Here is a 54,400-nt window from a genome sequence, read left to right as displayed (position 1 = left end):
CCTCGTGGGTTTGTTGGTCTGAAAAAATCGATTGTAGGAAACTAAATCAGCCGCTGGTGTAACACGGCAAGATCAACCTCGCCATCGGCAAGGGTTGCACGCAGCGCCTGGCCCGCATGGGTCTGGCCGGCCCGGGTCACGGCGGCGCCTTCGGCGTCGGTCAGCAGCGCATAGCCGCGCTGCAGCACCAGCTTGGGGTCCATCAGGGACAGCCTGAGCTGGGCGCGGTCCAGCTGTTCGCCGGAACGCCGCAATGTGTCGGCCACTCGGTCGCGCAGTTGCTCCTGAAGGTTTTCCCCGGCAACACGCCGGCGTTGCAGATGCTCGCGCGCGCCGTAACGCAGGCGCTCGGCATGGCGGGCCAGCCGCATTTGCTGGCGCGCCACCAGGCCCGAGGGCCGGCCCAGCCGCGACGCGGCCGAATCCACCCGCTGCGCCTGCGCATCGATCCGGCGCCACGTGGCGTCGCCCAGCCGCTGCCCCATCTGGGCCAGTGCACCGAGCCAGACATCGCGCGGCTGGGCCGCGAGCTCGGCGGCCGCGGTGGGCGTGGGCGCCCGCAGGTCGGCACAGAAGTCGGCAATGGTGAAGTCGGTCTCGTGGCCCACGCCGCACACCACAGGCACGGGGCTTTGCACGATGGTGCGGGCCAGCCGCTCGTCATTGAAGGCCCAGAGGTCTTCCATCGACCCGCCGCCGCGCACCAGCAGGATCAGGTCGATGTGGGGTGCCCCACCAGGCTGCAGTCCTTGCCCCGCCTGCGCCAGCTGATACAGATTTGATAGCGCCTTGACCAGCTCCGCGGGCGCCTGCCCGCCCTGCACGGCCGCGGGCGCGATGACCACGGGCACATGCGGCACCCGCCGCCGCAGCGCGCTGACCACGTCATGCAACGCCGCCGCGCCCAGCGAGGTCACCAGGCCGATGCCGCGCGGCATCAGGGGCAGCGGCCGCTTGCGGGCGCTGTCAAACAGGCCCTCGGCCTCCAGCCGGGCCTTGAGCTGCAGGAACTGCTCGAACAGCGCGCCCTGCCCGGCCCGGGTGAGTGACTCCACGATCAGTTGCAGGTCGCCGCGCGCCTCGTAGACGCCCAGCCGGCCTCGCACCTCGACCAGTTCGCCGTCGCGCGGCGCAAAGTCGAGCAGCCCGGCGGCGCGGCGGAACATGGCGCAGCGGATCTGCCCCTGCTCGTCCTTGAGCGAGAAATAGCAATGCCCGCTGGAGGCGCGCGAGAAACCCGAAATCTCCCCGCGGACCGCCACGGGGTTGAAGCGCGCTTCCAGCGCATCAGCAATGGCGCGGCATAGCGCGCCAACCTGCCAGATTCGTGGCGCCATGCCTGGGCTCAGCGTGTTCACCATCAGCAAATCCGGGCTTTCCCACGGTATCGGGAGGGCCATTTAGTCCACAGAAGCGCGCCAGACCCTGCGTTTGGGCGACAAATCCGGGGAAACGCTGATTTTTCGGAGCAAGCTGTTGATTTCATTGATTATTTTCCTGCTCAATTTGTCATCGATCTGTCACGTTGACGCATTGGCGCGGGCTGGCGGCCCACCCGGGCCACCTTCTGCACAAAGTTATCCACAATTTCTGTGGGTGGCCGGGCCTGGTGTGAGCATGGGCCGCCAGCGCCCCGGCGTCATCGGGATGCCTTGGCGCGTAGGCCATAATCACCAGCGCGCCGTACCCGTTTCATCGCCTCTTTTCCCGCGGAGACACCCTTTTGTTTTCGATCATACAAGCCGCAGGCTGGCCCATCTGGCCCCTGGTCGCCTGCTCCATCCTGGCGCTGGCCCTCGTCATCGAGCGCTTCATCAGCCTCAAAACCGCCCGGATCGCGCCCCCCAAGCTGCTCGACGAGGCCCTCGCCGTGTCCCGCACCGCCGTGCCCACACCCGATGTCGTCACGCAGCTGGAGCAGAACTCGGCACTGGGCGAGGTGCTGGCCAGCGGCTTCCGGGCCATCAACTCCGACCCGCGCTGCACCGAGGCCGACCTGCGCGCGCAGATGGAGGGCACCGGCCGGGCCGTCGCGCACCGGCTGGAGCGCTACCTGAGCGCGCTGGCCACCATCGCGTCGGCGGCGCCCCTGCTGGGCCTGCTGGGCACCGTGATCGGCATGATCGAGATTTTCGGCTCGCAGTCGCCCACCGGCGGCACCACGGGCGGCAACCCCGCCCAGCTGGCGCATGGCATCTCGATTGCGCTGTACAACACCGCGTTCGGCCTGATCGTGGCCATTCCCACCCTGATCTTCTGGCGCTACTTCCGTGCCCGGGTCGACGAGTACCTGCTGACGCTGGAGCTGGCGGCCGAGCGCTTTGTGCGCCACCTGAACGGCCTGCGCAAGGGCTGACCCCCGATGAACTTCCGTCCGCGCAAGAAGGAAGAGCCCGAGATCAACCTGATCCCGTTCATCGACGTGCTGCTGGTGGTGCTGATCTTCCTGATGCTGTCCACCACCTACAGCAAGTTCACCGAGATGCAGCTCAAGCTGCCGGTGGCCGATGTGGATGCCCAGCGCGACTACCCCAAGGAAGTGATCGTCGCGGTCGGCGCCGACGGCCGCTACAGCGTCAACAAGACCCCCGTGAGCGGCCGCAGTGTCGAGGCGGTGTCGATGGCGCTGGTGGAAGCCGCCAAGGCCGGCAAGGACAGCGTGGTCATCATCAGCGCCGACGCCAGCACCGCGCACCAGGCCGTCATCACCGTGATGGAGGCGGCCCGCCGCTCGGGCCTGACGCAGATCACCTTCGCCACCCAGTCCTCGGCCCAGGCCGGCGGCCGCTGAGCCATGGCGGCCGTGCAGCAGGCCCTGCTGCGCGCCTGGACCCGCCGCGGCCCCCTGGCCTGGTGGCTGTGGCCGCTGTCCCTGCTCTACGCCGCCCTGGTGGCGCTGCGCCGGCTGGCCTACCGCAGCGGCCTGGCCCGCACCCAGCGCCTGGCGGTGCCGGTCGTCGTGGTTGGCAATGTGGTGGCGGGGGGCTCCGGCAAGACCCCGGTCACCATGGCGCTGGTGCGCCACCTGCAGGCGCGCGGCCTGCGCCCAGGCGTGGTCTCGCGCGGCTACGGGCGCCATGCGGCGGACTGCCGCGAGGTCTTCGCCAGCTCCCTGCCCGGCGAGGTGGGCGATGAAGCGCTGCTGATCGCCCGCAACACCGGCGCGCCGGTTTTCGTGGCCGCGCGGCGCCCGCAGGCGGCCCAGATGCTGCTGGCGGCCTACCCGGCCACCGACGTGATCGTGAGCGACGACGGGCTGCAGCACCTGGCGCTGGGGCGTGACATCGAGCTGTGCGTTTTTGACGATGGCGGCATCGGCAACGGCTTCCTGCTGCCGGCCGGCCCGCTGCGCGAACCCTGGCCACGCCCGGTGGACCTGGTGGTGCACACCGGCCGCCGGCCCGCATTCGGCGGCTTTCAGGCCCACCGCGCACTGGCCAGTGAGGCCGTGCGCGCTGACGGCACCCGCCTGGCGCTGGCCGCGCTGGGCGGCCAGCCGCTGCACGCGCTGGCCGGCATCGCCCACCCCGAGGCCTTCTTTGACATGCTGCGGGCCCGGGGCCTGACCCTGGCCAGCACCACCGCGCTGACCGATCACTATGATTTTGATAGCGATAAAGGGCCGTGGAGCCTGGACTCCAGCCTGATTTGCACCGAAAAAGACGCCGTCAAGCTGTGGCAACGCCGCCCTGACGCCTGGGCCGTGCCGCTGGAGGTCACGCTGGATGGCGCGCTGCTGGCGCGGCTCGATCAACTGCTCGATGCAAAGCTATCATCCGCCCATGGACGCCAAACTGATTGAACTGCTGGTCTGCCCCGTGACCAAGGGGCCGCTGCTGCTGGACCGCGAGAAGAACGAACTGGTCTCGCGCAGCGCGCGGCTGGCCTACCCGGTGCGCGACGGCATCCCCATCATGCTGGAGGCCGAGGCCCGCACCCTCAGCGACGAGGAAATCGACCAGCTGCCCGCGCGCACCCCGCTGGCCGGATGAGCTTCACCGTCCTGATCCCGGCGCGGCGGGCCTCGACCCGCCTGCCCGACAAGCCACTGGCCGACATCGCGGGCCTGCCCATGGTGGTGCGGGTGGCGCAGCGCGCCAGCCAGTCGTCGGCCAGTCGGGTGGTGGTGGCGGCCGACAGCCCGGCCATCGTCAGCGCCTGCAGCCAGCACCACGTGGACGCGGTGCTGACCCGAGAAGACCACCCCTCGGGCAGCGACCGGCTGGCCGAAGCCTGCGCCCTGCTCGGCCTGCCCGACGACGGCAAGGTGGTCAACGTGCAGGGCGACGAGCCCCTGATCGACCCGGCGCTGATCGATGCGGTGGCCCGCCTGCTGGATGCGCGGCCGCAGGCCAGCATGAGCACCGCGGCCCATGCCATCGACAGCGCGGCCGACTTTGCCAACCCCAACGTGGTCAAGGTGGTCACCGACGCCCAGGGCCTGGCGCTGTACTTCAGCCGTGCCCCGATCGCCTGGTGGCGCGATGGCTTTGCCCAGGGCATCACCACCCTGCCCGAGCCCAGGCCGCTGCGTCACGTTGGCATCTACGGTTATCGCGTTGGCTTCCTGCGGCAATTTCCAGCGTTGCCCCAGGCTCCGATGGAAATCAGTGAAGCCCTGGAGCAGCTGCGCGCGCTCTGGCACGGCCACCGCATCGCGGTTCATGTGACCGATCAGGCGCCCGGCATCGGGGTGGACACCCCGGAAGACCTGGCGCGCGTCCGGGCCCTGTTCCAGGCCTGAAAACGGCCCGGCCGCCCTGTAAGCGGGCGCCAAGGACTCACATGCTATCCTCTGCCCAATGATGCGCGATGGCGCCGCTGGGTTGCCTGGCGTCTGCAGCGCACGCCGATTTCACACTATCCGAGGACTTCCATGAGACTGATTTTGTTGGGCGCACCCGGCGCCGGCAAAGGCACGCAAGCCGCGTTCCTCTGCCAGAAATACGGCATCCCCCAGATTTCCACCGGCGACATGCTGCGCGCCGCCGTCAAGGCCGGCACCCCGCTGGGCCTGCAGGCCAAGGCCGTCATGGACTCGGGCGCCCTGGTCAGCGACGACATCATCATCGGCCTGGTCAAGGAGCGCCTGGCCCAGCCGGACTGCGCCAGGGGCTTCCTGTTTGACGGCTTTCCGCGCACCATCCCGCAGGCCGACGCGATGAAGCAGGCCGGTGTCAAGCTCGACTACGTGCTGGAGATCGATGTGCCGTTTGACGCCATCATCGAGCGCATGAGCGGACGGCGTTCGCACCCGGCCTCGGGCCGCATCTACCACGTCAAGTTCAACCCGCCCAAGGTGGAAGGCAAGGACGACGTCACGGGCGAGCCCCTGATCCAGCGCGACGACGACAAGGAAGAAACCGTCAAGAAGCGGCTGGAGGTCTACAGCGCCCAGACCCGCCCGCTGGTGGATTACTACTCCAGCTGGGCCAAGGCCGACCCGGCCGGCGCACCCAAATACCGCGCCATCAACGGCACCGGCACGGTCGAAGACATCACGGCGCGCGCGCTGCAGGCCCTCTCGGCCTGAAGCGGGCCGAGGCCGCCGGAGCGCGCCGCACTCAATCCATCAAGGCCAGCATCAGCGCGATGCGGGCCTTGACGGGCGACAGGCCCGCCGAATCACGGAACGCATCCGCCGGCTTCGGCAGGACGCGGCCATTGGGGCAGCGTGTGGCGCAGACCACCTGCACGCCGCGGGCCTGGGCCTCGACCAGGGCCGCTTCCAGCACCCGGTGCAGGCTGCCATTGCCGGTGCCGGCCACCACGATGCCATCGACCCCCTGCGCCGCCAGCGCCTGAACCAGTCCCGCCCCCGCGCCAGCATGGCTCATGACGATTTCCACGCGCGGCCAGGCCTTGAGGTTTGCTAGCTTTTCCATAGCATGCAATGGCCGGCTGGCCTGGACTTCCGGCCAGTTTCGCACCAGGCGCAGGGCGCCTTCCTCGACATAGCCCAGCGGCCCGGCATCTCCCGAGCCAAACGCGTCAAGACGGTAGGTGTGAACCTTCTGCACGTCCAGCGCGCCGTGCACCGAGCCCGCACACACCGCCACCACCCCGCTCGCGCCGGGCCAGGCCGCGACCGCACAGGCATCCAGCAGGTTCTGCGGGCCGTCGGGCACCAGCGCCGTCGAGGGGCGCATGGCGCAGGTCAGCACCACCGGCTTGGCCGGCTGCAGCACCGCCTGCAGGAAGTACGCCGTTTCCTCCAGCGTATCGGTGCCGTGGGTGATCACAAGACCCTGTACATCGTCCTGGCGCAGCCAGTGGTCGCAGCGCAGGGCCAGTTGCTGCCACAGCGCGTGCTCCATGTCCTTGCTGTCGACCTGGGCCACCTGCTCGGTCACCACGGGCTGGTGGCGCATCTGCGGAATGGCCGCCAGCAGCTGCGCCACGCCCACCTGCGCCGCGGTGTAGCCAATGTTGTCGCCAGCCTCGCTGGCCGTGCCCGCGATCGTCCCGCCCGTGCCGAGCACCACAATTTTCTTGCCGCTCACTTGCAAACTTTCAAAAACTGGTTAAAAATACAGTTACTGGATATTAAGACAGTAAATCGCACTGTGACCAACCGGCCTTGCCAAGGAGTCGCCATGATCGAAAGCCCCAAACTCACCGCCCGGCAGCAACAGATTCTGGACCTGATCCAGAGCGCCATCGCCCGCACCGGTGCGCCGCCCACGCGCGCCGAGATCGCCGCCGAGCTGGGCTTCAAATCCGCCAACGCCGCCGAGGAACACCTGCAGGCCCTGGCGCGCAAGGGCGTGATCGAACTGGTCAGCGGCACCTCGCGCGGCATCCGGCTCAAAAGCGACACCCTGCGCTCCATCCATGAATCGCGCATCAAGCAGTTTTCCCTGCCCCTGCAAAGCCTGGCCCAGCTCGCCCTGCCCCTCGTCGGCCGGGTCGCGGCGGGTTCGCCCATTCTCGCGCAGGAGCATGTCGACCAGACCTACTACGTCGAAAGCAGCCTGTTCCAGCGCAAGCCCGACTACCTGCTCAAGGTCCGCGGCATGTCCATGCGCGACGCCGGCATCATGGACGGCGACCTGCTGGCCGTCCAGTCCACCCGCGAGGCCAAGAACGGCCAGATCGTCGTGGCCCGGCTGGGTGAAGAAGTCACTGTCAAGCGTTTCCGGCGCAACAAGCACCTGATCGAGCTGCACGCCGAAAACCCCGACTACCAGACCATCATTGTCGAGCCCGGCGAAGCCTTTGAGATCGAGGGCCTCGCCGTGGGCCTGATCCGCAACACCATGCTCATGTAAATCTGCTGTCACGCAAGGGGCTGCCGCAGGTGGCGGGCGTATGGCTGCAAGAGCCATCACCCTGCGGCAAGGCCCGGTTCGAAATCCTGCCTGTGTTCAACCTCTTGCCCCAAGGAGTTCCACATGGGAATCGCACTTTCAGCCGTTCACGGATTTTTCACCCCCCTGCAGGACCTGCTGGGCTGGCTGCTGTCGCCGGTGAGCGCGCCCGCGCAGACCCGCCCGGCACCGGCGTCTGCTCCTGTTTCCATAGCGCACCATGCCCGCCCCGCGCGCACTGGCGCCCCCAAAGGTGCCTGCCCTCAGGTGCACCGGCCGCTGCGCGTGGTGCGTGTCATGGACAGGCCCACGGGCCGCGCCGCCACGGCGGGCAACCGCCTGGTGATTTCGGGCCGCATGGCCGACGTCTGCGCCGAGCTGGACCGGCTGGCCGCGCTCGAGGCGCGCACGCGCCGGCCCTGAGCCCCGGCCTTGCCTTGCGTCAAGCGGCCCGCTTGCCCGCCAGGTAATCGGCCTTGCCCAGTTCCACGCCGTTGTGGCGCAGGATGGCGTAGGCCATGGTCACATGGAAGAAGAAGTTGGGCAGCATCCAGTGCTTGAGGTAGGCCTCGCCCTTCATGGTGCGGGTGGTCTCGCGGCCCACCGGGAAGGTGATGTCCTTGTCCTCGGTGCCGTCGAGCTTGTCGGCCGGCACGCTGGCAAGGTAGTCCAGCGTTTTCTGGATGCGCGCCTTGAGTTCGGCCAGCGTGGTTTCCGTGTCGTCGAATTTCGGGGCCTCCACGCCTGACAGGCGCGCCACGCCGTTCTTGGCGCCGTCACAGGCAATCAGGATCTGGCGCGTGAAGGGCAGCATGTCGGGCGCCAGCCTGAACTGAGTCAGGGCGATCGGGTCGAATTTTTTCGCGTCGGCATGGGCCTGGGCCTTGTCCAGCAGGTGGCTCAGGTTGCCCAGCATCTGCTGGACGGTCGGCAGGGTGGCTGACGACATCGAAATGGTCATGAAAAACTCCTGAAGAATCGGATGTTCGGGGTCGCCATCGTAGCGGCGTGGCCCGATGCTTGCTGGCGGGGTCTTTATGGTGCGCGCAAGGCACAATCAGGCCATGAACATTGTGATCCTCGACGATTACCAGGATGCCGTGCGCAAGCTGCAGTGCGCCAGCAAGCTCGAAGCCTACCCGGCCAAGGTCTACACCAACACCGTCAAGGGCATTGGCCAGCTCTCGGTTCGGCTGCGCGATGCCGACGTGATCGTGCTGATCCGCGAGCGCACGCATCTCACACGCCAGCTGATCGAGAAGCTGCCCCGCCTCAAGCTGATCGCCCAGACGGGCCGCGTGGGTTCCCACATTGACGTGACCGCCTGCACCGAGCGCGGCATTGCCGTGGCCGAGGGCGTGGGGTCGCCCGTGGCCCCGGCGGAACTGACATGGGCACTGATCATGGCGGCCGCGCGGCGCCTGCCGCAGTACATCAGCATGCTCAAGCACGGCGGCTGGCAGCAGTCGGGCCTGAAGAACGCCTCGATGCCGCCCAACTTCGGCCTGGGCACCGTGCTCAAGGGCAAGACGCTGGGCATCTGGGGCTACGGAAAAATCGGCCAGATGATCACCGGCTATGGCGAGGCCTTCGGCATGAACGTGATGGTCTGGGGCCGTCCTGCTTCGCGCGAGAAGGCGGTAGCCGACGGCCACCAGGTGGCGCAGAGCCGGGAGGAACTGTTTGCCAACAGCGACGTGCTGTCGCTGCACCTGCGGCTGAACGAGGAGACCGCGGGCATCGTGACGCTCGAGGACCTGTCACGCATGAAACCCACGTCGCTGTTCGTCAACACCTCGCGCGCCGAGCTGCTCGAGCATGACGCGCTGCTGGTGGCGCTGAACCGGGGGCGCCCGGGCATGGCGGCGCTCGATGTGTTCGAGAGCGAGCCCATCCTGCAGGGCCACGCCCTGCTGCGGCTGGAGAACTGCATCTGCACGCCCCACATCGGCTACGTCGAGCAGGAGAGCTTTGAGCTGTACTTCGGCGCGGCCTTTGATAATGTGGTCAACTTCATCAAGGGCACTCCGACCAACATCGTGAATCCCGGCGCATTGCAAGTGCGGCGCTGAGCGCACTTCCCCTGGCCCCGCGGGGCTTCCACTCATGAGCACCAACGGCAATCTGGCCGCATCCCCTCCCATGCCCGGCGTCCTCTGGGCCTTGCTGTTCGGCAATTTCGTGATCGGCACCGGCGTGATGATCGTGCCGGGCACCCTCAATGAAATCAGCACCTCGCTGCAGGTGTCGGTGGCCACGGCGGGCCAGCTGATCTCGGCGGCGGCCCTGATGATGTGCCTGGGTGCCCCGCTGTTCGCCGCCGTGGTGGCCGGCTGGGACCGGCGCCGGCTGCTGGCCCTGTCGATGCTCTGGTATGGCGCGCTGCACCTGGCCTGCGTGGCCATGCCCAGCTTCGGCACGCTGCTGCCGGTGCGGGTGCTGGCCGTGATGTCGCCGGCCATTTTCACGCCGCAGGCCGCAGCCTGCGTTGGCCTGCTGGTGCCGGCCGAGCAGCGCGGGCGCGCCATCACCTTCGTGTTTTTGGGCTGGTCCGTGGCCTCGGTGCTGGGCATGCCGCTGGGTGCGCTGGTCGGTGGCACCTGGGGCTGGCGCAGTGCCTTCGCGCTGGTCGGCCTGCTCAGCCTGATCAGCGCCGTGTGGGTCTGGCGCGCCATGCCCGATGGCGTCAAACCGCCGGCGCTGTCGCGCGCCGCCTGGAAGGAGACCCTGCAGTCCCGGGCGCTGATGCTGTGCATCGCGGTGACCACGCTGTATTCGGCTGGCCAGTTCGTGCTGTTCTCGTACTTCGCGCCGTACTACAAGGCCAGCATCGGCATCACGCCGCTGCAGCTGAGCCTGCTGTTCATGTGGTTTGGCGCCTTTGGCTTTGCGGGCAACGTGCTCATGTCGCGCCACATCGACCGCATTGGCGCGCCGCGCGCCGTGCTGCTCGGGGTGGCCAGCATGGCGCTGAGCCTGCTGATCTGGCCGCTGGGCACCAGCCTGGTCCTGGCCGCGCTGGTGTCAGTGCCCTGGGCACTGGGCTGCTTTTCGTCCAACTCGGCCCAGCAGGCGCGGCTGGTGGGCATTGCGCCCGCGCTTGCGGCCGGCTCGATCGCGCTCAACACCTCGGCCATGTACGCGGGCCAGGCCATGGGCGCTGCCAGTGGCGGCTGGCTGATCGCCCAGGGCCACATGGGCATGCTGCACTGGGCGGGCTTTGTGGGGCTGGTGTTGGCCATGGCCACCAGCGTCTGGGCTTCGCGCTACACCAGCACCCACGCACGCTAGTCAGGCAGGCGCCGGTGCCCCGGGCCGTGACTCAACGGCGCGGCGGCCGCTTGGGAGCGATGTCGCGCTCGGTGGCCGCGTCGAACAGGTCAAAGTCGATCAGGTTGCTGTCTTGCGGCTTGTCACTGTCCTGGGAATCGGACTCGCTGATGCGCGACGGGTGTTCGGGCCGCTCCTGGGGCGGCGCCTCGTCTCTGCCGATTTCCATAAAGGCTGAGGACAGCGGGGCCGGCTCCGACAGGTCGATGTCCAGGCCCAGCCGCGGCGAGGGCTTGGGCAGCGGGATTTCCGGGAGCGCGTCCTCGGCGGCTTCATCGCCCGGCTGCGAGTCGCGCACGGAATCCCGGTTCCGGCTGTCCAGCGAGGCCGACAGCGGCAGGATGTTGGTATGCGAAAACCCTGTCGATGGCTGCGAGTCGCGCACGCCCTGGCTTGCGCCCGACAGCTCGAACTCGGCGGCACCGCCACGTTCCACCACGTCCTTGGCCATGGCGTAGAGCAGCAGCAGCTCACGGTAGGCTTCGAGATCGAACGCTTCGCCGCCCTGGTCGGGCTTGCGGAAGATCGACTCCTCGATGATCTCCAGCACCTTGGGCGAAGGCCACAGGGCCTCGATGCGCGCCAGCGCGTTGTGATAGGCCTCCAGGCCGCTGCTCTGGTCGCTGAACGCATCAAACACCGGCACCTGGGCGTTGAAGACCTTGTTGAAGTCGTCGCGCAACAGGTCATAGTCGTCGCGGCGGCCGATGGAATGGTAGATCTTCAGCAGGTCCAGGTAGGTGAGCGCGCTGGTCCGTGTGTTGTCGCCGATGTGGTTCCTGAGAACCTCGATGGCCTGGTCGTGCTGCCCCAGCGAGACGAAGAAATCCGCCTGCTGCTGGATGTCGAACAGCTCCTCGACATTGACCGCGCGCGCGCTGCCCGGCACGCTGGCCACGAAATCGGAATTCGGGCCCGAGTCCGGCGGCCGGCGGGCCGCAGCGGCGGGTGCCGGCGATGCCGCCGGGATGACCGGCCGCGCGGCCTTGAGGGTGGAGAACATCGACTCATCGACGTCCAGGTCCACATCCAGCGCCACCGCCCGCTGGGCCGGGCCTGCCGCGGGCCGTGACAGTGGCGCCACCAGTGAGTCGGGATCGAGTTCGTCGAGCTCCCCGCCTGCCGTCTGGCTGCGGCGCCACCAGTCGCGCCCGCCCAGCCCCCGGGTGCGGCCGCGCTGCCACAGATAGGCCGCGAGAGCCAGCATCAGGGCCAGCGCCACCACCAGGGCATAGACCAGGCCATTGGCGTAGCGCTCGTTCTCGGCCTGCTGCAACTGCGCACGCAAGGCCCCCAGGCTGGCCTGGTTCTTCACGGTCTGGTCGCGCAGGCCCCTGACGTCGGCCTCCAGCGACTGCAGGCGCTGCGTGTCGCGCAGCACATCCTGGGGCTGGGCGTTCAGGGCGCGCCACAGGGCGGCCGCCTGGGCACGCTGCTCGTCCGTGACCGGGGGCACGTTCTGCATCTCGGCCGTGGCCTTGAGCGTGGGGTCGCGTTCGACCAGCAGGTCCAGGGGCTCGAGTTTGAGGCGCGCCTGACGTGGCGCGCGCGCAGGCTTGTCGGGCTTGGCCGGCGCGGGCCGGACGGAAGCGCTTTTGGCGGGTGCCGGGCTTGCCCTGGAGGGGCGTTGACGGGCCGGCGCTGCGGCCTGCGCGGCCGCAGCCTGCGTTGCCGGCGCCGCGGCGCTGACCCTGGGGCCCGGGATCACCACCACGGGCGGCGCTGCGGGGGCTACCGGGGCTGCGGGGGAAGCAGGCGTCGCCTGCACCGCCGCGGCAGCCGCCTGTGCAGGCACCTGCAAGTCACTGGGGATGTCGGCCAGCAGCACATAGCGGCGGGTGACCTTCTGGCTGCAACCCGCGCGCAGGTATACCGTAACCACGGGCTCGTCCACCAGGGCGGACGAACGCACCCGCACCACCCCGTCCGCGCCGGTACCCGGCTCGAACACGGCCGATACGCGCGTGCCGCTGACACGGTTGTCCGCGTGGAACACATCGGCCTCGAAACAGGCGGAGGACACCTCGTCGGACGGGTCCAGCCGGACCTGCACCGCCAGATTCAAGGGCTGGCCGATCAGCACGGCGCCGCGCGGCTTGCCCAGCGTGAGCGCAAAGGCATTCACCGCCGCGAGCAGCAAAATTCCCCCGGCAACGGTGTGGCGCAACTTCAAGGCAGGCTTCATGGATCGGACTGCGTTCGATTTTGGCACAGCGAAGGCGCCCGCTGGCGCTACGTGATAATCGCCCGCATGAATACCGTCTTCCAGACCATTGGCATCGTGGGCGCTGGCGCCATGGGGCGCGGCATCGCCCAGATCGCCGCCCAGTCCGGCAGCACCGTGCTGCTCTTTGACACCCAGGCCGACGCCGTCAGCAAGGCGCGGGCCGCCGTTTTTTCGCAGTGGGACAAGCTCCAGGAAAAGGGCCGCATGACCGCCCCCGAGGTCGAAGCCGCCAAGGCCCGGCTGCAGGGCGCCGACTCCCTGGGCGCGCTGGCCGGCTGCGGCCTGGTGGTCGAGGCCATTGTCGAGCTGCTGGACATCAAGAAAAGCCTGTTCGCCGAGCTGGAGGCCATCGTGGGTGACACCGCGGTGCTGGCCACCAACACCTCGTCGCTGTCGGTCACGGCCATCGCGGCCGGGCTCAAGCGTCCGCAGCAGTTCGCCGGCTTCCATTTCTTCAATCCGGTGCCACTGATGAAAGTGGTCGAGGTGATTGCCGGCCTCAAGACGCTGCCCGCCGTGTGCGATGCACTGTCGGCCTGCGCGCGCCAGATGGGCCACACGCCGGTGCTGGCCCAGGACACGCCGGGCTTCATCGTCAACCATGCGGGCCGCGGCTACGGCACCGAGGCGCTGCGCATCGTCAGCGAAGGCGTGGCCGACTTCGCCACCATCGACCGCATCCTCAAGGACCAGGCGGGCTTCCGGCTCGGCCCGTTCGAGCTCATGGACCTCACGGCGCTGGACGTGTCGCACCCGGTCATGGAATCCATCTACCAGCAGTACTACGACGAACCGCGCTACCGGCCCAGCGTGATCACCGCGCAGCGGCTGGCCGGCGGCGTGGTCGGCAAGAAGGTGGGCGAAGGCTTTTACCGCTACACCGACGGCGTGGCCCAGGTGCCCGCCGAGCCGGCGGTGCCCACGGTGGCCGAGATGCCGCCGGTCTGGGTCTCCACCCGCGCCACGCGGCGCGCTGACCTGTACCAGTTGCTCAAGGACCTGGGCGCGAAGGTCGAGACCGGCCAATCGCCCTCGCCCCAGGCACTGACCCTGGTGGCGCCGCTGGGCTTTGACGTGACCACGGTGGCCGTGGTCGAGCGGCTGGACCCGGCGCGCACCGTGGGCATCGACCTGCTGGTGGAAGACGCCGCCACGCGGCGGCGCGTGCTGGCCACCAATCCGGCCACGCGCGCCGACATGCGCGACGCCGCGCACGCGCTGTTCGCGCGCGACGGCAAGGCCGTGAGCGTGATCCGAGACAGCGGGGGTTTTGTGACCCAGCGCGTGCTGGCCACCATCGTCAACATCGCGTCCGACATCTGCCAGCAGCGCATCTGCAGCCCGGGCGACCTCGAGACCGCCGTGACGCTGGGCCTGGGCTACCCGCTGGGCCCGTTGGCCATGGGCAACCGCTACGGGCCGACCAATGTGCTTGAGGTGCTGTTCAACATGCAGACCGTCTATGGCGACCCGCGCTACCGCCCCAGCCCCTGGCTGCGCCGGCGCGGCGCCATCGGCCTGAGCCTGCTCCACGAAGAAGAGTAAAGCGCCGCCATGCCCGCCTCCCTCAAAAGCACCAGCCATGGCCAGACCATGGTGCTCACGCTGAGCAACCCCGAGCACCGCAACGCGCTCGGCCCCGACATCTATGCCGCGGGCATCGAAGCCCTCAACGTGGCCGAGAGCAGCGACGATGTGCGCAGCGTCATCATCACCGGTGAAGGCAGCCTGTTCAGCGCCGGTGGCAACCTGCACGGCCTGCAGGCGCGCCGCCAGGAACCACCACAGGTGCAGGCGCAGAGCATTGAAGGCCTGCATGGCTGGATCGAATCGGTGCGCACCTTCCCCAAGCCCGTGATCGCGGCCGTGGAAGGCGCGGCCGCCGGCGCCGGCTTCTCGCTGGCGCTGGCCTGCGACCTGATCGTGGCGGCCGGCAATGCCGTGTTCGTCATGGCCTACAGCAACATCGCGCTGTCGCCCGACGGTGGCGCGAGCTGGAGCCTGGCGCAGGCCCTGCCGCGCCAGCTCGCCACCGAACTGCTGATGTGCGGCGAGCGCATCAGCAGCCAGCGCCTGCAGGCGCTGGGCATCGTGAACCGCGTGAGCGAGCCGGGCCGCGCGCTCAGCGACGCGCTGGCGCTGGCCGGCAGCCTCAATGACCGCGCCCCCAACGCGCTGGCCAGCATCAAGGAACTGCTCAATGAAGCCGGCCAGGCCTCGCTGAACCGGCAGCTCGCGTCGGAGCGCGACCACTTCGTGCGCAACCTGCACCATGTGAACGGCGGCATCGGCATTGCGGCCTTCCTGAACAAGCAGACCCCGCGCTACGAGTAGCCACGGTCCGCCGCGCAATGGGCGCGGCGCGAGTCGCCATGTGCCGCAGGTGACAACCCTGTAGCGCGGCGCTGGTCCCCCACGCGACAATGAGGGCGTCATCAGTCACGCAAAAGACAGCCCATGGACGACCCCATTCTTACCATTGAAGAACGAGCAGCGATCAACTCCGGTCGCTGGTTTTCTTCACTATCCCCCTCACTGCGTCACGACATCCTCCGATGCGCCTACGTCAAACGCTACAAGGACGGCGAGCTGATCGCCGCACGCGGCGACCCGCCGGAGGACTGGATCGCCTGCGCCCAGGGCGCGGTGCGCGTGAGCTCGACCTCGATCTCGGGCAAGCAGGTCACGCTGACCTACGTGGAGCCCGGCATCTGGTTCGGCGATGTGGCCATCTTCGACGGCGAGCGGCGCACCCACGATGCCTATGCGCATGGCGACTCGACCATCCTGTGCGTGTCGCGCGGCGACCTGCGCAAGATCCTCTCGCAGCACACCGAGCTCTACGAAGCCATGCTGCGCCTGCACGCGCGGCGCATCCGGCAGCTGTTCGGCCTGGTGGAAGACCTCAACACCCTGCCCCTGCGCGCGCGGCTGGCCAAGCAGCTGCTGCACCTGGTGCGCAGCTACGGCGTGCCCTCGCTGGCCGACGGGCGCGAGGTGCGCATCGGCCTGCAGCTGGCGCAGGAAGAACTCGCGCAACTGCTGGGCGCGTCGCGCCAGCGCGTGAACCAGGAACTCAAGGCCATGGAGCGCGAGGATGCGATTCGCATCGAGCCCGGTGGCCTCGTGGTGCGCAACCGCGAAGCGCTGATGCACATCATTGAAGCCGACAACTAAGCCCCCATGAGCACTGCCAACTACGACCATTTCGTCGGCACCCGCCCGGTCTCGGACAAGCACGCGTTTGACACGGCGGCGCTGTCCGCCTGGCTGGAAACCAACCTCCCCGGATTCGCCGGCCCGCTGAGCGTGGAAATGTTCAAGGGCGGCCAGTCCAACCCGACCTACAAGCTCATCACCCCCTCGCAGAGCTACGTGATGCGCGCCAAGCCCGGCCCGGTGGCCAAGCTGCTGCCCTCGGCCCATGCCGTGGAGCGTGAATTCGCGGTCATGAGCGGCCTGCAGGGCACCGGCGTGCCCGTGCCGCGCATGCACTGCCTGTGCGAGGACGAATCCGTGATCGGCCGCGCCTTCTACGTCATGGAGTGCATGCAGGGCCGCGTCCTCTGGGACCAGGCCCTGCCCGGCATGACGCCCACCGAGCGAGGCGCCATTTACGACGAGATGAACCGCGTGATCGCGGCGCTGCACAGCGTCAATTTCAGCGAGCGCGGCCTGGCCAGCTACGGCAAGCCCGGCAACTACTTTGACCGCCAGATCGGCCGCTGGAGCAAGCAGTACGTCGCGTCCATCACCCAGCCCATCGCCGAGATGGACCAGCTCATCGAATGGCTGCCGGCCCACATCCCGGCCGGCGCGCGCGACGAGGGCAAGGTCTCGATCGTCCACGGCGACTACCGGCTGGACAACCTGATGTTCCATCCGACAGAGCCGCGCGTGATCGCCGTGCTCGACTGGGAACTCTCCACGCTGGGCCACCCGCTGGCCGACTTCAGCTACCACTGCATGGCCTGGCACATCCCGCACGCCATGTCGCGCGGCATTGGCGGGCTCGACCTCGCGGCCCTGGGCATCCCGACCGAGGACGACTACATCCGCCGCTACTGCGACCGCACCGGCCTGGCCACGCCGCAGGAGCTCAAGGCCGACTGGAACTTCTACATGGCCTACAACATGTTCCGCATCGCCGCCATCCTGCAGGGCATTGCCAAGCGCGTGGAGGCCGGCACGGCCTCCAGCGCCCAGGCCGTGGCCTCGGGCGCCGGTGCCCGCCCTATGGCCGAAATGGCCTGGAAATTCGCCCGCCAGGCCTGAACCGCCCGGCCCCCAAGACACCAACGGAGAACCCTATGGATTTCGAGTACTCAGCCAAGACCAAAGACCTTCAGACCCGGCTGCTGAAGTTCATGGACGACCACATCTACCCCAACGAGAAGGCCTACAAGGACGAACTCGAGGCCAACACCGCGGCCGGCAAGCGCTGGAGCGCGCTGAAGACCATCGAGAACCTCAAGCCCAAGGCCCGCGCCGCGGGCCTGTGGAACCTGTTCCTGCCGGTGGACAGCGCCGCCGCCTCGGGCTATGACGGCGCCGGCCTGACCAACCAGGAATACGCGCCACTGGCCGAGATCATGGGCCGCGTGATGTGGTCCAGCGAGGTCTTCAACTGCTCGGCGCCCGACACCGGCAACATGGAAACCATCGCGCGCTATGGCGATGACGCCAACAAGGCGCGCTGGCTCAAGCCCCTGCTTGAAGGCCAGATCCGCTCGGCCTTTGCCATGACCGAGCCCGAAGTGGCGTCCAGCGACGCCACCAACATCTGCACCCGCATCGAGCGCCAGGGCGATGAATACGTGATCAACGGCCACAAGTGGTGGATCTCGGGCGCCGCCGACCCGCGCTGCGCGGTCTACATCACCATGGGCAAGACCGACCCCGACGCGCCCAAGCACTCGCAGCAGAGCATGGTGCTGGTGCCGGCCGATGCCAAGGGCATCCGCGTGGTGCGACCGCTCAACGTCATGGGCTACGACGACGCGCCGCACGGCCACGTCGAGATGTACTTTGAAAACGTGCGCGTGCCCGTCTCCAACATCCTGCTGGGCGAAGGCCGCGGCTTCGAGATCGCGCAAGGCCGCCTGGGCCCGGGACGCATCCACCACTGCATGCGCCTGATCGGCCTGGCCGAACGCGCGCTGGAACTGATGTGCCGCCGCGCCTCGTCGCGCGTTGCGTTTGGCAAGTCGGTGGCTGCGCAGACCGTCACGCAGGAACGCATTGCCGAGGCACGCTGCAAGATCGACATGGCGCGCCTGCTCACGCTCAAGGCCGCCTGGATCATGGACCTGGCCGGCAACAAGGTAGCCCGCACCGAAATCGCCATGATCAAGGTGGTGGCGCCCACCATGGCCTGCCAGGTGATCGACTGGGCCATGCAGGTGCATGGCGGCGGCGGCATGTGCGACGACTTCCCGCTGGCCCATGCCTACGCCAGCGCGCGCACCCTGCGCTTTGCCGACGGCCCGGACGAAGTGCACCGCAACGCGATTGCCAAGTGGGAGCTGGGCAAGTACGGCGCCTACGGCAAGGACGCCGACGTGCCCATCACGCGCGGCAGCTGAGCCCCCGGGCGGCTCCAGTTTGCTACGCTTTTGCTAGCAGACTGTGGCCGCCAGGCCTGGACTCCAGGCCTTTTTTGTTTGAATCAGAGCGAAATGTCGGTGCTCAGCCCGCCCAGGGCGGATTCGCAGGCGCTGGTGAAGATGGTCGCGGCATGCTGCAGCGTGGGCATGTCCGATGGCGTGTATTCCATGCGCAGGTAGGCCTTGCCACGCAGCAGCATGAGCATGAAGGGCACCTCGGCCGCCGGGCCGGGTACCGGCCAGTTCATCATGAGGTCCGCCAGGCCCGGGTCCACGAAAGCCAGCGCGTTCTCGCGCACATCGGCCAGGATCGAGTAGCGCTCCCAGAACGGCCGCGGCAGGCTGTCCCAGCCCACCTCCTCGTACATGGCGAGCCAGCGCATTTCCTCGGGCAGATTGGGGTCGGCCGTGGTCTGCAGGCTGTCGGTGTAGATCGAGTAGGCCTTTTTCTCCAGCGCCTCCTTCAGGGGGCGGTTCATGACCAGCACCGCGGCGTCTTCATTGATGCCCAGCACGGCGCGGGCGCGCAGTTCCTCGCCACGGATGAAGTTGCGCGTGGGCCGGCCCACCTCCATGCGCCAGGGCTTGTTGCCGACCTTGCCTTCCAGGGAAAAGCCCTTGCCCGAGCCCTGCTCGCTGTAGCCAAAGCCCTGCGTGCCCGCCCACTCGGACACCTGGTTGCCCGCCAGCTGCGAGCTGGGCGAGAACGTGTCCTTGGCGTCCTTGGAAAATGCCTTTTTGATGCGGTCAAACATGAAGCGGTGGTTTCCCCTAAAGTCGCATTATTCAATCAAACGTGAAAAAGGGGTGACCGATGATTGACGTTTACTCATGGGCCACGCCGAACGGCCACAAAGTTCACATCATGCTGGAGGAATGCGGCCTGCCCTGGCGCGCCATTCCGGTCAATATTGCCACCGGCGACCAGTTCAAGCCCGAATTCCTGGCCATCAGCCCCAACAACAAGATTCCCGCGATGGTGGACCCGCAAGGCCCCGACGGTAAGCCCATTTCATTATTCGAGTCGGGCGCCATCCTGCTGTACCTGGCTGCCAAAACCGGCAAGTACCTGCCCGAAGGCGACCGCAACCGCTATGAAGTGCTGCAATGGCTGATGTTCCAGATGGGCGGCGTCGGCCCCATGCTGGGCCAGGCCCACCACTTCAGGCTGTACGCGCCCGAGAAGATCCCCTACGCCATTGACCGCTACAGCAACGAGGCCAAGCGCCTGTATGGCGTGATCGACAAGCAGCTGTCGCGCCACAAATTCCTGGCCGGCAAGCGCTATTCGGTCGCTGACATCGCCACCTTCCCGTGGCTGCGCAGCTGGCAGAACCAGGGCATCGTGCTGTCGGACTACCCGCACCTCGAAAAATGGTTCCACCAGATCGCCGAGCGCCCGGCCGTGCAGCGCGGCGTGAAAGTGCTGGCCGACCTGCGCAAGCCCCTGACCGACGACAAGGCCCGCGAGACCCTGTTTGGCAAGGCGCAGTACCAGAAGCGCTGAGCAAGAACTGGCCTGCCCGGAGGGGATCGAACCCCCGACCCACAGCTTAGAAGGCTGTTGCTCTATCCAACTGAGCTACGGGCAGGTAGATGGACCAATGGACAAAAGGCCCGCTGATGCGGGCCTTTTCATTATGAATGGTCGGAGCGATAGGATTCGAACCTACGACCCTCTGGTCCCAAACCAGATGCGCTACCAGACTGCGCTACGCTCCGAATCCAGCATTCTATCTGTTCGCATGACCTCGCCCGACCTGCTCCACTGCCCGGATCGTCGTTTTGTCCTTCAATCGGGCGCCGCCGCTGTGGTGGCGCTGCTGGCCAGCGGCTGCGCCCTGCCCGCGGCCGCCAGCGGCAGGCCGCCTCTGGGCTTCACCGCCGTGCCGCCCTCGGCCGCCGACACGTTGCAGGTGCCGCCGGAGTACGAAGCCAGCCTGCTGTACCGCTGGGGCGAGCCCACGGGCCTGGCGGGTGCCATGCCGCCCTGGCGCGCCGATGCGTCCGGCAGCGCGGCCGACCAGGCCCTGCAGGCCGGCATGCACCACGATGGCATGCACTTCTTCCCCCTGGGCACCGACGGCCGGCGCGGCCTGCTGGTGCTGAACCACGAGTACACCGACGAGGCCTTGCTGCACCCCGCGGGCGTGGCGCGTTCGCTGGAGACCACGCGCAAGTCGCAGCACGCCATGGGCGTGTCGGTGATCGAGGTGGCGCTGGGCCGCGCGGGCTGGCAGCAGGTGCGGCCCTCGCGCTACGCGCGGCGCATCCATGGCAACACCCCGATCCGCATCAGCGGCCCGGCGGCCGGCGCCCCCGCGATGCGCACCGCCGCCAACCCCGCGGGTGACGAGGTGCTGGGCACCTTTGCCAACTGCGCCATGGGCGTCACGCCCTGGGGCACCTACCTGACCTGCGAGGAAAACTTCCACGGCTACTTTGGCGGCCCGGGCCGGCCCGGGGCCGATCACCCGCGCTCGCTGCGCCGCTACGGCGTGTCGCCAGGCGGCCAGTGGATCGACTGGTGGCGGCACGACGCGCGCTTTGACGTGACGCAGCACCCGCACGAGGCACACCGCTTTGGCTGGGTGGTCGAGATCGACCCGATGGACCCGACGGCCACGCCCGTCAAGCGCACCGCGCTGGGCCGCAAGGCACAGGAGAGCGCCACCTGCACCCGCACGCGCGACGGCCGCGTGGCGGTCTACATGGGCGACGATGCGCGCTTTGAATACATCTACAAGTTCGTGAGCCGCGACCGGGTGCAGCCCGGTGGCTACGCCGCCAACCGCGAGCTGCTGGACCACGGCACGCTGTATGTGGCCCGCTTCGACGACGCGGGCCGCGGCGAATGGCGGGAACTGTCGGCCGGCCGGCCCGGCTTGGAACCGGCAGCCGGCTTTGCCTCCCAGGCCGACGTGCTGATCGACGCGCGCAGCGCGGCCGATGCCGTGGGCGCCACCCCCATGGACCGGCCCGAATGGATTGCCGTGCACCCGCACAGCGGCGAGGTCTATGTGACCCTGACCAACAACAGCCAGCGCGGCCAACCCGGCAAGCCGCCGGTGGATGCAGCCAACCCGCGCGCGCGCAATCAGTTCGGCCACATCCTGCGCTGGCGCGAGGCCGGCGGCGACGCCGCGGCCAGGCGCTTTGACTGGGACATCTTCGCGCTCGCGGGCGACCCGGCCGTGCCGGGTGCCGGCACGCGCTACCCGGGCCCGCAGGCCGACCCGTTTGGCTCACCGGACGGCCTGCACTTTGACAGCGGCGGGCTGCTGTGGATCCAGACCGATGTGTCGGGGCCCGCCATGCACCACGGCGACATGGCCGCGCTGGGTAACAACCAGATGCTCTGCGCCGACCTGGCCACGGGCCGGATCAAGCGCTTCCTCACCGGGCCGCGGGGTTGCGAGGTGACGGGCTGCGTGGTCACGCCCGACCGCCGCGCGCTGTTCGTGAACATCCAGCACCCGGGCGAAACCCGCGACGAGGGGGGCAGCGCCGGCCACTGGCCCGATGGCGGCCATTCGCCCCCGCGCCCGGCCACCGTGGTGGTGCGCCGCCGTGATGGCGGCGAGGTGGGGACATGAACGCGCGCGGCACCGGTCTCGCTGTGCTGGTGCTGGCACTGGCCGCCCTGCTCTCCCCGGCCCCGGGCAACGCGCAGGCCCTGAACGCGGCCTGGGACGGCGACTGGATCACCGCCCAGGCCAGCCAGCAGCGCCCTAGCCAGGTGCTGCGCGTGGCGCGCCAGGGCGCGCAGACCCGGCTCGAACAGGCCGGGCAGGCCTGCCCGCTGGTGTATGACGGCACGGTCACGGCTCGCGACATCCAGCAGCAGGTGGACGACCTGCGGGCCTGGCAGCTGAGTCCGGCCCACTGGCCTGCGGGCACCGACCCCAAGCAGCTGGTCGGCCTGGCCGGGGAGTTTGACGCGGCCACGCGCCTGATCGCCGGCCTGTCGGCCGGGCGCTACCGGCGCGCGCGACTGCGCGGCGAGGGCTGCGACGACGCCGATGACATTTTCTTTGTGCTGCACCAGGGCCGGCGCCTGTTCCGCGTGCGCTTTCCGTCGGCCAGCCTGGGCATGGACGTGCTTGTACTCGAGAGAAGGAGTCCCCCATGAGCATCCGGATCGTGCGGCTTGGAACGCCGCGGGCGCCGGGCGAAGGCCTGCGCATCGGCACCGTGCGGCGGCCACCGCGTGGTGTGCCCAAAACAGAATTCGCGCGACAGGACTGGTACGACGTGTGGTACCCCAACCTCGCGCCCAGCGCCGACACCATGCAGCTGGGCCAGGCCGCCCAGGCCAGCGGCACGGACCGGGACTGGGCCGCGTTCAGGAAAAAGTACCGCAGCGAAATGGCCGAGCCCGACGCCAGCCGCAGCCTGGACCTGCTGGCCGCGCTGTCGCACGCCAGCCACTTCGCCGTGGGCTGCTACTGCGAGAACGAAGCCCGCTGCCACCGCTCGCTGCTCAGGGAGCTGTTGCAGGAGCGCGGCGCAGTGGTCAGCTGATCAGAGTTTCACGTACTCGTACTCGACCGGGTTGGCGTTGATGCCGCGGTCGGGCGGTGCGATCCAGGCGGCCATCTTGCCGGGCTCGGTCACGCGGTTCATCAGGCTCTTGACGAAAGCGATGTCGGCCTCGGTGGGCAGCCAGTCGTTTTTCTTCGCATCGAACTCGGCCTGCGTGATGGGGTTGCCCAGCGGGTCGGTCGGCACGCCGGCCCACACGCCCACCGCGCGGCGAAAGCGCGTGGACGGCAGCTTGAGTTCAAAGTCCACGCCCGCGCGCTTGATCGCCATGTTCCAGCGGGTCACGCCCACGTTGCAGTCCTTCACGTACTCCAGGCGCGTGATCTCGTTCATGCCGTTGCGGGTGGACACGGTTTCGTTCTTCATGCCGCCCTTGCCGTCGGGCACCACGATGCTCATTTCAGTCTCCAGCTCCACGTGGTCGGCAAACTTGGCTTCATCCGGCCGGCCCTTGATGCCGTTGCTGAAGTAGTTGGCGGCGTTGCTCGAGGCCTCGGAACCGAACAGGTCCAGCGAGCTGGTGAACCAGAAGTTCATGAACTTCTGGATGGTGGGCAGGTCGATCACGCCGGCCTTGCGCAGCGTGGCCACGTCGTCGGTGTCCAGTTCCTTCATCACTTCCAGCGTCCGCTTGATGACGCGGCCCACGCCGGTTTCGCCCACGAACATGTGGTGGGCCTCCTCGGTGAGCATGAAGCGCGTGGTGCGCGCCAGCGGGTCGAAGGCGCTCTCGGCAAAGCTCTTGAGCTGGAACTTGCCGTCGCGGTCGGTGAAGTAGGTGAACATGAAGAAGCTCAGCCAGTTGTCCATGGGCTCGTTGAAGGTGCCCAGGATGCGCGGCTTGTCGGCATCGCCGCTGTGGCGCATCAGCAGTTCCTCGGCTTCCTCGCGTCCGTCGCGGCCAAAGTGCGCGTGCAGCAGGTAGACCATGGCCCACAGGTGGCGGCCCTCTTCCACATTGACCTGGAACAGGTTGCGCAGGTCGTACAGGCTGGGCGCGGTGTGGCCCAGCAGGCGTTGCTGCTCCACGGACGCCGGCTCGGTGTCGCCCTGCGTCACGATCAGGCGGCGGAAGGTGCTGCGGTATTCGCCGGGCACGTCTTGCCAGACCTCTTCACCCATGTGGTCGCCAAAGCCGATCTTGCGGCCCTCTTCCTTGTCGGCCATGAAGATGCCCCAGCGGTAGTCGGGCATGGGCGTGTAGCCGTAGCTGGCCCAGCCCTGGGCGTCCACGCCCACGGCGGTGCGCAGGTAGACCTCCTTGGCCTTGAAGTCGCTCGGCCCCATTTCATCCCACCAGTTCAAAAAGGCCGGCTGCCAGTGCTCCAGCGCGCGCTGGAGCTGGCGGTTCTCGCCGAGGTTGACGTTGTTGGGGATCAGGGCTTGCAGGTCAATGGTGCTCATGGGAGTTTCCTTAATGCCCTTTCGGGCTGATCTTTGTGCCGTTCCGGGCTGATTCCTGTGCCCGTTGTTCAGCCTGGGCTTTGTGCCCGTTCGCCGGGGTCTTGTGCCCGTTCAGCCTGAGCTTGTCGAAGGCTTCGACAGGCTCAGCCCGAACGGAGCGGGTGGCCCAGGACGGTGGGGTTGTCAGATGCGCTTCCAGTCAAATTTCGCCTTCTTGCCCGTGCCAAAAAGCTTGAGCGCGCCGTCTTCGCCCACCGCATTGGGGCGGATGAAGATCCAGTTCTGCCAGGCACTCAGGCGGCCGAACACGCGCGTCTCCATGGTCTCCTTGCCCGGGAAGCGCAACGAGGCTTCCATGCCGGTCATGGCGTCGGGCGAGAGGCTGGCGCGCTCTTCCAGCATGATGCGGATCTCGTCGTCCCAGTCGATGTCGTCGGGTGTGAGCGTCACCAGGCCCAAGCCCAGCGCCTGGTCGGCGCGCAGCGGGCTGTCCTGCAGGCCCTGCAGCTGGGCCAGGGTCTGGTCGTCTTCATTGAAACGGGTGGCCAGGCGCGTCAGGCCATTGACCATGGGGTAGCGGCCAAAGTTGCCGGCATTGAGCTGCAGCGCGGGCGCGGCGTCGGGCGAATCGGGCAGGTCCAGCATGTAGATGCGGTCGCTGGCGGCGGCCAGTTCGTACAGCGTGCCGACAAAGCACGAGCCCTGGTCCACCAGCGCAATCAGCGAGCGGCTGGTCACGTCGATGCGCGCCAGCGTGCGGCGCAGCGCGCCCGTGGTTTCGCGCACCAGCCAGTGGTCCTTTTGCGCCTGGAGCACGGCATCGGCCTGCATCACGCGGTTGGCGTCGCCGCGGGTCTTGAAGACCCAGGTGCCCACTTCAAGCTCATTGGTGCGCAGGTTCAGGATCAGGTCGTCCAGCTCGCGCTGCATCCTCAAAGGCCACCAGTTCGCGCCAGCGGCCTCGATGGCGGCGGGCGTGGATTCCACGGCCGCCGCCGGCGCCTTGACCGTGATGGTGGCAATGCGCGCGGCGCGGTCCACCTGCGCGTCCACCGTGGTGTAGTGGTAGCCCAGGTCGTCAATCACCGGATTCAAGGGCGTGAGTTCAATGCCTTTTGAGGCGGAAGTCCTTGTGGACTGGGCACGCAGTGCTTCAATTTCTGTAGCAATCAGGGCGTCGAACTGCTGTGGCTTGGCATGGCTGTCGATCAGCTTCCAGTCACGGGCGCGGTCGGCCCGCACGCCTTCGCTGGTGGTGCAGAAGATGTCGGCCAGGTCGCGGCGCACCTTGCGCTTGTCGGTCACGCGGGTCAGGCCGCCGGTGCCGGGCAGCACGCCCAGCAAGGGCACTTCAGGCAGGCTCACGGTGCTGGAGCGGTCGTCCACCATCGCGATGCGGTCGCAGGCCAGTGCCAGTTCGTAGCCGCCGCCGGCGCAGGCACCGGTCACGGCCGCGATGGACTTGAGGCCGTCATGGCGCGAGGAGTCTTCGAGACCGTTGCGGGTCTCGTTGGTGAACTTGCAGAAGTTCACCTTCCAGCCATGGGTGGACACGCCCAGCATGTAGATGTTGGCACCCGAGCACCAGATCTTTTCCTTGGCCGACTCGAACACCACCACCTTGACGGCCGGGTGCTCGAAGCGGATGCGGTTGAGCGCGTCGTGCAGCTCGATGTCCACGCCCAGGTCGTAGCTGTTGAGCTTGAGCTTGTAGCCGGGCTTGATGCCGCCGTCTTCATTGATGTCGAGCTTGAGACGGGCCACGTCCCCCTGCACGCTCAGGGTCCAGTGCTGGTATTTGCTGGGGTGCGTTTCAAAGCGCACCAGCTCGCGGTCGCCCTGGGTAAACAGCAGCGGTTCGGTCATGGCATTCATCGGGAAGTCTCCTTGGGGGAATGGGTGGACGGAACAGCGCGTTCCAGGTCCTTGAGTGATTGCTTGACGGTGCGGGCGGCGGTGTCGACCACCGCGTCGGCGCGTGCATACAGCGCTTCACGGCTGGCCAGGATGCGGCGGATGTCGTCCAGCGCCTCGCGGGTGGCGCCGCCCTTGGCGTTGTCGCCGGCGTCAAACGGGCGCATGTCGCCCTGGGCCACCACGCGGCTCATGTGCTCCTCGGGGCTGGCCTTGAGCCAGACGCACCAGAAGTGGCTTTGCAGCAGGTCGAAGGTCTCGCGCTCGCTCACGATGCTGCCGCCGGTGGTCATGACCACGCCGTCGGGGTGGTCCTCGGCAATGCGCAGCAGCGCGCGGCGCTCGTAGCGGCGGTAGCCGGCCTGCCCGTGCAGCAGCAGGATCTCGTTCATGCTGGTGCCGGCCTCGCGCTCGATCTGCCGGTCCAGTTCCACAAAGGGCACGCCGCGCTGCGCGGCCAGTTGCTCGCCCAGCGTGGTCTTGCCCGCGCCGCGCAGGCCGATCAGCGCCACGCGCTTTTCGCGGCCCAGCGCGTCGCTCAGGCCAAAGCTGCTGCCCAGCAGGCTGTAGGCGGTGTCCAGCTGGCCGTCGTCAAGCCGGGCCAGCAGGCCCTGCACGCGCGCCAGCGCGGGGCGTGGCGCGTCCTGCAGCAGTTCCAGAATGGAGATGTTCAGCGCGCGGGCCGCCAGCTCCAGCGAGTTGATCGACACATTGCCCTTGCCGCTTTCCACATCGGCCAGAAAGCGCTCGCTCAGGCCGGAGTCGGTGGCCAGGGCCTTGCGCGTCATGCCGCGCCGCGCGCGCCAGGCACGCACCCGGGCACCCAGCTCGGCGAGCGTGGCCTTGGCTTCGTTGTCGGTCATGACCTGCATGAGAACCTCGTTTTTATAGAAAACATTTGCGTTAAATCAAGATTGCAGTATACTTCCTGTCAATCAAGTGTCAAGCAGTTTATTGCATCTTTGCTGGAGACCCGCCCCATGAAGCTCAAAATCCTCGTTGGAACCATGACCAGTACCGCTGACTATGTGGCGCAGGCCATCCAGATGGACTGCGCCGATCTGGTGGACGATATTGAAGTGCAGCTCATGGATGGCCTGGACATCAGCGCGTTCGATGAAGATGCACTTTATCTCATCTGCTCCTCCACCTATGGTTCCGGCGACGTGCCCGACAACGCGCGCCACCTGTATGACTCGCTCGACACCGCCCCCAAATACCTGGGCCACGTGCGCTACGGCGTGATTGCACTGGGCGACAGCACCTACCAGCAGACCTTCTGCTTTGGCGGCAAGAAATTTGACGAGCGGCTGCAGGGCCTGGGCGCCCAGCGCATCGGCGACGTGTGGTGCCACAACGCCAGTGCGGGCACGATGCCCGAGGAACTGGGCACGGCCTGGTGCCGCGAGTGGCTGGCGCTGGCCCTGGCCCCCGCGGCCTGAGCCAAAACGGCCCAGAGTCCAGACAGCGCGGCCACCTGCCGCTACCAAAACAATAGCAAACGGAGACACGATGAACCTCAGCAGCGCCGACCATTCCACCAGCCCGCCGCGGGTGGACATTCCGCGCCAGTACAACGCCGCCCACGACCTGCTGGCCCGCAACGCCGGCCGCCTCGCCAAGACCGCCTTTGTGGACGCGAGCAGCGGGGCGGAACTGTCCTACGGCGCCTTGACCACCCAGGCCCACCAGTTTGCCAATGCCCTGCGGGCCCGCGGTATGGCGCCCGAGACGCGCGTGATGATGGCGATGCTGGACACGCCCGAGTGGCCCGTGGTGTTTCTGGGCTGCATCCTGGCCGGCGTGGTGCCGGTGGCCGCCAACACCCTGCTGACCGCCAAAGATTTTGATTTCATGTTGCGCGACTCGCGTGCGCAGGCGCTGTTTGTGTCCAAGGCCCTGTTGCCGACGTTCGCGCCGCTGGTCCCCGCCATCCCCACCCTCAAGAGCGTGTTCGTGGCCGGCGACGACGGCGCGGACTCGGTCAGCGTCCTGCTGGCCAGCGGCAAGCCCGACGCGCAAGTGGCGGACACCTGCGCCGACGACCCCTGCTTCTGGCTGTATTCCAGCGGCTCCACCGGCACGCCCAAGGGCACGGTGCACCTGCACAGCCACCTGATCCAGACCGCCGAGCTGTACGCGCGACCCATCCTGGGCATCCGCGAGGACGATGTGGTCTATTCAGCCGCCAAGCTGTTCTTTGCCTACGGGCTGGGCAATGGCTTGACCTTCCCGATGAGCGTGGGCGCCACCGCGGTGCTGCTGCCCTCGCGTCCCACGCCGGCCGATGTGTTTGGCGTGCTCAGAAAATACCAGCCCACCATCTTCTACGGCGTACCCACGCTGTACGCGGCCCTGCTGGCCGACCCGGCCCGCCCGGCGCGCGCTGAACTGCGGCTGCGCGTGTGCACCAGCGCCGGCGAGGCCCTGCCCGCCGAGATCGGCCGCAAATGGACGGCCGACTACGGCTGCGAGATCCTCGACGGCATTGGCTCCACCGAGATGCTGCACATCTTCCTGAGCAACCGCCCCGGCGCGGTGCGCTACGGCACCACCGGCCAGGCCGTGCCCGGCTATGCGCTGCGCATCGTCGGCGATGACGGCCAGGAGTGTGGCCCCGGCGACATCGGCGAGCTGCAGATCAACGGCCCCAGCGCCGCCCTGATGTACTGGAACAACCGGGCCAAGACCAAGGCCACCTTCTGCGGCGAGTGGACGCGCAGCGGCGACAAGTACACCCGCGACGCCGACGGCTACTACACCTACGGCGGGCGCAGCGACGACATGCTCAAGGTGGGTGGCATCTACGTGAGCCCGTTCGAGGTCGAGGCCTCGCTGATGACGCATCCGGCCGTGCTCGAGGTGGCCGTGATCGGCCTGGCCGACAGCGACGACCTGATCAAGCCCAAGGCCTGCGTGGTGCTCAAGCCCGGGCAGAGCGCCACGGCCGACGAGCTCAAGGCCCATGTGAAGAGCCAGCTCGCGCCCTACAAATACCCGCGCTGGATCGAATTCGTGGCCGAGCTGCCCAAGACGGCCACGGGCAAGATCCAGCGCTTCAAGCTGCGTGCCGGTCAGCAATGAGCCGGCGTTCGGGTAATTCATGTTGCGCAGTTCCGGCAACATGGGTTAAATTACTTTAAGCCTAAACAAAAAGGAGCTATCCATGACCACTCGCCGTCTTGTCCTGACCCGCAGCGCCGCCATTGTGGGCGCGGCCTCCACGGGCCTGTTGCTGCCCCAGATCGCCCGCGCCCAGAGCGGCAAGGTCCGCGTGGGCTTCATGCTGCCCTACACCGGCACCTACGCCCAGCTGGGCGTGGCCATTGAAAACGGTGTCCGCATGGCCATCGACGAAAAGGGTGGCAAGCTCGGCGGCCGCGAGATCGAGTGGTTCAAGGTGGACGACGAGTCCGAGCCGTCCAAGGGCGTTGAAAACGCCAACAAGCTGGTACAGCGCGACAAGGTGGATGTGCTCATCGGCACCGTGCACTCGGGCGTGCAGATGGGCATCCAGAAGGTGGCGCGCGACTCCGGCGTGCTCAGCCTGATCCCCAACGCCGGCGTTCTGGCCGCCACCGGCGCGCTGTGCGCCCCCAACGTGTTCCGCACCAGCTTCACCAATTCGCAGCCCACGCTGGCCCTGGGCAAGGCCATGGTCGACCGTGGCCACAAGAAGGCCGTGTGGATCACCTGGAACTACTCGGCCGGCGCCGAAGCCTTTGCCGGCTTCAAGGAAAGCTACACCAAGGCCGGCGGCACCATCGTCAAGGAACTGGCCGTGCCCTTCCCCAGCGTGGAATTCCAGGCCCTGCTCACCGAAATCGCGTCCATCAAGCCCGATGCCGTGGCCTGCTTCTTTGCCGGCGGCGGTGCCGCCAAGTTCATCCGCGACTACGCCGCGGCCGGCCTCAAGGGCAAGATCCCGCTGTATGGCTCGGGCTTCCTGACCGAAGGCGTGCTCGACGCCGCCGGCCCGGCCGCCGACGGCATCATCACCACCATGCACTACAGCGACTCGCTGGACACGCCGCGCAACAAGGCGTTCCGCCTGGCCTACGCCACCACCTTCCGCAGCCAGCCCGACGTGTACGCCGTGCAGGGTTACGACACGGGCCTGCTGCTCACCATGGGCGCCGCCGCGGTCAAGGGCGACTTCAACAACAAGAAGGCGCTGTACGCCGCCATGGAAGGCGCGGTCATCGACAGCCCGCGTGGCAAGTGGAAGATGAGCAAGTCCCACAACCCGATCCAGGACATGTACCTGCGCGTGGTTGAAAACAAGGAAAACAAGGTGATCGGCGTGGCCGCCAAGGCCCTGGCCGACTCCGGCGCCGGTTGCAAGATGGGCTGACACGGCCCGTGCTCCAGAGTGGGAGGTTTGCGGACCTCCCATTTTTTTGCCTTGTGGCACGCAGCATGCTTGAACGATCCCCATGACCCTGTCCACCTACCTGCTGTACGTCGCGGCCGTTGCGCTGCTGATCCTCACCCCTGGCCCCACCATGCTCATGTGCGTGACCAACGCGCTCAACCATGGCCCGCGCCGCGCCATGACCTCGGTGGCGGGTGCGGTCACCGCCATCCTGTGCGTGATGGCGCTGTCGGCCATGGGCCTGGGTGCGCTGCTGGCGGCGTCTGAAACCGCGTTCACCGTGGCCAAGGTGGCCGGCGCGGCCTACCTGATCTGGCTGGGCATCAAGACCTTTCGCAGCGAGTCGCTGGCCATTGAATTCACGGGCGGGCCGCAACGCCAGCGCACGCGCTCTTTCTACCTGCAGGGCTTTCTGGTGGGCGCCAGCAACCCCAAGGCCGTGCTGTTCTTCGCGGCCTTCTTCCCGCAGTTCCTGAATCCGTCGGCGCCCGTGCTGCCCCAGTTTGCCGTGCTCGCTCTGACCTTCATGGCGTTCGAGCTCACCGTGCTCACGCTGTGCGCACTGGGCGTGTCGCGGCTGGTGCCCGTGCTGCGCTCCAGCACCGCGGTGCGCTGGGTCAACCGGGTCTGCGGCGGCCTGTTCACGCTCATGGGCGGCCTGCTGCTATTGACGCGCCGCAACGCCTGACAAGCCATGGACTTCCCCAGCTTTCTCATCCAGCTGCTCAACAGCGTGCAATACGGCCTGCTGCTGTTCATGCTGGCCGCCGGCCTGACGCTGATCTTCGGCATCATGGGCGTGGTCAACCTCGCGCATGGCAGTTTCTACATGCTGGGCGCCTACCTGGCCTGGTCGCTGTCCACCCTGCTGGGCAGCCTGGTGCTGGCCATTGTGGTGGGCGCGGCGCTGTCGGTGGTGTTTGGCCTGGCACTCGAATGGCTGCTGTTTCGCCACTTCTACCAGCGCGATCACCTGGACCAGGTGTTGCTCACCTTCGGCCTGATCTACATCTTTGAGGAGATGCGCTCCATCCTGTGGGGCGATGACGTGCATGGCGTGAAAATTCCCGAGCTGCTGCGCGGCTCCATTCCGCTGACCGACACCCTGTCCTACCCGGTTTACCGGCTGTTCATGTCGGGCGTGTGCATCGTGCTGGCCCTGGGCCTGTACCTGCTGATTTCCAGAACCCGCCTGGGCATGAAGATCCGCGCCGGTGCCTTCAACCGCGACATGGCGGAGTCGCTGGGCATCAACATCAAGCTGATCCACGCCGTGGTGTTCGCGCTGGGCGTGGCATTGGCCACGGTGGCCGGCATGATTGCCGCGCCGATCTCCAGCGTCTACCCCAACATGGGCTCGCAGGTGCTGATCATGTGCTTTGTGGTGGTGGTGATCGGCGGCATCGGCTCGGTGCGCGGCGCCCTGATCTCGGCGCTGCTGGTGGGTCTGGTCGATACCTTTGGCAAGGTTCTCTTGCCCCAGCTCGCGGGCATGCTGGTCTACATGCTGATGGCGGCTGTGCTGCTGTGGAAACCTGAAGGCCTGTTCAAACAATGAGCGCCCCCAAGAACAACCTCGAAACCCTGCCGCGCGGCCTGCAGGCTGCGCTGGCGCTGGGCCTGATCGCGCTCGTCGCCTTCCCGTTCGTGGGCAGCGATTTTTACGCCCAGATGGTGGCGCGCATGATGATCCTGGCCATTTTTGCCATGAGCCTGGACCTGCTCCAAGGCGTGACCGGCCTGGTGTCGCTGGGGCATGCGGCGTTCTTCGGCATCTCGGGCTATGCGCTGGCCTTCATGACGCCGGCCGGTGAGTCGGTCGCGCTGTGGTGGACGCTGCCGGCCGCCGTGCTGGGCTCGGCGCTGGCGGCCCTGGTGATCGGCTTCTTCGTGGTGCGCACCCAGGGCATCTACTTCATCATGGTGACCATGGCGTTTGCGCAGATGGTGTTCTATGTGTTCTTCGACAACCGCTCGCTCGGCGGCTCCGACGGCCTGTACATCAACTTCAAGCCCGACGCCACGCTGTTTGGCTGGGCGCCGTTTGACCTGGAAGACAAGCGCAGCTTCTACTACTTCACGCTGGCCTGCCTGGTCGCGGTCTATGCCTTCCTGCGGCGGCTGCTGTTCAGCCCGTTCGGGCGGGCCCTGGCGGGCATCCGCGTCAACGAGCACCGCATGCGCGCCATGGGCTTCGGCACCTTTGGCTACAAGCTCGCGGCCTTCACGCTGGCCGGCGCGCTGGCGGGCCTGGCGGGCTACCTCTGGGGCGCGCAGACCGGTTACGTGAACCCCGAGCTCATGGGCTTTCACATGAGCGCGCACGCGATCATGATGGTGATCCTGGGCGGCATGGGCAACTTTGCGGGGGCCATCGTGGGCGCCTTTGCCTTCGAGTATTTGCTCAGTGTGTTCAAGGACCTGCCCACCGTCGGCGGGGTCCACATCGGCAAGCACTGGCAGCTGTGGATGGGCCTGTTCATCGTGGCCATCGTGATGTTCGCGCCGCGCGGCCTGCTCGGGCTGGCCGGGCGCCTGTTCCAGCGCAAGGAGGGTCCATGATGGCCGCCACCGGCGAACTCCTGTTGAGCGCGCAGCAGCTGACCAAGCGCTTTGGCGGCCTGGCCGCCGTGAACGATGTGTCGGTGGACCTCTGGCGCGACCGCATCCACGCGGTGATCGGCCCCAACGGTGCAGGAAAATCCACGCTGACCAACCTGCTGTCGGGCGACCTGCCCCCCACCTCGGGCCGCGTCACGCTGGGTGGCGCCAACGTCACGGGCCACAAGCCCCACCGCATTTCGCGCCAGGGCCTGGGCCGCAGCTACCAGAAGACCAACATCTTCCTGCCCTTCAGCGTCTGGGACAACGTGCGCCTGGCCGCCCAGTCACGGGCCCCCAACGCCTGGCGCTGGCTCAGCAGTGCTACGAGTTTTGTAGCAATCAACGACCGCGCCGAGCGGGCCATCGAGCTATCCGGCCTCAAGGACCGGCGAAACGCCATTGCCGGCACCATCAGCCACGGCGAGCAGCGCCAGCTCGAGATCGCCATGACCCTGGCCACCGGCCCCCAGGTGCTGCTGCTCGACGAGCCGCTGGCCGGCATGGGCGTGGCCGAGGCCGAGCGCATGGTGGCGCTGCTGCTGGCCATCAAGCCCGACCACGCCATGCTGCTGGTCGAGCACGACATGGACGCGGTGTTCACGCTGGCCGATCACCTCACGGTCATGGTCAACGGCCAGGTGATTGCCAGCGGTGCCCCGGCCGACGTGCGCGCCGATGCCAACGTGCAGGCGGCTTATCTGGGTGAGGAACACTGAAAATGTCCGACCTGTTGATTGAAGCCAGCGGCCTGCACACCTACTACGGCGCGAGCCACATCCTGCGCGGCATCGACTTTTCCGTCGCGCGCGGCGAAACCATCGGCCTCATGGGCCGCAATGGCATGGGCAAGAGCACTTTGCTCAAGAGCCTGATGGGCCTGGTCAAGCCGCGTGGCGGCACGGTGCGGATCATGGGCCGCGACATGACCGGCCGCGCGCCCTACGAGGTCGCCCAGCTGGGCATGGCCTATGTGCCCGAAGGCCGCGGCATCTTCGGCAACCTCAGCGTGGTCGAGAACCTCAAGATGGCCGCGCGCGCCGGCACCCGGGGCCAGCGCGACTGGACCTACGACCGCGTGCTCGAGACCTTCCCCCGCCTCAAGGAGCGCCTGGGCCACGGCGGCCAGCAGCTCAGCGGCGGCGAGCAGCAGATGCTCACCATCGGCCGCGCGCTCATGACCAACCCCGACGTGTTGATTCTCGACGAAGCCACCGAAGGCCTGGCGCCGCTGATCGCGCGCGAGATCTGGCGCATCTGCGGGCTGATCCGCGAGTCCGGCATCAGCAGCGTGATCGTGGACAAGAACTGGAAGCACGTGACCCAGATCACCGACCGCAACGTGATCCTCGTCAAGGGCGAAGTGGTGTTTGCCGGCAGCTCGACCGAGCTGAACGCGCAGCCGCAGCTGCTGGACCAGTACCTCGGGGTCTGAGGCGGACCTGCAACGCGGCAGAGGCGTCGCATGCGCCTGTTCTCAACTTGCTACATCGAGTTACACTCCCTGCGCACTTCAGGCCGAGGGCCTGGGGCAACCAAAAAATTTTTTCCAAGGGGAGTTCCATGTTCAAGAGTCTGTTGGTGGCGGCGGGCGCGTTCGCCATGGTGGGTTGTGCGTCGGTGATGAATGATTCGACGCATCCCGTGAAGATCGAAACCCGAACCGCCACCGGCACCGAGGTTGTGGGCGCCGATTGCAAGGTCAACAACGACTATGGGAGCGCCAGCGCCAAATCCGGCGAAACCACCCAGGTGCGCCGCTCATCCAAAGACCTCGACATCGTGTGCTCCCAGGCCGGCCAGCCCGAAGCCAAGGCGCGGGCCATTTCGCGCGCCAATGCGGGCATGGCGGGCAACATCATTTTTGGTGGCGGCATCGGCGCCATCATCGACCACAACAAGGGCACGGCCTATACCTACCCGACCTGGATGCAACTGGTGTTTGGCCAGACACTCGTGTTTGACAGGCGCGATGAACAGGAAGGCTCGCCAGTCAAGGGAACGCCGCCTGGCGAAGTGGCAAAAGCCACCCCGGCGGCGGGCACCAACTGATTTTTGGCGCCAGTCACAGCAGCGGCCCCAGTTCACGCGCCGCATCCTGCAGCAGCGGCAGCAGATCGTGCTGCATCACCTCAGGCACCAGCCGCGCGGCTGACGTGACCACGTTCAGCGCGGCCACGGTCTCGCCTTGGGCGTTGCGCAGCGGCACCGCCAGCGCATGCACGCCGATCTCGTGCTCTTCGCTGGCCACGCACCAATCGTCGGCGCGCACCTGCGCGATGATGGCGCGCAACTGCTTGGGGTCGGTCGTGGTGCGCGGCGCGATGCGCGGCAGCGTGCGCCCGCGCAGCCATTCGTTGAAGGCGGTTTTGCTTTTGGCGGCCAGCAGCACCCGGCCCGTGGACGTGGCATGGGCCGGCAGCCGGGCCCCCAGGTGCAGGCCATAGGCCAGCAGACGGGCCGCGCCACCGGGCACCGTCTTCAGGTCCACCCCGCTGCGCGCCACGATCACCACCTCGGCGCCGTCCAGCACCACGGCCGAAAACGGCTCCAGCGTCTGCGCCGCCAGCCGGTTCAGCGTGGGCTGCAGCAACCGTGGCAGCCGGGCCGACGCCAGGTAGCTGCCCGAGAAGCGCAGCACCTTGGGCGACAGCCAGAAATAGCTGCCGTCGGTTTCGAGGTAGCCCAGGTGCGCCAGTGTGAGCAGGTGGCGCCTGGCGGCGGCGCGGGTGATGCCCGCGCGCTGTGCCGCCAGCGTCGCGTTCAGCCGCTGGCGCTCGGTGTCAAAGCTCTCGAGCACGGCCAGGCCCTTGGCCATGCCCTCGATGAAATCGGCCCTGGCGATAGTCATTGCGCGATCATCGCACATTGGGCGCGATCATCGCGCAATGGTCCGGCAAAGCCCTGTCCTTCCGGGCCGCGGAGTCCTAACCTTGACGCAGATCAAAGTCAGGAGACACCCCATGCGTACCCAGGTCGCCATCATCGGCGCGGGCCCTTCCGGCCTGCTGCTCGGCCAGTTGCTGCACAAGGCCGGCATCGACAACATCATTCTGGAGCGCCAGACCGGCGACTATGTGCTGGGCCGCATCCGCGCTGGCATCCTGGAGCAGATCACCGTGGACCTGCTGCACGAGGCGGGCGTGGGCGCGGGCGTGGATGCCGGAGGCACCGTTCACCACAGCATCGAGCTGGTGTTCGCGGGCACGCGCCACCCGATCGACGTGCACGGCCTGACCGGGGGCAAGGTGGTCACGGCCTACGGCCAGACCGAGCTGACCCGTGATCTCATGGAAGCGCGCGCCGCCGCCGGCCTGACCACCGTGTACGAAGCCGCCAACGTCACGCCGGCGGACTTTGACGGCAGCCGGCCCCGCATCACCTACGAGAAGGACGGCCAGACCCACACGCTGGACTGCGACTTCATTGCCGGCTGCGACGGCTACCACGGCGTGAGCCGCGCCAGCGTCAAGGACAGCATCACCGAGTACGAGCGCCACTACCCCTTTGGCTGGCTCGGCGTGCTGGCCGACGTGCCGCCGGTGTCGCCCCACGCCATCGTCTACGGCAACAGCGAACGCGGCTTCTCGCTGTGCTCCATGCGCAGCCTCACGCGCAGCCGCTACTACGTGCAATGCCCGCTGGACGACAAGGTGGAGGACTGGAGCGACCAGCGCTTCTGGGACGAGCTGCGCCGCCGGCTGGACCCGGCCCTGGCCGAGGCCATCGTCACCGGCCCGACCATCGAGAAAAGCATCGCCCCGCTGCGCAGCTTCGTGGCCGAACCCATGCGCTTTGGCCGCCTGTTCCTGGCGGGCGATGCCGCCCACATCGTGCCGCCCACGGGCGCCAAGGGCCTGAACCTGGCCTCCAGCGACGTCAAGTACCTGTCCAGCGCGCTGATCGAGTACTACCGCGACAAAACCCCCGCGGGCATTGACACCTATTCCGCGCGCTGCCTGCGCCGGGTCTGGAAGGCCGAGCGCTTCAGCTGGTGGCTGACCTCGCTGCTGCACCGTTTCCCGGACACCCAGGGCTTTGGCCAGAAGATCCAGGAAGCCGAGCTCGACTACCTCGTGGGTTCGGTCGCCGCCTCCACCACGCTGGCCGAGAACTACGTGGGGCTGCCGCTGGAGTTGCACTGACGACAGCGCCGGCGCGGACCGTGGGTTAAATTCCATCATGGCCTCCGCAAAAAAACCTGTCCTGCGCCCGCTCAAGGGCGTGCGCGTCCTGAGCCTGGCGCTCAACCTGCCCGGCCCGGCCGCGCTCATGCGCTGCCGCGCCATGGGCGCCACCTGCGTCAAGCTGGAGCCACCCACGGGCGACCCCATGGGGCACTACAACAAGCCGGCCTACGCCCAGCTGCATGAGGGCGTGAAGGTGCTCGGCGCCGACCTCAAGACCGCCACCGGCCAAAAGCTGCTGCACCGCGAACTGGCCAAGGCCGACGTGCTGCTGACCTCGTTCCGGCCGTCGGCGCTGACCAAGCTGGGCCTGGGCTGGAAGGCATTGCACAAGACCTACCCCACGCTGTCCCAGGTCGCCATCGTCGGCGCGCCCGGCGCGCGCGCCGAGGAGCCCGGCCACGACCTGACCTACCTGGCCGACAACGGCCTGGTCAGTGGCCTGGCCCTGCCGCCCACGCTGTACGCCGACATGGGCGGCTCGCTGATGGCCAGCGAGGCCGTGCTGCAGGCCGCGCTGCTGCAAAGCGAACGCTACGCCGGCACCGGCGACCCGCACCCGCGGGGCGTGTTCATCGAGGTGGCGCTGGCCGATGCCGCCGGCTACCTTGCCCTGCCCCGCAACTGGGGCCTGACCCAGCCCACCGGTTCGGTAGGCGGCGCGCACGCGGGCTACAAGGTCTACCCATGCAAGGATGGCCGGGTGGCCGTGGCTGCGCTGGAGCCTCACTTTGCGGCAGCGCTGTGCGCGGCGGCCGGCGTGGCCGACTCCGGCATGCGCGCCATGCTGGCCCCCGCCACCCACGAGGCGATCGCCGCCTTTTTGCTCACGCAAACACGCCAGCAGCTTGACCGGCTGGCCGCCGCACGCGACATCCCGCTGCACACTTTGCCCTGATTCGCTACGCTTTTTGTAGCACGCAGTGGCCGCCCTGCCTGGACTACAGGCTTGTCAGGCCCATTTCTTGCCGGGTTGGAGCGCCGCCAGGATGCGCGCCCACATCGTGTTGCCGGTCGCCGCGCCGCCCAGATCGTCCAGGTGCACCACATGGCTGTCCACGCGTGCCTGAAAGGACTGACCATGGGCCAGCAGTGCCGACAGCTCCGGCTGGACCACGGGCGAGAGGACGCGCTCCAGCGCCAGAGCCGTGGGCGCCGACAGCAAGGCGCAAAAGTCGGTGTCGCCCAGGCGGGCCAGCGCGCCCTCGGGCGGCAGGCGGCCGCGCAGCAGCTGGGCCAGCCACCCCAGCATCAGAGTCCGGCCACTGTCGCCATGGGGCAGCTTCAATGCGGCCGCGTCCGTGTTGACGCGCAGCAGGCACAGGGCCATCTGCGTGTTGTCGGCATGCGCCTGTTCCACGGCCAGGCCCAGCAGCTCCCGGAAGCCGCGGATCGTCCAGCAGCCCGTGACCGGGTCAAGTGCCTGCCGCCGCTGCGCGAGGTCAAGCCGCATCAGCAGCGACTTTTGCAAGCTGGCCACAGCCACTGAGCGCAATTCGCTTTCAGCCATGCGCGCGAGGTCCTGCAGCGCCGCCAGCTCTTCCTCGTCGTAGGTGCGGGGCATGGTGTCAATGGCACACAGCGAGCCCGCAAAAATGCCGGGCGCGATTTCCAGCGGCAGCCCCACGTAGGAGCGGATTCCGGGCTTGCCCAGCACCAGCGGGTTGTCGGCAAAGGCGTTGTCGGTCCAGGTGTCCCGAATCACCAGCGGCTTGCCCGACGCCACCACGTGACCGCAGAACGAAATATCTCGGGGGGTGTGCGGCTCGTCCAGGCCCTGCACCGAACGAAACCATTGCTCGTCTTCTTCAACGATGGTGATCAGCGCAATCGGCACCTGCAAAAGCCGCTTGGCCGTGCGCGTGATGCGATCAAAGCGCTCCTCGCGAGGGGCATACGCGCAGACGGCGGCACGAACGGCGGCCAGACGCAGGCCTTCTTGGGCCGGAATGGGAGCTGGGATCATGCTGAATGGTACGCAGATTTGGGGTTTGCGGATGGGGAGCCCCGTTGCTTTGCAATGGCTTGACACTAGACCGACCGGTCTATAGACTACACGCTCATGAATGCAGAAACCGCCCCTCCCGGCACCCGCGACCGCCTGATCGCAGCCATGCTCGATGCCTTGCGCACGCGCGGCTTCCACGGGGTGGGCCTGAGCGAGCTGCTGGCCACCGCCAGCGCGCCCAAGGGCGTGCTGTACCACCACTTTCCGGGCGGCAAGACCGAGCTGGCGCTGGCCGCCATCGCTGCCGTCATCGACCAGCTCACGGGCCACCTTGACAAGGTGTTCGAGCGCGCCGCGGGCGACCCCGCAACCGCCCTCACGCTGTGGATGAGCGCGGCGCAAAAGGTGCTGGAAGGCAGCGGCTTTGAGCGCGGCTGCCCGCTGGCCGCCGTGGCCCTTGAAAGCACCCCTGAAGACACGGCCCTGCGCGCGGCGCTGGCCACGGGCTTTGCCGCCATCCGCGACCGCCTCGCGGCAGAACTGGGCCGCGCCGGCGTGGCACCGGCACGCGCCCGCGGGCTGGCCGCGCTGATCGTCTCGGCCTACGAAGGCGCGCTGGTGCAGGCGCGCGTGGCCAGTGATGTGCAGGCCATGCGCGACACCACCGCCGCCCTGATCGACCTCATCCGCCTCAGCCTTCCCCCTACCGGAGCCACCCCATGACCCCCCCACCCGTCACCGCCTCCCCCATTGCGCTCACCACGCGTGATGGCTACCGCCTCACGGCGCTGCGCTATGCCGCCCAGGGCCCGCTGCGCGGCCACCTGATCGTGGCCGGCGCCACCGGCACGCCCCAGCTGTTCTACAAGGCCTTTGCCGAATACGCGAGCACCCAGGGCTACACCGTGCTCACGCTGGACTACCGCGGCATCGGCCTGTCGCGCCCGGGCAGCCTGCGCGGCTTCCGCATGGCCTACCTGGACTGGGCCCGGCAGGATCTGGCCGCCGCGGTGGACCACATGGCCCGTGACGACGTGCCGCTGTTCATGGTGGGTCACTCGTTTGGCGGCCATGCCTTTGGCCTGCTGCCCAACCATGAGCGCGTGGCGCGGTTCTATACCTTTGCCACGGGTGCAGGCTGGAACGGCTGGATGCCCATGGCCGAGCGCATCAAGGTCTGGATCATGTGGAACCTCGTGGGTCCGCTGATCATCCGCTGGAAGGGCTACCTGGCCTGGAGCCGGCTGGGCATGGGCGAGGATTTGCCGCTGGACGTGTACCGCGAGTGGAAGCACTGGTGCCGCTACCCGCACTACTTCTTTGACGACCCGGCCATGCCCGACGTGGCCGAGCGCTTTGGCCGCGTGACCACGCCGATCCGCGCCGCCAATGCGCTGGACGACCTGTGGGCCCCGCCAGCCTCGCGCGACGCCTTCATGGCCGGCTACCGCGGCACGCCCTGGCAGGCCATCGACATCGACCCCCAGCGCAGCGGCCTGGGCGCCATTGGCCACATGGGCTACTTCCGGCGCAAGGCGCAGCCCCTGTGGGGCGAAGTGCTGAGCTGGTTTGGCGAACACCGCGCGCCGGGCGCCGCCTGAGCCTGGAGCTTCAGCGACCCAGCAGGCCCGACACGCCGACGATGATCAGGTAGATCGCCACGATGTAGTTGAGCAGCCGCGGGATCATCAGAATCAGCACGCCGGCAATCAGGGCGGCCACCGGGCCAATGTGGGCGACATAGTTCATGGTGTCTGTCCTTTGCGGTTGAATCTCCAAGGGCCCCAGTCTGGACGCTGCGCGTGGCCCGGCCTGTAGGCGCCTGCCGCCAGATGGCGTCAGCGGCCCGGGCTTGCGACCCGGGCCTTGCGGCCGTGGGAAAATCGGGGGCATGAGCGCCCTGTCCTTCCCCGCCGTCAACCTGCAGCACACAGCCTTCTACAAGTTCGTCAACCTGCCGCAGCCTGAAGAGGTGGCGGCCGTGCTGCGCGAACTCACCGCGCCCCCGGCCAGCGGCGTGACCGGCAGCATCCTCGTGGCGGCCGAGGGCATCAACGGCATGCTCGCGGGCCAGCCTGGCGTGCTCGACGCGATCGAGCGCGCGCTGCTCGAAGACCCGCGCCTGGGCGGGCATTTTGCCGGCATGCCGTTCAAGCGCAGCGAATGCAAGACCGTGCCCTTTCACAAGATGAAGGTGCACCTGAAGGCCGAGATCGTGCCGCTGGGCGTGCCCGGCGTGGACGCGGCGCGCGACACCGGCATCAACGTGTCCCCGCGCGAATGGCGCGAGCTGATCACGCAGCCCGACGTGGTGCTGCTGGACAACCGCAACAGCTTTGAATTCCGGCTCGGCCGCTTCGCCAATGCCATTGACCCGCAGGTCACCAACTTCCGCGACTTCCCGGCCTATGTGCGGGCCCATGTGGACGAGTGGAAGGCCGGCGGCAAGCGCGTGGCCATGTACTGCACCGGCGGCATCCGCTGCGAGAAGACCAGCGCCTGGATGCAGGACATGGGCGTGCCGGTCTACCAGCTCGAGGGCGGCATCCTCAACTACTTCAAGGAAATGCCCGACGCCGGGCAGGACTGGCAGGGCGAGTGCTTTGTCTTTGACAACCGCGTCGCGCTGGACACCCACCTGAAGGAAACCACCACCACGCTCAATGATGTGTACGGCGGCGAGCCCGACGGCGAATGGCGCCTGGCGCGGGCCCAGCGCCTGCAGGCCGCGGGCGATGATGGCGACAAGCCCGCGGTTGCGTTGGCCCCCACGCTTGCCACTTCATGTGCTGCGCTGCCCCCCGAGGGGGCTTCAGTCGCCTTGGGGCGGCCCGGCGGTGTCTGAGCCGCCACTGCCTGCGCGCCAGGGCGTGGGCGCAAGCTGCGTGGGCCTCCCCCCCGGCCCCTGGCCCCGGTTGATCGACTTTCTGCTCGAGCGCTTCCCGGCCATCGCGCAGCCCGAATGGGCCGCGCGCATGGCGCGTGGCGATGTGCTGGACGATGCCGGCCACAGCGTCACGCCCGGCCAGCCCTACCAGGCCCACCGCCGGCTCTACTACTACCGCAGCCTGCCCGCTGAAGCCGCCAACCCCGCGCGCGAAACCGTGCTGTTTGAAGACGACTGGCTGGTGGTGGCCGACAAGCCGCACTTCCTGCCCGTCACGCCCACCGGCAAGTACCTGCACGAAACGCTGCTGGTGCGGCTGCGCCAGAAACTCGGCCTGGACGCGCTTGCCCCGCTGCACCGCATCGACCGCGAAACCGCGGGCTTGGTGCTGTTCGCCAAGCAGCGGGCCAGCGTGCAGCACTACGCGGCGCTGTTTGCCACGCGCGGCGTGCACAAGACCTACGAGGCCATCGCGCCCTGGCGCGCCGGCCTGGCGTTCCCGCTCACGCGCGCGAGCACGCTGGTGCAGGCCGGCCACTTCATGCAGATGCGTGAACTCGAGGCCGGGCCGGAGGCCCAGGCCAATGCGCACACCACCATCGAACTGCTGGAGGCCCGTGGCGCGCTGGCGCGCTACCGGCTGCAACCGCACACCGGCAAGCGCCACCAGCTGCGCGTGCACATGGCCGCGCTGGGCCTGCCGCTGCTGGGCGACCGGATCTACCCCGAGCTGCTGCCCGAAGGCGGCGACGACCCCGCCAACCCGCTGCGCCTGCTGGCCCAAAGCCTCGCGTTCACCGACCCGGTGACCGGGCAGGCGCGCCAGTTCACCAGCCGCCAGGCGCTGAATTTTCCCGACACCGCCTGACTTCCCGCGGTGGCCAGCGCTTAAGATTGCGCATGCTGAAACACCCCCTGATCACCCTCACGCTGCTGCTCGCGGCTTTTGCCGCGCAGGCCCAGACCACCCCCGCCAAGAAAGAGCTGGTGGCGCGCATCCTCAAGGCGCAGCAGCCGGCCATCGAAGCCATGGCCCGCTCGCTGGCCGAGCAGCCCGCCGCCGCCATGATGGACCGCGCCGCGCAGGCCCTGTCCACCCGCATTGCCGCCGACAAGCGCGAAGCCGTGGCGCGCGACATCCAGGCCGACGTCAAGAAGTACGTGGACGATGCCGTGCCGCTGGTGACCGAGCGCGCGCTCAAGCTGGCCCCGTCCACCATGGGCGCGGTGCTTGAAGAGAAACTCAGCGAGGACGAACTGCGCCAGGTGGTGGCGATCATTGAATCGCCCGCCTATGCCAAGTTCCAGGCACTGGGCGGCGCGCTGCAGGACGCGCTGGTTCCCAAGCTCGTCACCGATACGCGCGGCGCCATCGAACCCAAGGTCCGCGCGCTCGACCAGTCCATCGCCCGCCGGCTGGGTGTGGGGCCCGCCCCGGCCCCCGCCAAACCGGCCAGCAAGTAGGCCCCGCACAGGCGCCACGGGCCCGGCCCGCGCGCATGGCAAAATAGTGGGTTTTTCCAATCAGAACCGGAGTACCTCATGGGCAACAAAATCGTCACCGAAGCCGACCGCAAGCGCACCCCGGCACCTCCCGCCATGGAAGGCTATCCCCGCCACCGCGACGGCGGCGGCCAGAAGATCAGCCTGGAGCGCGGCAAGGCCACGCGCAGCAAGAAGAACCCCGGCAAGCGTCCGCACAAAGGCGGTTGAACGGAAACTGACCCGGTGCACTACCCCGGCGCCTGCGGGCTGCCGGGGTCATTCGTGGGGTCACTGGCAGGGTAAAGGCGCGCCAGCAAGCGGCGCGTGATGTCCTTGAGCTGGTCCGCCAGTTCGGCCGTGGGCTCCATGCCGGGCTCGCCGGCCACCCGCTGGCCCCCCGCGGCCCGCGCGCTGGCCCACAGCGCCAGCAACTCCCCGCGCCGGGCCGCCACCGCAGCCACCACCTCGCTGCGCCATTCCGGCCGGAAATCACCGAGCCGGGCAGCCACCGGGCCGCGCCCCCAATGAATGATCGCCAGGTAGCGCAGCAGCGCGGCCTCGCACAGCGCCTGCAGCATGTCGTCGCTCAGCCGCACCGTGGTCACGCCCTGCTCGCCGGTGCGGTTCTTCCAGGCCGCGCCCAGAAACGCCGCCCCGCCGCCCACCAGCGCACCCAGGGCGGCCGCCGCGCCCAGCGTGAGCCCGCCCGTGAGCAGGTCCACCGAGGCGCCCATGGCCGCGCCCGTGGCGGCGCCCGCCATGCCGGCCTGGGGTGAATTCACGGCCGCCTGCACCGCGAATTTCTCCTCGAGCCGGCTTTCCAGCGCGCCCGCGGCCGATGCCTCGATGCCGTGCAGGCTCAGCAGCTGCGCAAACGTCTCGGCGTCGGCGCGCTGCAGCCGCAGCACCACGGCTGCCATGGCCGCCTTGCGGGCCTGCTCCTGGGCGTCACGCTCGGTTCCGCTGATCAGGCTCTTGACCGACAGCGGCGCACTGTCCACCCCTTGCGACTGGCCCGCCGCGCCCAGCAGTTCCACCGCCATCAGGGCCATGGCACGGTCCAAGCGGGTCTGGTTGCGGGCCTGCCAGGCCTGGGCCAGCCGCGCCCAGCCCTGGGCACTGGCGCGCGGCACGCAGCGGGCCATGGCATCGAGCCAGGCGCCCTCCTGAACCCAGCAGCGGGCAAAGGCCGCAAAGGGCAGCACCGCGCGAACCGCCTCCTGGCGGCCCTGCAGGCGCTCGGCCAGCGCCTGCAGGGGCTCGTGGCCCGGCTGCGCGGCTTCCTTGCCGGCCGGCGTGCGCACCAGGAGCAGCACCGGCCGGCCCGCCGGCCAGGCCGCGGGGGCCGTCTCCAGGTCGCTGGCCTGGCCCACCACCTGCAGCAGCACGTCGGCCTGGGCCGGTTCGGCCAGGCGCAACGCGTCCCCGGTGGGCGTGCGGACCAGCACGGCCCCTGCGGGCGGTGCCTGCCCGGCGGGGCCCGGCTCCTGCCACAGCACACGCAGCAGGGCCGCGCGGTCTTCGTCGCGCTGGCTCAGCAGCGCCACGCGCACCTGCGCCGGAAACAGGCGGTCGATCAGGCGCTGGAAATACGGTTCGCCCAGGTCCAGCTCGATCCGCCCGGCCAGCCGCCGCGCCTGCCAGTGCGCCACGGCCGCCAGCAGCAGGCGCGGCAGCACCACCAGCAACACCAGCAGGCCCACGTACAGCAGGGCCCAGCGGCCGCCGCCGTCGGCCATGCCGGCGCCGCCCGCCTCGAACTGCATGCGGGCGATCTCCTGCACGGTGAAGGGTTCGAGCGAGAACAGCGCCACCACGGGCGCGAAGAACACGCTGAGGATGGCATGCACCTGCTGCGCGCCCAGAAAGGTGCTTTCCCAGCCCGCGCGGTAGGCCACCACGGTGCCGCGCATCAGCAGCGACAGCGCCACGCCCGCGCCCCAGGCCGCGGCCGACAGGTGCAGCACCCGCCGCAGGCGCTGCGCCGTGAGCGCGGCGGTGAGCCCCTGCCAGCGCGCAAAAAAAGCCGCGGTGACCTCGCCCCAGGCCCGGGCCGCCTGCGCCTTGCGCCAGCGTGGGAGGCCAGCTTGCCAGTGGCCCAGCCACTGGCGCAAGCCGGCCAGCGGCGGCACGGAGGGGTTCGGGGACGCCGGGCGCCGCCACGCCCGCAGCGCTGCCACGGCCAGCAAGGCGTACATCAGGAGGTTCCAGACCACGATGCCCAGCAGCGGCAGCGACAGCAGGTCCACCCGGTGCGGATTGGCAATGCGGTCGGTGGCCACGCCCAGCACCAGCGCGGCCAGCGGCACGCCCCACAGCAGCCAGCGCTGCCAGGGCGCGGCCTGCGCCAGCGCGGCCACACCGCTGTGGCGCGGCCCGGCAGCGGCCAGCACGAGCTCGGCGCGCCGGTGCAGCGCGGGCGCCACGGGCACGGCGCCATCGGCGCCCTGGGCCTCGCGCGCGGCGGCCACGGCCTGCAGGTCAATCGTCTCGCGCTCGGCATCGGTCAGCCAGCGGCCCTGGGTGTCGGCGGTTTCAATCGCCTGGGCCAGCACCACGCGCCGGGCCTGGGCCTCGTCCAGGCGCATGCGGGTCAGCGGCGCATGCCCGGCCACGGCCATCGGCGCGTCAGGGGGTGGGTGGGAGCCAAGGCGGTGCATCGTGGACTATCGTAGTCGAGTCCCGGGGGCCAGATTTCACTACGGAATCCGTAGCGCATGATGGCCGACAGCCGTGGACTCCAGCCACGGTAAGTACGAAAAACGCCTCAGCGGGGCTTGCGCGGCGGCTTGGCGGCGCCGGTGACGCGCGGCGGCAGGCCCGTGTGCTGGGTCAGCATCGCGCCCTTCTTGGGCGCGGCAGTCCGGGGCGCACCGGCCTTGGGGGCCACGGTGGTGGAGTTCTTGCGGCGGGCGCTCTGGTAGCTGCCGTCGCTCAGCGGCTGCCAGGTGGGGATCAGGTGGTGCTTGCCGTTGCCAATCAGGTCGGCGCGGCCCATGGCCTTGAGCGCCTCGCGCAGCAGCGGCCAGTTGTTGGCGTCGTGGTAGCGCAGAAAGGCCTTGTGCAGGCGGCGGCGCTTTTCGCCACGCACGATGTCCACGGTTTCATCGGCATCGCGCGCCACGCGGCGCACGCCCTTGAGCGGGTTGCGGCCGCTGTGGTACATGGCCGTGGCCGTGGCCATGGGGCTGGGGTAGAAGGTCTGCACCTGGTCGGCGCGGAAACCGTTCTTCTTGAGCCACACGGCCAGGTTCATCATGTCCTCGTCGCTGGTGCCCGGATGGGCCGCGATGAAGTACGGGATGAGGAACTGCTTCTTGCCCGCCTCGGCGCTGAACTTTTCAAACATCTGCTTGAACTTGTCGTAGCTGCCGATGCCGGGCTTCATCATCTTGGTGAGCGGGCCCTGCTCGGTGTGCTCGGGCGCGATCTTGAGGTAGCCGCCCACGTGGTGCTGCACCAGTTCCTTGACGTACTCGGGGCTCTTGACGGCCAGGTCGTAGCGCAGGCCCGAGCCGATCAGGATCTTCTTGATGCCCGGAAGCAGCCGGCCACGGCGGTAGATCTGGATCAGCGGGCCGTGGTCGGTGGTGAGGTTCTGGCAGATGCCGGGGTAGACGCAGCTGGGCTTGCGGCAGGCGGCCTCGATCTCGGGGCTCCTGCAGCCCAGGCGGTACATGTTGGCCGTGGGGCCGCCCAGGTCGGAGATGGTGCCGGTGAAGCCCTTGACCTTGTCGCGGATGTCTTCCACTTCCTTGATGATCGACTCTTCAGAGCGGCTCTGGATGATGCGGCCCTCGTGCTCGGTGATCGAGCAGAAGGTGCAGCCACCAAAACAGCCGCGCATGATGTTCACGCTGAAGCGGATCATTTCCCACGCGGGGATCCTGGTGGCGCCGTCGTGGCTGCCGTTCTCGTCCGCATAGCGCGGGTGCGGGCTGCGCGCATACGGCAGGTCGAACACATGGTCCATCTCGGCCGTGGTCAGCGGGATGGGCGGCGGGTTGATCCAGACGTCGCGCGCGGTCACGCCCTCGCCGTGCGCCTGCACCAGGGCGCGGGCATTGCCCGGGTTGGTTTCCAGGTGCAGCACGCGGTTGGCATGGGCATAGAGCACCGGGTCGGCCTTGACCTGCTCGTAACTCGGCAGGCGGATCACGCTGCGGTCACGCGGCGGGACCTTGAGCTTCTGCTTGAGCGCGGGGTTGGCGTGGAAAGTCAGGGGCTGGATGGTGGCGCCGAGGTCGGTTCGCACTGAGCTCATCTCCGTTCGCCCTGAGCTGATATCCGTTCGCCCTGAGCTTGTCGAAGGGCTCGCTGGGGCTTCGACAAGCTCAGCCCGAACGGGGGAGAGCTCAGGGCGAACGGATATGGGCTCGGGGTGATCGGGGCCATCTACCCGAACGGAAGAGTCCTCTTTCGAACAATTGCTGCCCTGGGCCTGCGCCTGCTCACTGGTCGTCATGTACGGGTTGACATGGCTCTCCACCCTGCCCGGCGCATCCACACTGGTGCTGTCGATCTCGAACCAGCCCTGCACCGACGCGCGGCGGAAAAACGCCGTGCCGCGCACGTCGTCAATCTGCTCCACGGGTTCCCTGGCCGCCAGGCGGTGCGCAATCTCGACGATGGCGCGCTCGGCGTTGCCGTACAGCAGCAGGTCGCACTTGGCGTCCACCACGATGCTGCGGCGCACTTTGTCAGACCAGTAGTCGTAATGCGCGATGCGGCGCAGGCTGCCCTCAATGCCACCCAGCACAATGGGCACGTCCTTGTAAGCCTCGCGGCAGCGCTGGCTGTAGACGATGGCTGCGCGGTCGGGCCGCTTGCCGCCCACGTCGCCGGGGGTGTAGGCGTCGTCACTGCGGATCTTGCGGTCGGCCGTGTAGCGGTTGATCATGGAATCCATGTTGCCGCTGGTCACGCCCCAGAACAGGTTGGGCTGGCCCAGCGCCTTGAAGGGCTCGGCACTCTGCCAGTCCGGCTGGGCGATGATGCCCACGCGAAAGCCCTGGTCCTGCAGCGTGCGGCCGATCACGGCCATGCCAAAACTCGGATGGTCCACATAGGCATCGCCCGTGACCAGCACCACGTCGCAGCTGTCCCAGCCGAGCGCGTCCATCTCGGCCCGGCTGGTGGGCAGGAACTTCGGCTGGCCGAAGCGATGCGCCCAGTACTTGCGGTAACTGGTGATCGGCTTCGCGGCGCGCGCGAAGAAAGAGACGTCAACCGGGGCGTTCATGAAAAAGGGGGTGCGCGCCTGTGGCGCAAGGAGAAACCGCGATTTTACCGGTCGCCCGGGTTTTTTGACCCTTCAGGGGTCATGGGCGGGCGCGCCGGCATGCGCGATCAGCCGGTCCAGCATGGCGCCCAGCTGCTTTTGCTCGGCCGCCGAGAGGCAACCAAAGATTTCTTCATTGCGCCGCGCGATCAGCGCCATCACGCCGGCCCAGCGCTTCTGGCCGGCGGCGGTGGGGCTGAGCACCACCCCGCGACCGTCGGTTTCGCTGGCCTGCTTGTGCACCAACCCGCGCTCCACCAGCGCCTGCGCGGCGCGGCTGGCCTGGCCCTTGTTGAGGTTGGCGCGGGCGGCGAGGTCGTTGACCGACAGCGGCGCGAAGTTGCCGATGGCGGCCAGGCAGCGCGCCTCACCCACGGGCAGGCCAAAGGCCTGGGCATAGGCGTCGGCGCTGGCCTTGTCGGTGAGCTTGTTGACCCGGTGCAGGCGCCAGGTCAGGTGCTGCTCCAGCGGCAGCGTGGCAGTGGCCGGCTTACGGGCCATGGTGCGCGGGGGCATCAAGCGCCGGCGAGAGTTCACGCATGGCCCGGTCGATCAGGGGCAGCACCTCGTCGGCGTGCGCCAGGCGGCTCATGAGCGAAAGGCAGACCATGGACAGCAGCAGCGGGGTCTGCGCCTCGCCCACGCGCCCCATGGCCTCGCACAGGGCGGTGTAGCTGCGGTCAAGATCGGCGTCGGTCATGCGAGGACTCCCTGGGTTTGCAGCGCCGCGAGCAGCGGCGCCGGGTCAAGGCCATGCCAGCGGCCCATCACATAGCCATCGGGGCGCACCAGCACCAGGGCTTCATCCCCGGGGCCGGCCAGGCCATAGCGCTTGCGCGCCTGGCCGTGCAGGTCGGCATCGGGTTCGATCTCGAGCACGGCCACGCCGTGCTGCGTCAGCGCCCTCACCGCTTCGGGCACCACGCCGGCGCCCAGCACCAGGCACACAAAATCGCCGCCAAACAGGCTGCTGAGGTGCACGGGCCCGCCGGGCCCGGCCAGCAGGGCCTCGGGGGCGGGAGCGCCCGGTGCCGCGAGGTCGCTGGCCCAGCCGCCCACATCGGGCACGTTCAGCGGCGAGCCGTCATAGCGCACGGGCGACGACTGGCGCGGGTTGATCAGCGGCCGCACGCCGGGCTCGCTCGCGGCCAGCCGCAGCGTGGCCTCACGCATGAGCTGGAACGCAAAGTTGGGCGGCGCCATGAACTCGGTGCTCTTGGCGCCATAGGCAATGTTCTCGCGCGCGGCGTGCACGCGCTCGGTGGAATACGAGTCCAGCAACTCTTCTGGAGAGCGGCCATCGAGCACGCGCGCGAGCTTCCACGCCAGGTTGCCCGCGTCGTCCAGGCCCGAGTTGAGGCCGCGCACGCCAAAGATGGGCACCAGGTGCGCCGCATCACCCGCGAACAGCACGCGGCCGTGCCGGTAGCTGGGCAGCGTGAGGCACTTGGCGTTGTAGATCGAAATCCACATCGGCTCCCAGGGCGCGTCCTCGCCAATCATCTGCAAGTGGCTTTGCACGCGCGGCAGCACGTTCTGCGGCTTGACGGCCTCCACCGGGTCTTCGTCGTCGCGGATCTGGTAGTCGATGCGCCACACGTCGTCGGGCTGGCGATGCATGAGGATGGTCGAGCCCGGGTTGGACGGCGGGTCGAACCAGGCCAGGCGCTCCACCGGGCGCTGGGTCTTTTGAACGATGTCGACGATCACGTACTTGCCCTCGTACTGCGTGCCCTGCAGCTGCAGGCCCAGCTGCTCGCGCACCGTGCTGCGGCCGCCGTCGCAGGCCACCAGCCAGCTGGCCTGCACGGTGTGCCGGCCTTCAGGGGTGTCGATATCGGCCTGCACGCCCTGCGCGCCGGGCCGCACCGCCACCACGCGGCTGCCAAATTGCACACGCGACAGGTCGCCAATGGCCTGCGCCGCGCGGTGCGCAAACTCTTCCACATAAAACTGCTGGATGTTGAGCATGGGCGCGAAACGCTGGGTCGGCTCGCTGGGCATCTGGAAATGCAGCACCTCGGTGCTGCGCCAGTAACTGCGTCCACCGACCCAGCCCAGGCCCTTGGCCACCAGCGGCTGGTCGGCGCCGACCCAGCCCAGGATCTCCTGCGAGCGGCGCGACAGGCAGATCGCGCGGCTACCGGTGCAATAACCCTCGTCGGCCTCGACCACCAGGCTGCTCACGCCCTGGCGTGCCAGCAGCGCCGCCAGCGTGAGGCCCACAGGGCCGCCGCCGGCGATCAGAACGGGAACGGAAGAAGGAAGGGTCACGGGCAGATGGCGTTACAAGTTGCGTGCGCAACTATAACGCCATCTGGTTGCGCCCGCAACCATCTACCAGCAGGCTTACTTGCGCTCGCTCAACTGGCCGCGGATTTCACCACCAGGAAAGGCGGAGGTGTGCACGTTGACATACCAGCGGCCCGAGGCCAGATCGGCCGCCTGCGCGGTGGTCAGGTTGGTCTGGCCCGTGATGGTGCCCGACAGCCCGGTCATGAACGGGATCACGACGCCGGCGTTCTGGCCCGGCCCCGCGGGGCCATGAATGTGCGCGCCCGTGACCTCGCCGGACAGGCCGGTGTAGGTGACCTTCCAGTCCAGCACATTGCTGCTGCGGTTCCACTTGAGTTCGGCCTGGCCTGAACCGGTGCTGTTGTTGGCGGGCACTTCCTGGGCGCCGCTCAGCCTGGCTTCGTAGATGTCGATTTTCTGCGAGGGCCGCATCGAGCCGCAGCCCGCGGTCACCAGCGCGACCAGACCGGCCGCCAATGCAGAGCGAAGAAGGGTTTGGCGTTTCATGGTGTTTTTGTCCTCTTGCAAGTGAAATGGAACCTGCATGGTGCGCCGCGGTGCCGCCCTGCCCTGTAGGACCGCGCCTGACGTGCCCGTGGGCACAGGCCGCGCACCCTGACTATCATGGCCGCTCACCCCAGAAGGAGACACGGCATGCCCCAGTACAACACCCTGCGCATCGACAAGGACGCTGGCAACCCGCGCATCGCGCGCCTGCTGCTCAACCGCCCCGAAAAGCTCAACGCCATCAACAACGACACCCCGCGCGAGATCCGCGCCGCCGTGGAGTGGGCCAACGCTGACGACGAGGTCCACGTGATCGTGGTCGAAGGCGCGGGCAAGGGTTTTTGCGGCGGCTACGACCTCACGGTGTTTGGCGAGGGCGAGATCGACCACCCCTGCCAGCAGGAGCGCCACCCCTGGGACCCGATGGACGACTACGCCTTCATGAAGCGCAACACCGACGACTTCATGACCCTGTGGAAAAGCGCCAAGCCCACCATCGCCAAGGTGCATGGCTACGCCGCCGCCGGGGGCAGCGACATTGCGCTGTGCTGCGACCTGCTGGTGATGGCCGAGGACGCGCGCATCGGCTACATGCCCACGCGCGTGTGGGGCTGCCCCACCACCGCCATGTGGACCTACCGGCTGGGCCCCACGCGCGCCAAGCAGCTCATGTTCACCGGCGACACCATCGACGGCACCACCGCGGCGGCCTGGGGCCTGGCCAACGAGGCCGTGCCGGTGGACCAACTGGAGTCCGCGACGATGAAGCTCGCCAATCGCATTGCCGGCGTGCCGCGCAGCCACCTGGCCATGCACAAGATGGTGGTCAACCAGGTCATGCTCAACATGGGCATTGAGCAGAGCCAGCAGATGGCCACGCTGTTTGACGGCATCACCCGCCACAACCCCGAAGGCCTGTGGTTCCGGCGCCAGGCGCAGGCCGAAGGCTTCAAGGCCGCCGTGCAGTGGCGCGACAGCGGCAAGCCCATCCCCGAGGGCGACGAGGCCCGCGCGCTGATCCGCGAGATGGAAGAAAAGCTCAGACCACCGGGCGCGGCGCCACGGCGTTGAGCTCGCGCAGGCTGACCAGCGTCTTCACGCAGGCCTGGGCCAGCTCGGTGCCCTTCTTGACGAAGTGGCGGCGGAAGAAATCCACGTGCTCCTCGCTCTCGTGAAAGTCGCGCGGCGTGAGCACGGCCGAGAACACCGGCACACCCGAATCGAGCTGCACCCGCATCAGGCCGTCGATCACCGCGGTGGTGACGAACTCGTGCCGGTAAATGCCGCCATTGACGATCAGGCCGCAGGCCAGGATGGCGTCGTAACGCCCCTTGGCCGCGAGCTTCTGCGCATGCAGCGGGATCTCGAAGGCACCGGGCACCTCGAACAGATCGACCCGGCTGCTGGGGGAGCAACTGGCGCTGATCTCGGCCAGCGCCGCCTGCACGGCCTGGTTGACGATGTCGCGGTGCCACGAAGACGACACCAGCGCGATGCGGACCTCGGGCGCGGAGCCGTTGGCGGGGGAAGGAAGGGACTGATTCATGGAAGACCTCAAGCACAAGGGTTTGACCAGAATCAGGGCGCGCACGCAAACCCGCTGCGGGCGGGCGCGGCCAACGGAAAAGCCGGCCGGCGCCCGCCCACGGCAGGTGTCGCGTTTCTCTTTCATCCGGACTGTGACCGTCGGCCCTGGCATCTCACCAGATCTGCTGACCCCGGCGCCACAGGCGTGGCACCGGGCGCTCGCGGGCTGCCGCGGTCAGGGCACCAAAGCCCTGCCGCGGATACCGCCGGTGGGGAATTTCACCCCGCCCTGAGAACGCTGCCGGCCCCGCAAAGGGCCAGCGGGGGTATTCTAGGAGCCCGCCCCGATTTCTGCCTGTCACCCTTGCAACGCCCATGACCCCTGCCCTGCCATCCGCATTTGACGTGATCGACTTCTGGCGCGAAGCCGGCCCTGCCAAGTGGTTCAGGAAAGATGAGGCGTTTGACGCCGACTTTCGCAACCGTTTTCTACAAGCCCACGAGGCCGCTGCGCGCGGCGAGCTGAACGCCTGGGGCCAGACCGCCGACGGCGCACTTGCCCTGCTGGTGCTGCTGGACCAGTTTCCGCGCAATGCGTTTCGCGGCACGGCCCGCATGTTTGCCACCGACGCGCAGGCGCGCGACGTGGCCCGCGCCGCGCTGGCCGCAGGCCTAGACCAGCAGACCGACGAGGCGCTGCGCAACTTCTTTTACCTGCCCTTCATGCACTCCGAAGACCTGACCGACCAGGACCTGGCCGAGCAGCTGACCCGCCCGCTGGACCCCGAGAACCACAAGTTTGCGGTGATCCACCGCGACATCATCGAAAAATACGGGCGCTTTCCGCACCGCAATGCTGTGCTGGGGCGCACCACGACGCCGGATGAGCAGCGGTTTCTGGACGATGGCGGGTTTGCGGGCTGAGGTCAGAGGAACATGCCGCCCGAAGCCTCGATGCGCTGGGCGTTGAC

56 protein-coding genes, 2 tRNA genes, 1 pseudogene and 1 riboswitch (1 of these 60 cut by a window edge) are annotated in these 54,400 nt (G+C 68.1%); of the genes and pseudogenes, 38 read left to right on the top strand and 21 right to left on the bottom strand.

Features of this window, described 5'->3' with window-relative positions; genetic code table 11:
• Positions 1 to 41: 41 nt before the first annotated feature.
• Positions 42 to 1,337: an exodeoxyribonuclease VII large subunit gene (gene xseA, locus KF796_12060; GenBank protein MBX3587366.1), complete on the bottom strand. Its 1,296-nt coding sequence runs from the start codon at positions 1,335 to 1,337 to the stop codon at positions 42 to 44.
• A 386-nt stretch (positions 1,338 to 1,723) separates the two neighbouring features.
• Here xseA and KF796_12055 point away from each other — a divergent pair, with 386 nt between their 5' ends.
• The 6 genes from KF796_12055 (at position 1,724) to adk (ending at position 5,533) form a co-directional block, all read left to right on the top strand.
• Positions 1,724 to 2,356, top strand: coding sequence for a MotA/TolQ/ExbB proton channel family protein (locus tag KF796_12055; protein ID MBX3587365.1), 633 nt, complete (start codon positions 1,724 to 1,726; stop codon positions 2,354 to 2,356).
• A 6-nt stretch (positions 2,357 to 2,362) separates the two neighbouring features.
• Entirely contained in the window at positions 2,363 to 2,791 is a 429-nt protein-coding gene (locus tag KF796_12050) for a biopolymer transporter ExbD (protein MBX3587364.1), read from the top strand.
• Positions 2,792 to 2,794: 3 nt separating this feature from the next.
• Positions 2,795 to 3,802 (top strand): tetraacyldisaccharide 4'-kinase, encoded by a 1,008-nt coding sequence (locus tag KF796_12045; protein MBX3587363.1) that lies wholly within the window; start codon positions 2,795 to 2,797, stop codon positions 3,800 to 3,802.
• Positions 3,783 to 3,992, top strand: coding sequence for a Trm112 family protein (locus tag KF796_12040; protein ID MBX3587362.1), 210 nt, complete (start codon positions 3,783 to 3,785; stop codon positions 3,990 to 3,992). Before KF796_12045 ends, KF796_12040 begins: the two co-directional genes overlap by 20 nt.
• Positions 3,989 to 4,744 carry a 3-deoxy-manno-octulosonate cytidylyltransferase gene (gene kdsB / locus KF796_12035; GenBank protein MBX3587361.1) on the top strand — a complete coding sequence of 252 codons (756 nt, stop codon included), beginning with the start codon at positions 3,989 to 3,991 and terminating at the stop codon, positions 4,742 to 4,744. Before KF796_12040 ends, kdsB begins: the two co-directional genes overlap by 4 nt.
• A gap of 132 nt (positions 4,745 to 4,876) precedes the next feature.
• A complete protein-coding gene (gene adk / locus KF796_12030; GenBank protein ID MBX3587360.1) occupies positions 4,877 to 5,533 on the top strand; it encodes an adenylate kinase in 657 nt (218 codons plus the stop codon).
• Positions 5,534 to 5,564: 31 nt separating this feature from the next.
• Here adk and KF796_12025 read toward each other — a convergent pair whose 3' ends face one another.
• A complete protein-coding gene (locus tag KF796_12025; protein MBX3587359.1) occupies positions 5,565 to 6,503 on the bottom strand; it encodes an asparaginase in 939 nt (312 codons plus the stop codon).
• Between the two features lie 93 nt (positions 6,504 to 6,596).
• Between KF796_12025 and lexA the strand changes: the two genes are divergently transcribed.
• A complete protein-coding gene (gene lexA, locus KF796_12020; protein MBX3587358.1) occupies positions 6,597 to 7,271 on the top strand; it encodes a transcriptional repressor LexA in 675 nt (224 codons plus the stop codon).
• Between the two features lie 123 nt (positions 7,272 to 7,394).
• Positions 7,395 to 7,733 (top strand): hypothetical protein, encoded by a 339-nt coding sequence (locus KF796_12015; protein ID MBX3587357.1) that lies wholly within the window; start codon positions 7,395 to 7,397, stop codon positions 7,731 to 7,733.
• Positions 7,734 to 7,752: 19 nt separating this feature from the next.
• Here KF796_12015 and KF796_12010 read toward each other — a convergent pair whose 3' ends face one another.
• Positions 7,753 to 8,271 carry a DUF1993 domain-containing protein gene (locus KF796_12010; GenBank protein MBX3587356.1) on the bottom strand — a complete coding sequence of 173 codons (519 nt, stop codon included), beginning with the start codon at positions 8,269 to 8,271 and terminating at the stop codon, positions 7,753 to 7,755.
• 103 nt (positions 8,272 to 8,374) lie between these two features.
• Between KF796_12010 and KF796_12005 the strand changes: the two genes are divergently transcribed.
• A complete protein-coding gene (locus KF796_12005) occupies positions 8,375 to 9,382 on the top strand; it encodes a D-2-hydroxyacid dehydrogenase family protein (protein MBX3587355.1) in 1,008 nt (335 codons plus the stop codon).
• A gap of 70 nt (positions 9,383 to 9,452) precedes the next feature.
• Positions 9,453 to 10,601: an MFS transporter gene (locus KF796_12000; GenBank protein MBX3587354.1), complete on the top strand. Its 1,149-nt coding sequence runs from the start codon at positions 9,453 to 9,455 to the stop codon at positions 10,599 to 10,601.
• A gap of 31 nt (positions 10,602 to 10,632) precedes the next feature.
• Here KF796_12000 and KF796_11995 read toward each other — a convergent pair whose 3' ends face one another.
• Positions 10,633 to 12,825 (bottom strand): hypothetical protein, encoded by a 2,193-nt coding sequence (locus KF796_11995; GenBank protein ID MBX3587353.1) that lies wholly within the window; start codon positions 12,823 to 12,825, stop codon positions 10,633 to 10,635.
• Between the two features lie 66 nt (positions 12,826 to 12,891).
• Here KF796_11995 and KF796_11990 point away from each other — a divergent pair, with 66 nt between their 5' ends.
• The 5 genes from KF796_11990 to KF796_11970 all read left to right on the top strand — a co-directional run bounded on the left by KF796_11990 (position 12,892) and on the right by KF796_11970 (position 18,452).
• Positions 12,892 to 14,412 carry a 3-hydroxyacyl-CoA dehydrogenase gene (locus KF796_11990; protein MBX3587352.1) on the top strand — a complete coding sequence of 507 codons (1,521 nt, stop codon included), beginning with the start codon at positions 12,892 to 12,894 and terminating at the stop codon, positions 14,410 to 14,412.
• 9 nt (positions 14,413 to 14,421) lie between these two features.
• Entirely contained in the window at positions 14,422 to 15,201 is a 780-nt protein-coding gene (locus KF796_11985) for an enoyl-CoA hydratase (GenBank protein ID MBX3587351.1), read from the top strand.
• A 123-nt stretch (positions 15,202 to 15,324) separates the two neighbouring features.
• On the top strand, positions 15,325 to 16,044 hold the full coding sequence (locus tag KF796_11980; protein ID MBX3587350.1) for a Crp/Fnr family transcriptional regulator: 720 nt from the start codon (positions 15,325 to 15,327) through the stop codon (positions 16,042 to 16,044).
• A 6-nt stretch (positions 16,045 to 16,050) separates the two neighbouring features.
• Positions 16,051 to 17,142 (top strand): phosphotransferase, encoded by a 1,092-nt coding sequence (locus KF796_11975; protein ID MBX3587349.1) that lies wholly within the window; start codon positions 16,051 to 16,053, stop codon positions 17,140 to 17,142.
• Positions 17,143 to 17,177: 35 nt separating this feature from the next.
• The gene (locus KF796_11970; protein MBX3587348.1) at positions 17,178 to 18,452 is read left to right on the top strand and encodes an acyl-CoA dehydrogenase family protein; all 1,275 of its coding nucleotides are present in this window, start codon (positions 17,178 to 17,180) and stop codon (positions 18,450 to 18,452) included.
• An 83-nt stretch (positions 18,453 to 18,535) separates the two neighbouring features.
• Here the strand turns inward: KF796_11970 and KF796_11965 are convergent, their stop codons facing one another.
• Positions 18,536 to 19,228, bottom strand: a complete 693-nt coding sequence (locus tag KF796_11965) for a hypothetical protein (protein MBX3587347.1) — start codon at positions 19,226 to 19,228, stop codon at positions 18,536 to 18,538.
• A gap of 59 nt (positions 19,229 to 19,287) precedes the next feature.
• Between KF796_11965 and KF796_11960 the strand changes: the two genes are divergently transcribed.
• Positions 19,288 to 19,980 carry a glutathione S-transferase N-terminal domain-containing protein gene (locus KF796_11960; protein MBX3587346.1) on the top strand — a complete coding sequence of 231 codons (693 nt, stop codon included), beginning with the start codon at positions 19,288 to 19,290 and terminating at the stop codon, positions 19,978 to 19,980.
• Positions 19,981 to 19,988: 8 nt separating this feature from the next.
• Here the strand turns inward: KF796_11960 and KF796_11955 are convergent.
• Positions 19,989 to 20,065 (bottom strand) — tRNA-Arg (locus tag KF796_11955).
• A gap of 53 nt (positions 20,066 to 20,118) precedes the next feature.
• A tRNA-Pro gene (locus KF796_11950) sits at positions 20,119 to 20,195 on the bottom strand.
• Positions 20,196 to 20,218: 23 nt separating this feature from the next.
• On the opposite strand from KF796_11950, the gene KF796_11945 reads away from it, so the two are divergent.
• The 3 genes from KF796_11945 to KF796_11935 are packed head-to-tail and all read left to right on the top strand — an operon-like array spanning position 20,219 to position 22,997.
• Positions 20,219 to 22,069, top strand: a complete 1,851-nt coding sequence (locus tag KF796_11945; GenBank protein ID MBX3587345.1) for a PhoX family phosphatase — start codon at positions 20,219 to 20,221, stop codon at positions 22,067 to 22,069.
• Complete coding sequence (locus tag KF796_11940; GenBank protein ID MBX3587344.1) at positions 22,066 to 22,605, top strand: hypothetical protein; 540 nt, start codon at positions 22,066 to 22,068, stop codon at positions 22,603 to 22,605. The genes KF796_11945 and KF796_11940 overlap by 4 nt, the downstream gene beginning before the upstream one ends.
• Positions 22,602 to 22,997, top strand: coding sequence for a DUF488 family protein (locus KF796_11935; protein ID MBX3587343.1), 396 nt, complete (start codon positions 22,602 to 22,604; stop codon positions 22,995 to 22,997). Before KF796_11940 ends, KF796_11935 begins: the two co-directional genes overlap by 4 nt.
• Here KF796_11935 and boxB read toward each other — a convergent pair whose 3' ends face one another.
• The 3 genes from boxB to KF796_11920 form a co-directional block, all read right to left on the bottom strand.
• Positions 22,998 to 24,422, bottom strand: coding sequence for a benzoyl-CoA 2,3-epoxidase subunit BoxB (boxB, locus tag KF796_11930; GenBank protein ID MBX3587342.1), 1,425 nt, complete (start codon positions 24,420 to 24,422; stop codon positions 22,998 to 23,000).
• A 183-nt stretch (positions 24,423 to 24,605) separates the two neighbouring features.
• Entirely contained in the window at positions 24,606 to 26,297 is a 1,692-nt protein-coding gene (gene boxC / locus KF796_11925) for a 2,3-epoxybenzoyl-CoA dihydrolase (GenBank protein ID MBX3587341.1), read from the bottom strand.
• Positions 26,294 to 27,208 carry a helix-turn-helix transcriptional regulator gene (locus tag KF796_11920; protein ID MBX3587340.1) on the bottom strand — a complete coding sequence of 305 codons (915 nt, stop codon included), beginning with the start codon at positions 27,206 to 27,208 and terminating at the stop codon, positions 26,294 to 26,296. Before KF796_11920 ends, boxC begins: the two co-directional genes overlap by 4 nt.
• A gap of 108 nt (positions 27,209 to 27,316) precedes the next feature.
• Here KF796_11920 and KF796_11915 point away from each other — a divergent pair, with 108 nt between their 5' ends.
• From KF796_11915 to KF796_11875, 9 genes are all read left to right on the top strand, one after another.
• Positions 27,317 to 27,778: a flavodoxin domain-containing protein gene (locus tag KF796_11915; GenBank protein ID MBX3587339.1), complete on the top strand. Its 462-nt coding sequence runs from the start codon at positions 27,317 to 27,319 to the stop codon at positions 27,776 to 27,778.
• Positions 27,779 to 27,848: 70 nt separating this feature from the next.
• On the top strand, positions 27,849 to 29,420 hold the full coding sequence (locus KF796_11910) for a benzoate-CoA ligase family protein (GenBank protein MBX3587338.1): 1,572 nt from the start codon (positions 27,849 to 27,851) through the stop codon (positions 29,418 to 29,420).
• Positions 29,421 to 29,502: 82 nt separating this feature from the next.
• Entirely contained in the window at positions 29,503 to 30,690 is a 1,188-nt protein-coding gene (locus KF796_11905; protein ID MBX3587337.1) for an ABC transporter substrate-binding protein, read from the top strand.
• Positions 30,691 to 30,772: 82 nt separating this feature from the next.
• On the top strand, positions 30,773 to 31,399 hold the full coding sequence (locus KF796_11900; GenBank protein ID MBX3587336.1) for a LysE family translocator: 627 nt from the start codon (positions 30,773 to 30,775) through the stop codon (positions 31,397 to 31,399).
• Positions 31,400 to 31,405: 6 nt separating this feature from the next.
• On the top strand, positions 31,406 to 32,269 hold the full coding sequence (locus KF796_11895) for a branched-chain amino acid ABC transporter permease (GenBank protein MBX3587335.1): 864 nt from the start codon (positions 31,406 to 31,408) through the stop codon (positions 32,267 to 32,269).
• Positions 32,266 to 33,273 carry a branched-chain amino acid ABC transporter permease gene (locus KF796_11890; GenBank protein ID MBX3587334.1) on the top strand — a complete coding sequence of 336 codons (1,008 nt, stop codon included), beginning with the start codon at positions 32,266 to 32,268 and terminating at the stop codon, positions 33,271 to 33,273. Before KF796_11895 ends, KF796_11890 begins: the two co-directional genes overlap by 4 nt.
• The gene (locus KF796_11885) at positions 33,273 to 34,031 is read left to right on the top strand and encodes an ABC transporter ATP-binding protein (GenBank protein MBX3587333.1); all 759 of its coding nucleotides are present in this window, start codon (positions 33,273 to 33,275) and stop codon (positions 34,029 to 34,031) included. The genes KF796_11890 and KF796_11885 overlap by 1 nt, the downstream gene beginning before the upstream one ends.
• Positions 34,032 to 34,033: 2 nt before the next feature.
• Positions 34,034 to 34,747, top strand: a complete 714-nt coding sequence (locus KF796_11880; GenBank protein MBX3587332.1) for an ABC transporter ATP-binding protein — start codon at positions 34,034 to 34,036, stop codon at positions 34,745 to 34,747.
• Between the two features lie 128 nt (positions 34,748 to 34,875).
• On the top strand, positions 34,876 to 35,364 hold the full coding sequence (locus KF796_11875; GenBank protein MBX3587331.1) for a hypothetical protein: 489 nt from the start codon (positions 34,876 to 34,878) through the stop codon (positions 35,362 to 35,364).
• A 13-nt stretch (positions 35,365 to 35,377) separates the two neighbouring features.
• Here the strand turns inward: KF796_11875 and KF796_11870 are convergent, their stop codons facing one another.
• Positions 35,378 to 36,163: a helix-turn-helix domain-containing protein gene (locus KF796_11870; protein ID MBX3587330.1), complete on the bottom strand. Its 786-nt coding sequence runs from the start codon at positions 36,161 to 36,163 to the stop codon at positions 35,378 to 35,380.
• A 112-nt stretch (positions 36,164 to 36,275) separates the two neighbouring features.
• Between KF796_11870 and pobA the strand changes: the two genes are divergently transcribed.
• Together pobA and KF796_11860 are read left to right on the top strand one after the other, a co-directional pair.
• Positions 36,276 to 37,457, top strand: coding sequence for a 4-hydroxybenzoate 3-monooxygenase (gene pobA / locus KF796_11865; GenBank protein MBX3587329.1), 1,182 nt, complete (start codon positions 36,276 to 36,278; stop codon positions 37,455 to 37,457).
• Positions 37,458 to 37,494: 37 nt separating this feature from the next.
• Complete coding sequence (locus tag KF796_11860) at positions 37,495 to 38,397, top strand: CoA transferase (GenBank protein ID MBX3587328.1); 903 nt, start codon at positions 37,495 to 37,497, stop codon at positions 38,395 to 38,397.
• 54 nt (positions 38,398 to 38,451) lie between these two features.
• Here the strand turns inward: KF796_11860 and KF796_11855 are convergent, their stop codons facing one another.
• On the bottom strand, positions 38,452 to 39,465 hold the full coding sequence (locus tag KF796_11855; protein MBX3587327.1) for a GAF domain-containing protein: 1,014 nt from the start codon (positions 39,463 to 39,465) through the stop codon (positions 38,452 to 38,454).
• Positions 39,466 to 39,612: 147 nt separating this feature from the next.
• Here KF796_11855 and KF796_11850 point away from each other — a divergent pair, with 147 nt between their 5' ends.
• On the top strand, positions 39,613 to 40,170 hold the full coding sequence (locus KF796_11850) for a TetR/AcrR family transcriptional regulator (GenBank protein MBX3587326.1): 558 nt from the start codon (positions 39,613 to 39,615) through the stop codon (positions 40,168 to 40,170).
• Positions 40,167 to 41,048, top strand: a complete 882-nt coding sequence (locus KF796_11845; protein ID MBX3587325.1) for an alpha/beta fold hydrolase — start codon at positions 40,167 to 40,169, stop codon at positions 41,046 to 41,048. The genes KF796_11850 and KF796_11845 overlap by 4 nt, the downstream gene beginning before the upstream one ends.
• A 10-nt stretch (positions 41,049 to 41,058) precedes the next feature.
• On the opposite strand, the gene KF796_11840 is transcribed toward KF796_11845, so the two are convergent.
• Entirely contained in the window at positions 41,059 to 41,196 is a 138-nt protein-coding gene (locus tag KF796_11840; GenBank protein ID MBX3587324.1) for a DUF3096 domain-containing protein, read from the bottom strand.
• A 142-nt stretch (positions 41,197 to 41,338) separates the two neighbouring features.
• On the opposite strand from KF796_11840, the pseudogene KF796_11835 reads away from it, so the two are divergent.
• From KF796_11835 to KF796_11820, 4 genes and pseudogenes are all read left to right on the top strand, one after another.
• Positions 41,339 to 42,169: pseudogene (locus KF796_11835) on the top strand (hypothetical protein).
• Between the two features lie 115 nt (positions 42,170 to 42,284).
• On the top strand, positions 42,285 to 43,202 hold the full coding sequence (locus KF796_11830; GenBank protein MBX3587323.1) for a pseudouridine synthase: 918 nt from the start codon (positions 42,285 to 42,287) through the stop codon (positions 43,200 to 43,202).
• 32 nt (positions 43,203 to 43,234) lie between these two features.
• Positions 43,235 to 43,798: a hypothetical protein gene (locus KF796_11825; protein MBX3587322.1), complete on the top strand. Its 564-nt coding sequence runs from the start codon at positions 43,235 to 43,237 to the stop codon at positions 43,796 to 43,798.
• A 78-nt stretch (positions 43,799 to 43,876) separates the two neighbouring features.
• Positions 43,877 to 44,047 carry a hypothetical protein gene (locus tag KF796_11820; GenBank protein MBX3587321.1) on the top strand — a complete coding sequence of 57 codons (171 nt, stop codon included), beginning with the start codon at positions 43,877 to 43,879 and terminating at the stop codon, positions 44,045 to 44,047.
• A 20-nt stretch (positions 44,048 to 44,067) separates the two neighbouring features.
• On the opposite strand, the gene KF796_11815 is transcribed toward KF796_11820, so the two are convergent.
• The 6 genes from KF796_11815 to KF796_11790 all read right to left on the bottom strand — a co-directional run bounded on the left by KF796_11815 (position 44,068) and on the right by KF796_11790 (position 51,902).
• Complete coding sequence (locus tag KF796_11815) at positions 44,068 to 46,479, bottom strand: DUF3482 domain-containing protein (GenBank protein MBX3587320.1); 2,412 nt, start codon at positions 46,477 to 46,479, stop codon at positions 44,068 to 44,070.
• Positions 46,480 to 46,586: 107 nt separating this feature from the next.
• Positions 46,587 to 49,061, bottom strand: coding sequence for a YgiQ family radical SAM protein (locus tag KF796_11810; GenBank protein MBX3587319.1), 2,475 nt, complete (start codon positions 49,059 to 49,061; stop codon positions 46,587 to 46,589).
• Between the two features lie 72 nt (positions 49,062 to 49,133).
• Positions 49,134 to 49,601, bottom strand: coding sequence for a winged helix-turn-helix transcriptional regulator (locus KF796_11805; GenBank protein ID MBX3587318.1), 468 nt, complete (start codon positions 49,599 to 49,601; stop codon positions 49,134 to 49,136).
• The gene (locus KF796_11800; protein ID MBX3587317.1) at positions 49,591 to 49,800 is read right to left on the bottom strand and encodes a hypothetical protein; all 210 of its coding nucleotides are present in this window, start codon (positions 49,798 to 49,800) and stop codon (positions 49,591 to 49,593) included. The genes KF796_11805 and KF796_11800 overlap by 11 nt, the downstream gene beginning before the upstream one ends.
• Positions 49,797 to 51,374 carry an FAD-dependent monooxygenase gene (locus KF796_11795; GenBank protein ID MBX3587316.1) on the bottom strand — a complete coding sequence of 526 codons (1,578 nt, stop codon included), beginning with the start codon at positions 51,372 to 51,374 and terminating at the stop codon, positions 49,797 to 49,799. Before KF796_11795 ends, KF796_11800 begins: the two co-directional genes overlap by 4 nt.
• Before the next feature lie 75 nt (positions 51,375 to 51,449).
• Positions 51,450 to 51,902, bottom strand: coding sequence for a CHRD domain-containing protein (locus KF796_11790; GenBank protein MBX3587315.1), 453 nt, complete (start codon positions 51,900 to 51,902; stop codon positions 51,450 to 51,452).
• Positions 51,903 to 52,049: 147 nt separating this feature from the next.
• Between KF796_11790 and KF796_11785 the strand changes: the two genes are divergently transcribed.
• Positions 52,050 to 52,973: a crotonase/enoyl-CoA hydratase family protein gene (locus KF796_11785; GenBank protein ID MBX3587314.1), complete on the top strand. Its 924-nt coding sequence runs from the start codon at positions 52,050 to 52,052 to the stop codon at positions 52,971 to 52,973.
• Here KF796_11785 and KF796_11780 read toward each other — a convergent pair.
• Positions 52,942 to 53,448, bottom strand: coding sequence for a 6,7-dimethyl-8-ribityllumazine synthase (locus KF796_11780; protein MBX3587313.1), 507 nt, complete (start codon positions 53,446 to 53,448; stop codon positions 52,942 to 52,944). The genes KF796_11785 and KF796_11780 overlap by 32 nt on opposite strands.
• A gap of 109 nt (positions 53,449 to 53,557) precedes the next feature.
• Positions 53,558 to 53,730, bottom strand: a riboswitch (FMN riboswitch).
• 50 nt (positions 53,731 to 53,780) lie between these two features.
• Here KF796_11780 and KF796_11775 point away from each other — a divergent pair.
• Positions 53,781 to 54,353 carry a DUF924 family protein gene (locus KF796_11775; protein MBX3587312.1) on the top strand — a complete coding sequence of 191 codons (573 nt, stop codon included), beginning with the start codon at positions 53,781 to 53,783 and terminating at the stop codon, positions 54,351 to 54,353.
• A gap of 2 nt (positions 54,354 to 54,355) precedes the next feature.
• On the opposite strand, the gene KF796_11770 is transcribed toward KF796_11775, so the two are convergent.
• Positions 54,356 to 54,400 carry the final stretch of an SDR family oxidoreductase gene (locus KF796_11770; protein MBX3587311.1) on the bottom strand. Its footprint extends 729 nt past the window's final position, so only the last 45 of its 774 coding nucleotides appear in the window; its start codon lies off the right edge, out of view — the gene reads right to left on this strand; it ends in the stop codon at positions 54,356 to 54,358.

Origin of the sequence: Ramlibacter sp. (assembly GCA_019635435.1) — a bacterium.
Classification (GTDB): Bacteria; Pseudomonadota; Gammaproteobacteria; order Burkholderiales; family Burkholderiaceae_C; genus JAHBZM01.
Note: the sequence above shows the minus strand (reverse complement) of the source record. Positions and strands in the feature narration are given on the sequence as shown.

Bases quoted from the DNA above. Each gene is read 5' to 3' on its own strand.
- KF796_12005 (MBX3587355.1), top strand. From the start codon at position 8,375: ATGAACATTGTGATCCTCGACGATTACCAGGATGCCGTGCGCAAGCTG.
- KF796_11915 (MBX3587339.1), top strand. From the start codon at position 27,317: ATGAAGCTCAAAATCCTCGTTGGAACCATGACCAGTACCGCTGACTAT.
- KF796_11790 (MBX3587315.1), bottom strand. From the start codon at position 51,902: ATGAAACGCCAAACCCTTCTTCGCTCTGCATTGGCGGCCGGTCTGGTC.
- boxB (MBX3587342.1), bottom strand. From the start codon at position 24,422: ATGAGCACCATTGACCTGCAAGCCCTGATCCCCAACAACGTCAACCTC.
- KF796_11945 (MBX3587345.1), top strand. From the start codon at position 20,219: ATGACCTCGCCCGACCTGCTCCACTGCCCGGATCGTCGTTTTGTCCTT.
- adk (MBX3587360.1), top strand. From the start codon at position 4,877: ATGAGACTGATTTTGTTGGGCGCACCCGGCGCCGGCAAAGGCACGCAA.
- KF796_11855 (MBX3587327.1), bottom strand. From the start codon at position 39,465: ATGATCCCAGCTCCCATTCCGGCCCAAGAAGGCCTGCGTCTGGCCGCC.
- boxC (MBX3587341.1), bottom strand. From the start codon at position 26,297: ATGAATGCCATGACCGAACCGCTGCTGTTTACCCAGGGCGACCGCGAG.
- KF796_11860 (MBX3587328.1), top strand. From the start codon at position 37,495: ATGGCCTCCGCAAAAAAACCTGTCCTGCGCCCGCTCAAGGGCGTGCGC.
- KF796_11875 (MBX3587331.1), top strand. From the start codon at position 34,876: ATGTTCAAGAGTCTGTTGGTGGCGGCGGGCGCGTTCGCCATGGTGGGT.
- KF796_11935 (MBX3587343.1), top strand. From the start codon at position 22,602: ATGAGCATCCGGATCGTGCGGCTTGGAACGCCGCGGGCGCCGGGCGAA.
- KF796_11825 (MBX3587322.1), top strand. From the start codon at position 43,235: ATGCTGAAACACCCCCTGATCACCCTCACGCTGCTGCTCGCGGCTTTT.
- KF796_11805 (MBX3587318.1), bottom strand. From the start codon at position 49,601: ATGGCCCGTAAGCCGGCCACTGCCACGCTGCCGCTGGAGCAGCACCTG.
- KF796_11920 (MBX3587340.1), bottom strand. From the start codon at position 27,208: ATGCAGGTCATGACCGACAACGAAGCCAAGGCCACGCTCGCCGAGCTG.
- KF796_11960 (MBX3587346.1), top strand. From the start codon at position 19,288: ATGATTGACGTTTACTCATGGGCCACGCCGAACGGCCACAAAGTTCAC.
- KF796_12040 (MBX3587362.1), top strand. From the start codon at position 3,783: ATGGACGCCAAACTGATTGAACTGCTGGTCTGCCCCGTGACCAAGGGG.
- KF796_11815 (MBX3587320.1), bottom strand. From the start codon at position 46,479: ATGCACCGCCTTGGCTCCCACCCACCCCCTGACGCGCCGATGGCCGTG.
- KF796_11800 (MBX3587317.1), bottom strand. From the start codon at position 49,800: ATGACCGACGCCGATCTTGACCGCAGCTACACCGCCCTGTGCGAGGCC.
- KF796_11810 (MBX3587319.1), bottom strand. From the start codon at position 49,061: ATGAACGCCCCGGTTGACGTCTCTTTCTTCGCGCGCGCCGCGAAGCCG.
- KF796_11985 (MBX3587351.1), top strand. From the start codon at position 14,422: ATGCCCGCCTCCCTCAAAAGCACCAGCCATGGCCAGACCATGGTGCTC.
- KF796_12045 (MBX3587363.1), top strand. From the start codon at position 2,795: ATGGCGGCCGTGCAGCAGGCCCTGCTGCGCGCCTGGACCCGCCGCGGC.
- KF796_11905 (MBX3587337.1), top strand. From the start codon at position 29,503: ATGACCACTCGCCGTCTTGTCCTGACCCGCAGCGCCGCCATTGTGGGC.
- KF796_11910 (MBX3587338.1), top strand. From the start codon at position 27,849: ATGAACCTCAGCAGCGCCGACCATTCCACCAGCCCGCCGCGGGTGGAC.
- KF796_11850 (MBX3587326.1), top strand. From the start codon at position 39,613: ATGCTCGATGCCTTGCGCACGCGCGGCTTCCACGGGGTGGGCCTGAGC.
- KF796_11990 (MBX3587352.1), top strand. From the start codon at position 12,892: ATGAATACCGTCTTCCAGACCATTGGCATCGTGGGCGCTGGCGCCATG.
- KF796_11820 (MBX3587321.1), top strand. From the start codon at position 43,877: ATGGGCAACAAAATCGTCACCGAAGCCGACCGCAAGCGCACCCCGGCA.
- KF796_12010 (MBX3587356.1), bottom strand. From the start codon at position 8,271: ATGACCATTTCGATGTCGTCAGCCACCCTGCCGACCGTCCAGCAGATG.
- xseA (MBX3587366.1), bottom strand. From the start codon at position 1,337: ATGGCGCCACGAATCTGGCAGGTTGGCGCGCTATGCCGCGCCATTGCT.
- kdsB (MBX3587361.1), top strand. From the start codon at position 3,989: ATGAGCTTCACCGTCCTGATCCCGGCGCGGCGGGCCTCGACCCGCCTG.
- KF796_11845 (MBX3587325.1), top strand. From the start codon at position 40,167: ATGACCCCCCCACCCGTCACCGCCTCCCCCATTGCGCTCACCACGCGT.
- KF796_11890 (MBX3587334.1), top strand. From the start codon at position 32,266: ATGAGCGCCCCCAAGAACAACCTCGAAACCCTGCCGCGCGGCCTGCAG.
- KF796_11940 (MBX3587344.1), top strand. From the start codon at position 22,066: ATGAACGCGCGCGGCACCGGTCTCGCTGTGCTGGTGCTGGCACTGGCC.
- KF796_11895 (MBX3587335.1), top strand. From the start codon at position 31,406: ATGGACTTCCCCAGCTTTCTCATCCAGCTGCTCAACAGCGTGCAATAC.
- KF796_11995 (MBX3587353.1), bottom strand. From the start codon at position 12,825: ATGAAGCCTGCCTTGAAGTTGCGCCACACCGTTGCCGGGGGAATTTTG.
- KF796_11885 (MBX3587333.1), top strand. From the start codon at position 33,273: ATGGCCGCCACCGGCGAACTCCTGTTGAGCGCGCAGCAGCTGACCAAG.
- KF796_12000 (MBX3587354.1), top strand. From the start codon at position 9,453: ATGCCCGGCGTCCTCTGGGCCTTGCTGTTCGGCAATTTCGTGATCGGC.
- KF796_11980 (MBX3587350.1), top strand. From the start codon at position 15,325: ATGGACGACCCCATTCTTACCATTGAAGAACGAGCAGCGATCAACTCC.
- KF796_11900 (MBX3587336.1), top strand. From the start codon at position 30,773: ATGACCCTGTCCACCTACCTGCTGTACGTCGCGGCCGTTGCGCTGCTG.
- pobA (MBX3587329.1), top strand. From the start codon at position 36,276: ATGCGTACCCAGGTCGCCATCATCGGCGCGGGCCCTTCCGGCCTGCTG.
- KF796_11780 (MBX3587313.1), bottom strand. From the start codon at position 53,448: ATGAATCAGTCCCTTCCTTCCCCCGCCAACGGCTCCGCGCCCGAGGTC.
- KF796_11970 (MBX3587348.1), top strand. From the start codon at position 17,178: ATGGATTTCGAGTACTCAGCCAAGACCAAAGACCTTCAGACCCGGCTG.
- KF796_11840 (MBX3587324.1), bottom strand. From the start codon at position 41,196: ATGAACTATGTCGCCCACATTGGCCCGGTGGCCGCCCTGATTGCCGGC.
- KF796_11870 (MBX3587330.1), bottom strand. From the start codon at position 36,163: ATGACTATCGCCAGGGCCGATTTCATCGAGGGCATGGCCAAGGGCCTG.
- KF796_11785 (MBX3587314.1), top strand. From the start codon at position 52,050: ATGCCCCAGTACAACACCCTGCGCATCGACAAGGACGCTGGCAACCCG.
- KF796_11975 (MBX3587349.1), top strand. From the start codon at position 16,051: ATGAGCACTGCCAACTACGACCATTTCGTCGGCACCCGCCCGGTCTCG.
- KF796_12015 (MBX3587357.1), top strand. From the start codon at position 7,395: ATGGGAATCGCACTTTCAGCCGTTCACGGATTTTTCACCCCCCTGCAG.
- lexA (MBX3587358.1), top strand. From the start codon at position 6,597: ATGATCGAAAGCCCCAAACTCACCGCCCGGCAGCAACAGATTCTGGAC.
- KF796_11965 (MBX3587347.1), bottom strand. From the start codon at position 19,228: ATGTTTGACCGCATCAAAAAGGCATTTTCCAAGGACGCCAAGGACACG.
- KF796_11880 (MBX3587332.1), top strand. From the start codon at position 34,034: ATGTCCGACCTGTTGATTGAAGCCAGCGGCCTGCACACCTACTACGGC.
- KF796_12050 (MBX3587364.1), top strand. From the start codon at position 2,363: ATGAACTTCCGTCCGCGCAAGAAGGAAGAGCCCGAGATCAACCTGATC.